The organism is uncultured Pseudacidovorax sp., from assembly GCF_913773995.1.
Taxonomy (GTDB): domain Bacteria; phylum Pseudomonadota; class Gammaproteobacteria; order Burkholderiales; family Burkholderiaceae_C; genus Xenophilus.
Genome location: NZ_CAJYES010000216.1, coordinates 1 through 41105, shown reverse-complemented (window position 1 = coordinate 41105; position 41105 = coordinate 1). Strand labels below are relative to the sequence as shown.

The following is a 41105-nucleotide window of genomic DNA, read 5'->3' as shown; positions in this document are numbered from 1 at the left end:
CCCAGGGGGGGAGGGGGAGGAACGTCGACGGGCTGCCCACCGCTGCGCAGCTTGGCGCGCAGGGCCAGCAGCTCGTCCACCAGCGCCTTCTCCTGGCCCCAGCGGCCTTCGAGGTTGCCCAGGCGGTCGCGCTCGGCGGCCAGCTCGGCATTGACGGCCTGCTCGCGCTCGGCCACGTCGATCCCGATGGCCTTCTCGCGGCCGATGATCTGCAGCTCGGTCTCCAGCGACTCGATGCGCTTGCGGCTGTCGTCCACCTCGGCCGGCGTGGCATGCAGGCTCACGGCCACGCGGGCGCAGGCGGTGTCCAGCAGGCTCACGCTCTTGTCGGGCAGCTGGCGCGCGGGGATGTAACGGTGGCTCAGCTTGACGGCGGCTTCCAGCGCCTCGTCCAGGATCTGCACCTGGTGGTGCTTCTCCATGGTGCTGGCCACGCCGCGCATCATCAGGATGGCCTTGCGCTCGTCGGGCTCGTCCACCTGCACGTTCTGGAAGCGGCGGGTCAGCGCCGGATCCTTCTCGATGTACTTTTTGTACTCGGCCCAGGTGGTGGCGCCCACGGTGCGCAGCGTGCCGCGCGCCAGCGCCGGCTTGAGCAGGTTGGCCGCATCGCCGGTGCCGGCCGCGCCGCCCGCGCCCACCAGCGTGTGGGTCTCGTCGACGAACAGGATGATCGGCTGCTCGCTGGCCTGAACCTCTTCGATCACCGAGCGCAGCCGCTGCTCGAACTCGCCCTTCATGCTGGCGCCGGCCTGCAGCAGGCCCACGTCCAGGGCCAGCAGCTTCACGTCCTTGAGGGCCGGCGGCACGTCGCCGCGGGCGATGCGCTGCGCAAAGCCCTCGACCACCGCCGTCTTGCCCACGCCGGCCTCGCCCACCAGGATGGGGTTGTTCTGGCGCCGGCGCATCAGGATGTCGACCACCTGCCGGATCTCGTCGTCGCGGCCGACGATGGGGTCCATCTTGCCGCTGCGGGCCTGCTCGGTGAGGTCGGTGGTGAACTTCTTGAGCGCATCGCCCTTGCCCATCGCGGCGGGCGCGATGGCGCCGCTCTCCTCGCCCGGCGTGCCGCTTCCCATGCCGGTGCCGTCCTGCGCCCGCATCTTGCCTTCGGCCGAGGCGTCGCAGATCTTCGCGAAGTTGGCGGCCAGGTCCTCGACCTTGATCTTCTCGAACTGCTTGGACAGCTGCAGCAGCGGGTTGCGCAGGCTCTGCGTCTTGAGCATGCCGACCACGATGTAGCCGGTGCGCACCTGGGCCTCGCCGAACTGCAGCGTGGCATAGGTCCACGCGCGCTCGATGGCGTTCTCGATGTGCGGCGAAAAGTCGCTGATGGCGGTGGCGCCGCGCGGCAGGCGGTCCAGCGCGGCCGTCACGTCCTTGGCCAGCAGCGAGATGTCCAGCCCGTAGTGCTGCACGATGCGGTGCAGGTCGCTCTCCTGGTTCTGCAGCAGCTGGGCGAACCAGTGCTCCAGCTCCACATAAGGATTGCCGCGCATCTTGCAGAAGACCGTCGCGCCTTCGATGGCCTTGTAGGCCAGGGGATTCAGCTTGCCGAAGAGGGCGGTGCGGCTGATTTCACTCATGGGTTTCTCCAGTAGAGACAGAACGAACGGCGGCCGCTGTTTTCACAAGGCCATGTGGGCAGGGGCCGCCGCGGGCGCGGCGACGATGGAGGACAGGTGCGAAGGGCCGGCGATGCGCACGTCCACCGCGTGGTGCGCGCGCGGGCGGTTGCCGATCCAGCTGGTCCAGCCCAGGCGCGCGCCCATGCCCAGCCTGGTGGGCGGCACCTCGGCACGCTGCAGCAGCAGGCGGGCATCCCAGTCCAGCTCGCCGCCCAGCAGTTGCTGCACCCAGCGCACCAGCGGGCCGCGGGCGCTGCCGTCGGGCAGGAAGCGCATGTATTGGTCGAGGGTGAGCGGGCCCAGGTGCAGGCAGACCTTGTTCTGCCGGTCCCACACGCGGCGACCGAGCACGGCACCGAGGCCCAGCGTGCGCGAGGCGGTGTTGGGATTGCTCGCGCCCACGCGCGTCAGCTCGTCCTCGGGCAGGGTCATCCAGTGACCCACCCAGCGCTCCAGCCGCACCGGCACCTCGAAGAAGCCCGACAGCACCCGCTCCACGCCCTCGGCGCTGTGCACGCGCCTAGCGAGCCAGCCCGAGAAGTGCAGGCGCGCATCGTCCGGCACGTCGTCGCGCTGCTGCCGCGCGGCACCGCCGATGCCCACCAGCGCGCCCACGCGGTGGCGAAAGGGGTCCTCGCCCGGGCGGTCCATGCCGGGCGCTGGCCGGGCCTGCGACCAGGCCCGGTAGAACTGCAGCGCGAAGCGGTGCAGGAAGGTGTCGAGGAAGGCCAGCCAGGTGCGGTCGCCATGGTTGAGCGCGCGCTCGCGGATGAAGTCCGACAGGTGCACCGGCAGCGGGCCATTGGGGCCAACGTAGGCAAAGAAATGCTGGCGGATCAGCGGCGGCCGGCCATCGCCCTGCGGCAGCTCGAAGCGGCTGAGCCCTGCGGGCGCGAAGGCGAGCGAGGGCTCCTGCCCCACGCGCACCGGCTCGGCGGAGGGCCGCAGCGCATGGCCCCAGCGTGGGGCCGACAGGTCGGTCGCCTCCAGCCGGCGCATCAGCGCGAAGTAGTCGTAGGCCCAGGCCTGCTCCGCACGCTCGGCAAGCACTTGCGCCGCCCCCGCACGCGCAGGGGCCGGCACGGGAATGGCCACGGCCGAGGCTGCCGCCGGTGTGCCGCCCGCGCTCACAGGATCGCCCGGGTCCCGCACTGCGGCCTCCAGCGCATCAGCTCGCCGCGACCGGCGGCGTGCAGAACGGTCTCGACGAAATGGTTGACCTCCACATGCCGCGCCAGCCAGCGCGACATGACCGCGCCGAACAGGAACACGCTGCCGCCGTGGAAGGCGGTGGGCTCCACCTCCAGCGCCACCTCCAGCCCGCGGCCGAAGGCCAGCGGCCCGGGCAGCGGCAGCCGGCGCACCAGCGCGCGCGTGCGCACCGACAGCAGCCCGCGCACCTGCGCCTGGCGCGACTCGTCCGCATGCGAGGCATACAGCTGCAGCATCTCGCGCAGCGCCGCCGCGCCCTGCTGCGGCGAGCTGTCGGCCAGCGACAGGTAGTTGAGCGCCAGGTGGTCGATCACCTTCCAGCCCAGGCCTTCCTGCACCACCGGCGAGACCGGCCGCGAGGGCGCGCGCAGCATGCGCACGCGCTGCACCGGGAAGGCGTCCATGCATTCGAAGTCGTTGTCGCGCCCTTGCGGCAGCAGCAGCGGCAGGTCGCGGTTGGTGACCAGGGCCGACACCGCCAGCTGCCGCAACTGCGTCGGAAAGGGCGCCTCCTGCGGATCGACGATCTGCAAGTACACCTCCGAGCCGATGTGGCTGCTGCGATGGCCCTCGCTGCGCTGGCGGGCGGACAGCAGGCGCGGCTCGCGCGTGGTCGTGTAGTAGGCCGGGTGCACATGGCGGCTGCCGTGGAAGGCCGCATAGAAGGGCAGGAAGCGCTGCTCCTGCACGCCGTCGCCCTGCACCGTGCCGCTGTGGCCGACCACCTCGGTCACCGAATGCACCTCGAAGTCCTGCGGCCGGGTGCGGTCGGGCAGCAGGTGGAACTGGCTCACGCCCTCGCCCACCTGCACGCGGTCGAGCCGCTTGGGGAAGAGGTTGACGACGGGCACGCAGTTCAGTCGCACGTTGTCGGGGCCCACCAGCTTCTCCAGCGCCGCATCGCCGCGCGAGAACAGGATCACCACTTCGACCTCGGCGACCGGCATGGTGGCCAGCAGCGGCGCCAGTCCGGTGAGCCGCGCGAAGCGGAAGCGCTCGGGGCAGGCGAAGTACTCCTGCACCAGCCGGAAGCCCGAGAAGCCCGTGTGGGTGACCGGCAGCAGCGCCTCGTCGTCGGCGAAGCCGCAGTCCTGCACCGTGCTGCCGGGCAGCTCGCGCAGGCCCGCGCCCGCCGCGGCGCCCGTGCCCAGCGGCCGCAGCCACACGGCCACCGGCCGGTTGAGCACGCATTCGTGCAGCTGCCAGGCCACGTCGTCCGCGCCGCCGAAGTGCAGCAGCAGCTCGTCCATGGGGATCTGGCCGAAGTTCAGTCCGGCCGTGGCCTGCAGCGTGAAGCGCAGGCCACCGCGGATCTCGCGCGAGCGTGGATGCCGCGCCAGCGGCAGGTCGGGCGCATAGCTGAAGTACTGGGCCTGCGTGAGCGCGACCGGCCACACCCGCAGATCCTGCCCGGTGCGGAATTCGCAGTGCGTGTTCTGGCCGCTGGCGGCCCGCGCCCGCAGCCCGCTGCCGCGCGGCAGCACGGGGCCGCGCGCCAGGTTGCCGTCCTCCAGCTCGACGTCGAAGGCGCACACCGTCATCGCGGGCGTGGGCGCCAGGAAGTGCGGATGGACGATGTCCAGCAGGTGGCCGGTGAAGCGCGGGTAGTCGGCGTCGAGCTTGAGGTTGACCCGCGCGGCCAGGAAGGCCGTGGCCTCGATCAGCCGCTCCACATAGGGATCGGCCACCTCCTGGCCTTCGAGGCCGAGGCGGTGCGCGATCTTGGGAAAGGTGCGTGCGAACTCCGACGTGCTCTCGCGGAAGTAGCGCAGCTCCTGCTCGTACAGGTTCAGCAGCCGGGGGTCCATGGCGTGCCCTCAGCGCGGAGGCGTGGCCTGCTCGATGTCGACGCGCCCTTCTTCCAGGTCGATGCGGCTTCGCATCAGGAACTCCAGCGGCACCGGCTGCGCCCACAGCATGCCGCGGATCTGCAGACCGACGCGGTTGTGGGAGTCCAGGGCGGAGCCTTCCATGACGAGTTCAACTTCCAGGGTGCGGGGCAGGATGCGGGGCTCGAACTGCAGGATCGCGTTCTTGAGCGCCTGTTCCATGCTGACACGCTGGATCGACGAGGTGAACTGGCCGGACAGCATAGGCAATCCGTAGTTCAGTACGGACCGCGCCGCATGAGGATGACGGCGCTCGTCCAGGCCCCGCAGTTCGCCGGTGGCGTTGAAGAGCCAGGCCAGGTCGCGCAGCACCGCGGCCCGCAACGCCTGGCGGGTGAGCGTGCGCTGCTCGTCGCCTTCGCGCTCGCGGCCCGGCTCCAGGTCCACCAGCCGGTCGAGCAGCGAGGGCTGCAGGCGCTCCTGCGCGCTGGCGATGTCGCGTGGCTCAGCCACCGGCGGCGCTGTCCTGCGTGGCGTCCTCGGCGTCGCCCTGGCCGGCCTCGGCCGCCGATGCGCCCGGCTCCACGTCGAACACGATCTCGCGCACGTCCATCAGCGCATGCTCGCCCGCGTCGCTGCTGAAGCTGCGCTGGCCGAGGCCCGTCCACACCTCGGGTGCACGCTCCTGCCATTCGGTCTTGCGCGCCAGCTGCAGCGCGCCGTCGCTGCTGGCCTGACTGCCGTCGTAGCGCGTGGGGATCAGCGCCAGCTGCTCGCCGCCGTTGGCGAAGGTCAGATGCGCGGGCATCCACACGGCGTCGCGCAGGTCCTCGGGCGCCTCGATCTTCACGGCGGCCAGGCGCGAGAAGGGCACCCAGTAGTAGCGGCCGTTGACGAAGGCCTCCAGCACCGGTCCGAGACGCATATCGGCATCGGCCAGCCATTCGAAGCGCTGGCCGTCGAGCGTTCCCGATGTGGCCGGCGCCGCATCGAAGGCGCGTTCGCGCAGCTGCTCGCCGGCGGCTGCATCTCCCGCGCCGATGCGCAGCAGCGACTCCACCAGCAGGGCCAGCCATTCGTCGGGCTGGCCGAAGATCATGGGCGTGCGCTTGCCGGCGAAGACCTCGGCGCGCAGGCCCTCGCAGCGGATGGCCTCGCCGTACATCTGCTTCATGGGGATGGCGGCGGCGTCCATCTCGGCGGCCACGCTCAACTGGTTCAGCGCGCGCTCCCACTGGCCCAGCACGCACAGCAGTTGGGCCAGGAAGACGCGCAGCTTCGTGTCTGCCGGTTTGGCACGCACCTGCACGGTGAGAGCGGCCAGGGCGCCGGCCGGGTCGTGGGCGGCCAGAAGTTGTTCGGGGGTGCTCATGGGGGCTCCTAGGTGGACGGAGGAAGGTCTGGGATGGGCGCGTGGGCGGTGTCAGCCCAGCTCGGCGCCGCGGACGGCGCCGCGCCGGCCGTCCTTCAGCTGGGGCGCCGAGGCGATGACCATCCGGCGGTAGGCGAAGGCCAGGATCTCGCAGGGCACGCCCACGCTGCCGCCGGTCACCAGCGCGTAGTTGGACAGGCGCGCCTCTTCGAGGGCGATCTCCAGCGTCGACTCCTGGACGGGCGACGAGTCGCCCGAGGCCTTGAAGCAGGACAGCAGCACGCTCACGTCGCTGACCTGCGACTTGATCAGGTTGGCGATGGAGGCCGTGGCCGCGTCGCAGCGGCGCACGATCAGCATGGCGTTGAGCGTGAGCTTGGACTTGGTGCCGCCCGGTGCCGCATCGGCCCGGACGGCGGCGAAGTAACCCAGCACCGCCATGCGCTTCTTGCCATCGGCGAACACCCGGGGAGATTCGCCTTCGATCTGGTTGCCCTTGCTTTCGATGCTCATCACCAGGTCGATGTTGTCGGCACGGTTGAGCGAAAGTTCGAGCATGCGCAGCGCCTCGTCGGCATCGATCTGCTGGTCCTGGTTGAATGACATGGTGTTCCTCGTCGTCTGGAAGGGGGAGATGGGCGGTCAGGGCGCCCTGGCCGCGCCCCAGCGCACGGCTACGGCCAGCACCTGGCGCTCGCGGTCGGGCCGGGCCTGGCCGCGCACGCGCAGGTCCGCCAGCGGCGCGGCGGCCGACAGGCCGAAGAGGCGCGGTGCGCTCTGCGGCAATGCCGGGCTGGCCACCACCAGCAGCCGGCCGGCCCCGCCCGCGGGCAGATCGAAGCGCTTCATGGAAGGCGATTGCGGCTGGCCGCGCTCGAAGCGGTTGGCCTCGCCGGCCTCGCCGGGGTAGACGGACCACAGGCCGCCCTGGGCATCCAGGGCCAGCACGGCCAGGTCCAGCGAATGGCCGCTGGCGTTGCGCACCAAGAGGCGCAGGCGCTGGCCCTCGGCCGGCGCGAGCACGCCGTCCACCGGCAGGGGCCGGCTGGCCACCAGGCGCTCGCCTTCCCAGGTCTCGATGGCCAGGTCCAGCCCATCCACGCGGCGGCCGTCGGCCAACTGCTGCAGCCGCTCGAACCACTTGAGCTGAGCCATGAGTTCCAGCCGCCGGCGCACGGCAGCGTCGCTGGTGAGCGGAGGGGGCGCAGGCACCGCGCCCGTCCAGCGCGCCGCATCGGCCGACAGCGGAGACAGCCGCTGGCCCGCGCGGCCGGCCGGCGCCCACAGCAGGTCGGCGTCGCCATCGACCGACTCGATGGCGGCCGGATAGTCCAGGTTGATGCCGGCGGGCAGGGCCCGGTCGGCGCGCACGCGCAGCACCAGCGAGGGTGGCGGCGCCACCGGCGCGACGCTCCACAGCGCGCCACCGGCGGCGTCCTGCAGGCTGTCGGGCACGGCCAGGCGCGCCTGGGAGAGCGTGGCCTCCTGCAGTAGCGCCGTGGCGCTGCGTGCGCTGCCGTCGGGCAGCACGGCGCTCACCGTTACCGCCTGCTGCGCCTCCAGACCGTCGAGCTGGCCCGCGTCCAGCGACAGGCTGGCACCGGCGCGCTGCGCGGGCCACGCCGGCTGCGTGCTGCGCGGGCGGGCGCTGTTGTCGAAGAGGGGCAGGTCCAGGCTGCCCTCGGCCACCGGCGAGGGCAGCTCGCGCTGCGGAAAGCGCTGCTCCAGCTCGTCGATGACCGGCGGATAGGCCGCCAGCGCGCCATTGAAGAGTTCGCGCCAGGTGGCGGGACGGCGCTGCAGGCCCTGGGCCAGGGCCCAGGTGAGCAGTCCGTGCGGACGGGCCTGCCGATCGCCGCGCGGCAGGCGCAGCTCGGGCGTGACCTGGTGGCTCTCCGAAGCGAAGAAGGCCACGTATCGGGCACGCGGCACGGCGGCGGTAGCCGGCGCGGCGGGCAGAGGGGGGACCGCGGCGCCATCGCCGCCGGTCAGCTGTTCGGGTCGCACGCCGCGCCAGCGCACCTCGTCGTCCGGCGGGCCGGGGTCGGGGGTGTCGACGGCACGGGTGCTGCGCGTCATGGAGGCGGCCGAACAGGTGTCGAACACCGCCCACACGAAGACGCCACGCGAGAGGAAGGCCTGGATCCAGCCGTCCACGTCGACGTCGCGCACGCCGCCGTTCAGAGCGCGGCCCCCGCCGATGGTTCCCCGCACGTCGCGCGCCAGGAAGTTCTCGGCCAGGCCGTCGGGCTCCTGGTAGCGCTTGGCCGTGTCACGCAGCCGCGTGCCATGGCCCGAGAAGTACAGCAGCACGAAGTCGCCCTGGCCCGAGCGGGCCAGCAGTTGCTGCAGCGCCTGGCCGATGGCGCGGCTGTCGGGCGGCTGTGCGCCGGGCACGCCGTCGGCCAGCGTGGCGATGTCGGCCGGCGCGAAGCCCTGCTGTTGCAGCACCTCGCGCATCAAGAGCACGTCGTTGCGCGGCGCCTGCAGCCACAGGTTCTGCGGCTGGAAGGGCAGCTCCGACACGCCCACCAGCAGCGCGCGCTGCACCGCTGCGGCCGGCAGGGCGGCCAGCGCGAGCAGCAGCAACAGGGCGAGTCGGCGCATGGGGACGGCTTTCAAGGCAGCTCGACCGCGTCCACCAGCGGCGAGGAGCGCAACACGGCCAGCCCGTCCTGCGGCTGCAGCAGCCGCAGCGACCAGCGGCCCTGCCCGTCCGGGCCGGCGACGGCCTGGGCACCGGCCGTCTGCAGCAGACGGGCGGCATCGGCCATGTCGGTGCCGGGCTTCCAGCGCACCCGCGCGTCGACCTGCGGCGCGGCGGGCGCGGTGGGCGGCGCATCGCGCAGGCGCATGGCGTCGTCGTCGCCGCCGTGCAGGGCGGGCAGCAGGCCGGCGTTCTGCACCACGAGCACCAGCGCCAGCACGCCCAGGGCCGGGCCCCAGGTGCCGCGGAAGCCGCCGGCGCCACCGCCCAGGCGACGGAAGAAGCGCCGGAGCGGGCCGCCGTCGTCCTCGCCGTGACGTTGCCCCGCGCCACCGCGACCGCTGCCGTGCATCGACTGCGCGGCGCCACGCAGCGGTGCGCCAGCGGTGCGCGCCATCGGCGTTGCCGATTGCGCCAGCCGCCGTGCGGCCTGCTGGTACAGCCCCTGGTAGTCGGCCCGCGGATCGCCTTCGGCGGCCAGGGGCGTGCCGGTCAGCACCGTGAAGCAGCCGGCCACGCTGCGCAGCGCGATCTGCCCGGGCGCGGCCGGCGTGGCCTGCACCGTGCCGGCCGGCGCACCCACGCGCTGCGCGGCCCATTCGTCGGCCACGGCGCGCACGGCCGCCAGCCGTGTGGCCGACAGCTCGCCCAGCACGCGCGCGCACAGCTGCGGCGAGGGCACCAGCGTGACCGGGTTCCAGGCCTGCACCACGCCGAACAGCGGCTCGAAAGGCTCGTCCTGTGGCTCCAGCAGCACGTCCCAGGCGCCGGCCCAGTCGGCCTCGCCCACGGCCAGCCAGCCCTGCCACCGGCCGTCGGGCAGCAGGCGGTCGAGCAGCACGCCCAGCATGCGGCCCTCGCACAGCACCGAGAGCAGGCGACCGGGCGCCCAGCGCGCGCCGAAGCCGCGGGCGGCCAGGGCTTCGCGGCGGCGGGCCAGCTCGGTCAGCGGCAGCAGCAGGTCGGTGGGGGCGCCTGCTTCGGCAGCGGCAGGTTCGCCCTCGCGCGCCGGGCCCGCGGCGGGGCGGCGCACCGGCGGGCCTTCGAGCATGCTGCGGATGTGGGCCAGCGGGGGCCAGAGGTCGAGGGGGCGCATGGCATCCGTCCTGATGGTCTATGTCGTCAGGAGGAGGACGCCTCAGCACCGAGGATTTCGAAAACCGCGCCGATCGCGTCCATGTTGCCGGGCTCGATGGCGATGCCCAGGGTCTGCGCGATCCAGCCGCCCAGCAGGGTGCGGCCATAGTCCGCCGGCAGCGATTCGCGCCGGTGCACCAGGCCCAGCCGGCCGGCGCGGTAGTGGTAGGAGGCGATGGCATGGCGCGCGGCCACGCCCGACAGCGGCGCCTCGCGGCCGAAGCCTTCGCACAGCAGCAGCCGCTCGGGCTCACCCAGACCGGCGATGAAGCGGCGCGCCGCCTCGGCCACGCCGGCCATGCTCAGGCCGTGCTCGGCCAGGCAGCCGGCGGCATCGCCCGCGCCGCCGCGATGGCCGCGCAGGTGGGCATCGAGCTGCTCGTCGCTCACCTCCTCGCCCAGCGAGAGCTTGCGGCGGAAGCTGGTGGCCCGCGTGCAGTCGATCAGGTAGCGGCGGAAGTAGGCGCACAGGGCGAAGGCGGTCGACGGCGCGCTGTGCGCGGCACGGTCGGTGGCACCCCCGGCGCCCTCCTCCTCGCCCTCTTCCGGGTCGGCGTCGAGCCGCAGCACCTTGAGGTAGATGAACTGCGCCACCAGCTCCTGCCGGCCTTCGCCCAGGGCCTTGAGCTCGGGCGGATGGCAGTCGCCCAGCGCTGTGCCGACGATGCCGTACATGCGCCCCATCTCGTGCGGCGCCAGCGTCTGCCGGCGGCGCCACAGGCGCACCAGCTCCGCGCTGTCTTCGGACGAGAGGGTGTTCTGCATCAGGCCCTCCGGGCTGTGGCGGCACGCGTCCGACGGCCGCGGAGCAGGCCATGCGGGGACATCCGCGGAACCGGCTTTGCCGGGCCGCAGGATGTGCCCCCTGCAGGGGGTAGGCGAAGCGCGCAGCGCGTAGCCTGGGGGGGAGCGTCAGTCATCGGAGCAGGTGTCGTCGTCGGGGACGACGCAGTTCGCCAGAGAGGCCCCGCGCGTGCGCACCGAGCCGCCGCCCGTGGTCGCCGCGGCCACCGTCAGACCGCGCGGAAGCAGCAGCCAGAGCTGGCCGCGCTCCTTCATGCGGCGCGCCTGGTTGGCCGCCTGACGGCCGTTGCCGAAGAAGTAGTCGGCCCGCACCGCGCCGCGGATGGCGCCGCCCGTGTCCTGCGCGATGGTCAGGCGCTGCATCGGCGTGCCCGTGCCCGGCTGGCGCGTGGAGACGAAGACCGGAAAGCCCAGCGGCGCGCTGCGTGGATCGACCGCGATGGAACGGCCCGGCTGCAGCGGCACGCCCAGCGCCCCCACTGGCCCGTCGGCGTTGGTGGGCACTTCCTTGAAGAAGACGTAGCTCGGATCCTGGATGCCAGTGCCCGTCGCCGCCGCGGCAGGCGTGCGCTGCCCCGGCACGGCCACCGGGCCGCTGCGTGCCGGCAGGGCGAGCGCGAAGCCGCGGGTGCGCACCGTGCTGGTGTCGGTCTCGTCGGCCTCGTCGTCGTCCACCTCCAGCTCGACGGCCGAGCCGCGGGTGCGCACGGCCGTCTTGGCCTTGCCGTTGGCCGCCTTGGCCAGCGTGGGCCGGAAGGGCTGGCCGTTCTGCTCGGCATAGCCCACGCGCACGGTCTGGCCGTCGGGCAGGCGGATGCGGCCAGAGCCCTGCACCTGCATCTCGTACAGCTCGGTGGCGCTGCGCACGAAGGCCAGCACCTTGGCATTGGGCACGCCCAGGCGCTCGATTTCGGCGCGCGTGTAGTAGGGCACCAGCTGCCGGCCCTCGACGCGGAGGCGGGCCTTGCGGTCCACCGTGTCGCGCACGATCTGCGACAGGTCCAGCGCATACAGGCCCGGCGCGCCCATGTCGCGGGTCGACAGGCCCTGCTGCACCACCACGTTGCGGCCGTTCAGCCGCGCGGCCACGGTGCCGTTGCCGGCGGGCAGGCGGCGCGTGTCGAGGAAGAGCATGTCCTCCGGCTGGGCATAGACCGGGTAGATGAAGGGCGGCGAGTAGCTGCGGTTGCCCTCGATCTCGGGCTCGAAGTAGCCGGTGACCACGCCGTCGGGCCGGCGGTCGTCGTCGCGGATCTGGTAGGCCGCGAATTCGCTTTCGTAGAAGCTGCGGATGGCCGGATTGCTGCGGCCGTCCACCTGGCGGGCGCGCTCGCACACCTGCGCCCATTGCTGGCCGCGGCGCACGAGCACCTTGCAGCTGTCGAGGAAGGCCGACCAGCTGTCGACGAAATCGTCGCGCTGCCAGCCGGGCACCACGTCGAAGGGGGTGGCGGTGTAGGTGGCCAGCTGGGTCGAGAAGGTGCGGGCCTGGCCGGCGACGCTGCCGCCCGGGCGTGGCGCGGGTGCGACCGGCGCGGGCGCCGGTGCGGCCACCGGCGGCCCGATGACGATGGGCGCCTGCGGCGCGGCGGCCACCGGGGCCGGCGGCGGCGCAGCGGGGGGCGGCGGCGTGGCGCAGCCGGCGACCAGCAGCGCCGCCACCGTCACCGCCGTGGCGCCGGCCAGGGAGACGGCACGGGCGCTGCCCGTCGGCGCGGCAGGGCGGCCACGAGGCGCGGGCGCCTTGGGGGACAGGGGATTCGGGACCAGGACCTGCATGGATCACTCCTTCGGTTCACGCGCGGGGAAGACCATGAAGACGATCACTTCTCGACGATCTTGAAGCTCCCTACGCCGTAGGCGTCGGCACAGCCGGCGCTTTGCGGGCAGACGGGCCGGCCCCGCAGCACGGTGGCGGCGGGGCCGGGATTGGCGGCTTCGAGCGAAGCCAGGCCGGCGGCCGGAAACAGCGGGAAGACGCCCTCGCTCTTCATGCCGGCATCGCTGAAGTCGCGCTCGCGCTCGCTCACCACCACGGCGAAATGGTTGGTGCCGGGCGGCCCGCCCGCCTCCATGGGCCAGGAGGCGCGCGGCAGGGCCATCGTGCTGCCGGCCGTGATGCGGTTGTGGCGGTCCAGCAGGTTGGGAAAGAGCTGGAACAGCTCGCCCCCGCTGGCCAGCAGGAAGACGTAGACGAAGCCGTCGCGGTTGCTGCGCACGTCGAAGGCCAGCTTGTCCTTGCCGATGCTCACCTCCGGCTTGCGGGCCGTGGCGGTGACGTCGAAGCCCGGCGTGGCGCCCACCGACAGGGCCTGCAGCGATTCGAGCGGCGTCTTCGGCGCGACGCGCGGTGGCGGGGCGGGTGGCGCGGGCGCCGGGCTGGGCGCGGCAGCGGGCGCATCGGCCACCGGAGCCTGAGCCACGGCGGAAGGCGGCGGTGGCGCGGCGCCATCGCCGCGCCCGCTCCACCACAGCGCCGCGCCCGCCGCGACGGCCAGCGCGGCCACGCCGCCGATCACGGGCACGAGCTTCGAGCGTCCCCCGCCGCCATCGACCGGCGCCGGGGCGGGCGCTGGCCGGGGCGGCTGCGTGCGCGCGGCGGCCGGCGTACGGGCCACGGCCGGGGCCGCGCCGCCAGCCGGTGCGCTGCGCGTGGCGGCCATGGTGGTGGTCTCTTCCAGCCCGAGCTGCTGGCGGAACTCGGCCATGGACTGCGGCCGGCCCTCGGGCCGCACCGCCAGGCCCGCGTCCACCGCGGCCAGGAGGGCCGGGCTGTAGCGCTGCTGCAGCTGTTCGTTGCCGGCCAGCGGCACGTAGCTGTCGCTCAGGATGCGCGCCACCGAGGGCGGCGGCGAGCGGCCGCAGATGGCCACGTGCATCACGGCCGCCAGGGCGTAGACGTCGGTCCACGGGCCCTGCTTCATGTCGGGCATCTCGGCGTACTGTTCGACGGGCGCGTAGCCGGGCTTGAGGATGACGGTGATGGCCTGCGTCTTGTCGCTGATCACGCGGCGCGCGGCGCCGAAGTCCAGCACCACCGGCCGGCCCGAGCCTTCGAGCAGCAGGATGTTGTCGGGCGCGATGTCGCGGTGGAAGCAGTTGGCCGCATGCATCACGGCCAGCGCCTGGCTCACGCCGTCCATCACGCGCAGCAGCCAGCCCTCGTCCACGCCGGCCGGGATGTCGGCCAGCGCCTGGCGCAGCGTGTCGCCGCGGTAGAAGGGCATCACCATGTAGGTGGTGCCGCGCTCCTGCCAGAAGCGGTAGACCTTCAGCAGCGAGGGATGGTCGAACTGCGCCAGCAGCCGGGCCTCGTTGATGAAGGAGCGCATGCCCAGGTCGAAGGTCTCGCGGTGGCGCTCCGACAGCGGCATGATGGTCCCGTCGCCGGTGCGCGTGGCCAGCGAGGTGGGCAGGTATTCCTTGATGGCGACCACGCGCTCGAGCGTGTGGTCCCAGGCCTCGTAGACCACGCCGAAGCCACCCTGGCCGATGAGCCGGGTGATCTCGAATTCGGCGATCACGCTGCCCGGCGGCAGCGTGCCGGCATCGCCGCCGCCACCGGCCGGCGCGGCGCCGGCGCCGGTGCGCGGCTGGCTCGGCGCAAAGGCGCTGCCGGTGACGACGCGCGTGGCATCGCCGGCCGGGGCGCCGCCGCCCGTGACGACACGGGTCGCATCGGCTGCATCAGCGGCGCCGGTGACCACGCGCATGGCCTCGTCGGGGCCGGGCGCGCCGCCGCCGATGATGCGGGTGGGTTCGTCGGGCGAGGCGTCGCTCATGGCGCGGCCTCCGGCAGGCTGCCCTCGCTGCGGTCGTCGAAGCCGAAGAGCAGGTCGAAGCGCGCGCCGCGCGGCAGGCCGGCGGCGGTGAGGGCGGGCGCACCCGCGGCGGCGCCCGCCTCGGGATGCGTGAGCCACAGCGACTGGCCATGCGTGGGCCAGGCCGGCGCGTCGCCCCCCTCCACCAACGACTCGTTGCGGCCGAACACCGTGGCCAGCAGGGCATCGAAGGCGGCGGCGTCCAGGTCCTGCTCCAGCGCCTGCAGCGCGGCCTGCGCGCCGCCCTGCCACCAGGCCAGCAGCGCAGGCCATTCGGCCGCGGCAGGCTTCGTGCCCTGCAGCGCCGCGGCCACGGTGAAGGGAAAGTAGCGGCCCACGCCGTCCACGGAGGGCATCATCACGCCCACCCAGGCCTGGCCGTCGGCCACGCCGGGCGCCAGCACGAAGAACCACAGCGGCCCTTCGAGGTAACGTTCGCGCCAGTCGCTTTCGTGGCGCAGGCGCAGCTGCATCAGGCCCTCCTGCAGCCAGCCGTCCCAGGCCTCGCGGAAGTCCGCCGGCAGGCGCCGGTGGGCGAAGTCGCCGATGCCCGGCAGCTTGCCGAACCAGCCCGGCAGCGTCTGCGGCTCGGCCAGGAAGTGCGCCGCCATCAGAGGCCCTCCGGGCAGGAGAACTCGCGCAGCTCCTTCATCCGGATCGGATGCTGCACGCTGTTGGTCGTGACCTCGAAGCGGGCGCGCCGCGCGTCGAGCTGGAAGGTGATGAAGAACTTCTCCGGCCCGTCGCCCGAGGCCAGCTGGCCGCGGTCGAGCATCTTGAACAGCGCCCACGGCCCTTCGGTGACCTGGCCCGAGGTGCCGCCCGAGGTGGGCGGCGCGATGGTCAGGCGCACCTGGTTGGTGTTGCGCGGCCCGGGCCACTGCACGGTCATCGGCACGATGGGGCCGTGCGCGTACTTGACCGTCTGACCATCGACGTCGAGCGAGAAGCTGGTGATGCCGGCGTCCATCTCGACCGGCTTGAAGTCCAGCCGCATGCCGGGCGTGCGGCCGCCGCCGCGGAAGAACACCTGCTTGATGACGTCCGCACGCTCGAACTGCTGCAGCGCGGCCGGCGAGATGGCGCCCTGCTCGGCGATGGGCTTGTAGCGCCACGGCCGGCGGCTGGTGTCCACCAGCTGCGCCAGCTTCTTCTGGAAGAAGTCGTCCATCAGCCCGCCGGGGCCGAACATCTGGCCGAAGTCCTCGGGCAGCACGTCGCGGTTGCTGCTCTCCACGAAGGGATAGCGGCCGGCGATGGCGCGCTGGCAGAACTCGGTCACCGGGCGCAGGTCCTGGCTGAGGTTGCCGCGCTCGGCCACGCGGGCCTGGGCGGCGCCGGTGCTGCTGAGGTTCTCGATCATCGAGCGCACCGGGTCGGGCAGGCGCCCCGCATCGGACTTGAGCTTGCCGGCCACGTCGCCCGGAGGCGGCGCGCTGCGGCTCTTGACGGCCGTGTCCACCGCCGTGAGGTAGACGTACACCTCGTTGAAGAGCTTGAGCGCGTCGTCGATGGGCGCGGGCTGGCCCGGCGCCGCAGGCGTGACCAGCCGGCGCAGGCTCTCGAAGCGGTCGTCCACGATGGACTCGATGCTCTTGCCCACCGGCACCGCGCGCTGCGCGTCGCTGCCACTGCCGCCGAACAGCTCCTCCAGGCCCTTGCGCGTGTTGCGCACGGTCTCGGCGGCCTTGCCGACGGCGGACTTGTCGTCCTTGGCCGGCGTGAGCGTGGTCTGCTTGACCACCGCGCGCAGGAAGTTGGCCAGCGGCGAATCCACGCCCGAGACGATGCGGGCGATGTCGATGTTCTTCTCCAGCCCGCCCGCGCGGATCAGGCGCACGTCGGCCAGCAGGGCCTGCCACAGGCGCGCGTATTCCTCCAGGTAGAGGCGCCGCACGCGGTCGGTGAGCTGGCCCAGGGCCGCGGCATCCCGGGCGCGGTCGGCGGCGCTCTTCTCCTGGCCGAGCACCCAGGGGTCTTCGGCCGCGAGCTGGCCGGTGACCAGCACCACCGCGTTCTGGAAGCGCTGGTGGTAGCCGTCGTAGGTGAACAGGCCCGGCACGCCTTCGGTCAGCGGCTTGCCGCTGGGCCGCTCGAACACCAGCGGCGCCGAGGGACCGGCGGCCTGGGCCACGGTGAAGTCGGGCATGTCCTTGCCCAGGCGCTGGCGCTTGAGGCGGCTGAAGATGCGCTGCTCGGGCGGGTAGCTGGCCAGCAGGCCGCGGGTGCTGCGCACCAGGTTCTCGTCCATGGGCAGCGGCGACCGCGGCGGCCCTTGCGCGATCAGCAGGTCGAGCTGGTCCTCCAGCATCCTGCGGCGCTCGGGCGGCACGCCGCGGTCCAGCGTGCGCTCCCAGTCCAGCGTGATCCAGGCCTTGAGCGCCTCGGGGTCGAAGTGCTCGGGCTGGTGGATCATGAGGTAGCTCTTGAGCGCCTCGTACAGGTATTCGAGGTTGTCGCGCGGCGCGCTGCGCAGCTGGTCCTCGATGCGGCGCGCCAGCTGCGGCAGGAAGGCCTCGTTGAGCGCGCGCTGGTGCGCGGCCTGGGCGGCGGCGTCCATCTTGTCGCCCTGGTACAGGCCCAGCGTCATCAGGAAGGGCGTGTCGCCCTCGCGGTTGACCGGCGTGCGCCACACGTCGCGCAGGTTGCCCAGCACCGGGGCCATGTCGATGGGGCTGCTGGCCTGCGTGGGCAGCGTGGCCAGCGACTGGCGGGTGGGCTCCAGCTTGGCCTCCACCGACTTCAGGTACTCGGCATTGCGCCAGGCCGACCAGCCCCAGCCCGCCAGCAGCGCCAGCGTGACCAGGCCCATGGCCGAGACGCCGGCCAGGCGCAGCAGGTGGCGCTTGCGCTCCAGCTTGACGTCGGCGCCGGCCAGGCGCTGCTCGGGAAACACCACGTCCTTGAGCAGCGTGGTGAGGAAGTAGCTGCGGCCGCTGGACTTCTGCGGCGCCAGGATGGCGCGCTCGATGCCGAAGCTGCGCGCCAGGCTGCCCATCACGCGGTCGATGGGGCTGCCCTCCTGCGTGCCGCTGGTGAAGTACACGCCGCGCACCCACGGCGGCTGGGCGAAGCGCGAGCCGGTGAACACCTGGTCCAGCAGGTCCGCGAGCAGCGGACCCACGGTGGCGAACTGCGCCGGAAAGCCGAAGATGGCGCCGCGGCGGGTGCCGTCGGTCTCCTGCTGCATGCGCTCGATGAGGCCGTTGTTGACGCGCTCGTGCAGCAGCGAAAACTCGCGCTGGAAGGGCTGCTGAAGACCGTGCTCGGCCAGGTGCGAGCCCTCATCGGGCGACAGGGTGAAGCCGAAGACCTGCGCCCGCTGCTCCTTGCCGAGGTCGGCGAAGTATTCGGTGAAGCCGTAGAGCAGGTCGCTCTTGGTCACCAGCACGTACACCGGCAGGCGGGTGGTCAGGCGCTCGTCCAGCTCCAGCAGACGCGCGCGCATGGAAGCGGCCAGTGCGCTGCGCGCCTCCAGGCCCTGGCCCAGCAGGTCGGCGACGCTGACGGTGAGGAAGACGCCGTTGAGCGGCCGGCGCGGGCGGGCCTTCTTCAGCAGGTTGAGGAAGCCGTCCCAGGCGCTCTTGTCCTCGGCGGCATGGCTGTCCTGCGTGGTGTAGCGGCCGGCGGTGTCGATCAGCACCGCCTCGTCGGTGAACCACCAGTCGCAGTTGCGGGTGCCGCCCACGCCGCGGATGGCGCCGGCGCCGAACTTCTCGGCCAGCGGGAACGACAGGCCCGAGTTGACCAGCGCCGTGGTCTTGCCCGAACCCGGTGCGCCGATGAAGACATACCAGGGCAGGTCGTAGAGGTAGCTGCCGCCGGACAGCGACAGCCAGTCGCGCCAGCCGGGCTTCTTGCCGGCCGCGGTGAGGCGCATCTTCTTGAGCGTGGCGATGGCCTCGCCGAAGCGGTCGGCCAGCACCTGCTGCTCGCCATTGCCGGGGGCTTCGGCCTTGGCGGTGGCGGGCGCCTTCATCAGGCCGTCGGTCAGCGCGCGGCTGGCCCGGCGCACGCGCCAGCGGCGGATGGCCAGGCGCAGCAGCACCAGCAGCACGATGACGCCGATCAGGATGGCGCGCGCGAGCTCGCTTTCGAGCGGCACCAGCGCGCCGATCTTGATCAGCGGGCCGATCCACCAGATCAGCAGGCCCAGGATGGCCAGGGCCACCACGGTGAGCAGCACCGGGTGGAAGATGAACTTGAAGACGGCCTTCATTTCGCCGCTCCTTCAGGGGGAGCCAATAGGACGATGTCCACGCGCCGGTTGCGCGCCCGGTTGGCGGGCGTGTCGTTGGCGGCGACGGGCTCGGCATCGGCCTTGCCTTCGGCCTTCATGCGGACCGGGTCGACCTGCGCCGCGAGCGCCTGACGCACGGCCTCGGCCCGCGCGGTGGACAGGTGCCAGTTGGAGGGATAGCGCAGCGAGCGGATCGGCTGGCTGTCGGAATGGCCGGTGATCAGCACCTCGCCCTTGACCTCGGCCAGGGCCTGGCCGATGCGCACCAGCACCGGCATGGCCTGCGCCATGGGCTCGGCGCTGCCGGAGCCGAAGAAGGCATCGCCGCGCAGCCGCACCGTGCTGCGGTCGGCCTCGTCGGTGACGGTCACCAGGCCCTGCTTGACCTCGGCCTCCAGGAAGCGCGCGAGCCGCGGCGACTTGGCCGGCACCGGAGCAGGCGGCGGCACGAGCTGCGTGTTGGGCAGGCGCAGGCCCGCCACGCGCGACCAGGTGGTGTCGGACAGGTTGCCCAGCCACAGCCGCAGGCCGAACCAGACCAGTGCCAGCAGCAGCAGGAAGCCGGCGCCGACCACCCACAGCGGCACCGATTCGCGCAGCCGCGCGCTGCCGCCGCCCGCGCCCTGCCAGTGGGGCGACAGCGCCGGCTCCAGCGGCGGGCGGTCCTTGCGGATCAGGTCGGCCAGGCGCTGGCGCACCGAGTCCAGCTGGGCGCGGCCGTTGTCGACCACGCGGTAGCGGCCCTCGAAGCCCAGGGCCAGCACGCTGTAGATGAGTTCGAGCAGCTGGCGGTGCGTGGGCACGTCCTGCGCCAGGCGGGCCAGCAGCTGGAAGACCTTCTCGCCGCCCCAGGTTTCGTTGTGGAACTGCACCAGCAGGCTCTGCTTGTTCCAGCCGCCCGACACGCCCCAGGGCGTGTTGGCCACGGCCTCGTCCAGCGCGGTGCACAGCACGTAGCGGGCGGCCAGCACGGTCTCGTTGCTGGCGCCGGCGCGGCGCGCATCGGCATCGAACTGCTGCACCGCCTGCGCGGCCGAGGCGCGCAGCGCACCCACGTCGGGCGGCTGCACCAGGTTGCGCAGCTTGCCCATCAGCACCAGCAGCCGCCCGGCGGCCGACACCAGCGGATTGAGCAGGCCCAGGTCGCCCAGCTCGGTGGGCAGCGGCTCGGCGCCCGGGGAGGAAGGCGGCGGCATCATCGGCGGCGGCGCATTGCCGCCCGCACCGGGCGTGCGCGGCTTGGGCTTGATGACGGTGCGTTCGGACTCGAAGGCCGCGAAGGGATCAGGCGTGCTCACGAGGGCCTCCAGAGAGCATTCGGCTACGCGAAGCGAGCAGGAAACGAGCGGGCGTCATCGGACCGCCCAGAAAGCGAGGTCCAACCCTGGGAAATCGCCCGCGATGTGCATCGCCATGCCGCCCGAGGCCTCCAGCTGGCGCCACAGGTCGCTGCCCTTGGTCTCCAGCTCGAAGTAGTTGGCGCCGGCATGGAAGGGGATCTGCCGCGGCGCGACCGGCAGCGGCGTGAGGGTCACGCCCGGCAGCTGCAGGTTGACCAGGTCGCGGATGCGCTCGACCGGGCCGATCTTGACCTGCGTGGGAAAGCGCGCCCGCAACGCATCGCCCGGCAGCTGCGACTGCACGGCCAGCACGAAGGTGGCGTTGCGCTGCAGTTCCACGTCGGGGATCAGCGCCACGCGCACGCCGTGCTTGCGGTCGTGCAGCTCGATGCGGATGGCCGACTGCTCCAGCACCATCGACAGGCTGCGGCGCAGGTCGTCCATCAGCGGGCGGAAGCTGGCCTCCAGGTCGTCGTGCACATAAGGCGGCAGGCGCAGCGCGCGGCGGCTGTCGCGGAAGGTGCCCAGGTCGCCGGCCAGCTCCAGTGCATGCTCGTAGAAGCGCAGCGGATGCAGCAGCGGCCCGCGGGCGAAGTGCGCGAACACCGGCTCGTGGCGGTTGACGGTCTGCAGCAGCATGAAGTCGGCGATCTCGGCCACCCCGCCGGTGCCGCCCTGGGTCATGCGGCCGGCCAGGGCATCGGCGCGCTGGCGCAGCAAGCCGAGGAGCTCGTCCACCCAGCCGCGGATGACGGCATGGGCCGCCACGTCCAGCAAGGGCGGCACCCAGCCGCGGTGCAGCGAGAGCTGGTTGTCGGTGCGGCGCTCGACCACGCGGGCGACCGAGAGCGTGGTCCAGGCATCGGTGGCTTCGCCGGCGCGGATCAGCCGGGTGTGCAGGGCGCCCAGTTGCAGCAGGGCGGTGCGCTCGCCGGCGGTGTTGGCGTCGGGCACCTCGGACTCGAGCACGCGGTGGCGCACCAGCTCGTCCTCGTCGCCGCTTTCGGCATTGGATTCGCGCGCGCCCGCTCGGCGCACGGGCAGAGCCAGCAGGATGGCTTCGTCGCGCAGCGAGGGCGGCACGTCGATGGGCTCGGGCAGCGGGTCGACCGCCGGCATGTCGAAGGGGGTGCCGTCGGCGAAGACCCCCACCGCGCGGGTGAGCGCGAGCTTGCCGAGCGACAGCGCGGCGGCGTCGATCTCCAAGGCTGAAAAGCCCCAGCCGCAGGGCGCCGTGCCGCGCAGCAGCAGGTGGCGCGCATGGTCTGCGTGGCGCTCGGCCTGTTGCAGGTGCTGCGGCTGCAGCAGCATGCCTTCGCTCCAGACCACTTTCGATCGCCAACTCATCGCGCGCACGCTCCTTCCAAACGACAGGGCTGCACCGCCCGGGCTTCTTTCTCAGCCCGGGCCGGGACGCGGACGGGGGCGCTCGGAACCTCGATGCGGCAAGCGAGGTGCAGTGTCCCGGGGGCGCCGGGCGCGGCAAATCCATCGGACGGAATAGGCGGGGGGCGGGACTCGTCCGAAGGGCCTAGTACCGGGGGGCGTGGGGTTCGGGCGACTGGAGCACCGCCCGGGCAGATGCGGCTGAGGAATCGAACCGGCGCGCCCTGCGGGGGCACACCCGACACGACTCGTCGGGGCACTGACCCGGCATGACCCCTCGGGGCACTAACCGGCACCACTCGTCGGGGCACTAACCGGCACCACTCGTCGGGGTACTAACCCGGCAGAGGGCGCCGGCATGCGCGCTCCCGGTGCACGCTCGCGCCGACCGGCTTGCCTCACCAGATGCGTGCTCGCTCTCCACCGACGCGCCTGGCGCACTGCACGGCGCCGCGAATGGCACCTCCGCACGCACACCGGCACCCTCCGCCTCGACGCTGCGCCAGAACGGCCGGTTCGGCCGCCCAGGTCCCCACTCCGTTCGCCCTGAGCCCGTCGAAGGGCGGAGCGGCGCTCGGCGCACGTGCCCGGCGTTGCCTGGCTCGCCTGCGTACCGCCGCTGAGGACCAGGCTTCGACAGGCTCAGCCCGAACGGACTGGGGTTGACTGGCCCGCACTACCTTCAGGATCCCGATGAGCCCAACGCCCGAAGCCTCAAAGACCGAAAACCCCAAAGCCCCGACGCCCAAGGACCAGAGGACCCGAGAGCCCAGAAGGCCAAAAGACCTCTGGCCCGAAAACGGGAGGGCTCGCGCGCAGCGTCGAGGCGGAGGGCGCCGGTGTGCGTGCGGAGGTGCCATTCGCGGCGCCGTGCAGTGCGGCAGGCGCGTCGATGGAAGGCGAGCACCCGTCTGGCGAGGCAAGCCGGTCAGCGCGAGCGTGCACCGGGAGCGCGCATGCCGGCGTCCTCTGCCGGGTTACCGCCCCGGCGGCTCGTGCCACCAGCCGCCCCCACCCGCCCAACCCTGGGCACGAAGCACCTGCGCCGAGTGCCGAGTGCCGAGTGCCAGGTGTTAAGCGCTAATCGCCAAGCCCGACTCGCCAACGCTCAGAAATCCGAACACCCGTTCTTGCGCTCCGTGTCCACGCAGCTCGTGAGCTGCGGCCGCGAACGCACCCGCGTCCACTCGCGGGCCAGCACGTCGTCGCCCTGCTGCGCCGTGCGGCTCGCACCCAGCGGGCCGGTGGCATAGCAGATGGGCGGGCCGCCGATGTTGCGGTCGAAGGTGTAGGTGTTGACGTCCTCGCGCACCACATCCGGCGGCGCCGTCCGCGGGGGCGTCAGGACCGCCACCACCGGTGCGGGCGCTGCGGCAGGCGCAGGCGGCGGAGGGGGCGGCGGCGGTGGCGGTGGTGGGGGCGGCGGAACCGGCGCAGGCGTCACCGTCAGCCGACCCGGCAGCACGCTCAACAGGTAACCCTCGGCCGAGGCGAAAGTGCCGTTGATCGCGTACACACCCGCCGGGCTGGTCGTGACCGCCGGGGTCGACAGCGTGCCGGTGATGCCCGCGCCGCCGTCGCCCAGGATCAGGCCCGACAGCGCATAGCTGAAGGTCGGGTTGGGCTGCGCCTCCTGCCGCGTCGCGTCGGCGATCGTGATGGTGGCCGTCGGCCGGGCGGTGTAGATGAAGCGGTTGCCCGAGGTCGGAAAGGCCGGCACGCAGGCGCCGGCGAAGGTGCAGCCGTACAGGTTGGGCAGCGTCGGCCCGCCCACCAGGCCGCCGCGCGTCTCGCCCACCCAGGTCGCGGCCCAGATGCGCCACGGGCCGGTGATGGTGCGGTTGCCCACGTTCTGGAAGGTGGCGCCCGCCACCAGGTCGGTGCCGGCCGTGCTGACCACGGGCGTGTCCAGCAGCAGATCGCCGGTCGTGGTGCGCACCAGCACCGAGGCGGCCGTCAACGCGCCGCTGGTCACGGCCGCAGGCGCATTGGCCGCGGCGTCGAAGCCGTTGGCGGTGACGGCGCCCACGCGCAGCGTGTTGGCGTCCACGTAGCGGAAATTGCCGGCGGCACTGCCGCCCAGCGTGCTGGCCGCCACGTCGTTGACCGCCTGGTCCAGCAGCACGCTGCCCGTGGTGGAGCGCGCCAGCAGCGTGGGCACCGTGATGCCGCCGGCCGCCGTCTGCGCGATGTCGCCGGTGGCCAGCAGGCCCAGCGTGCCGCTCACCGTGAGCGGCGCCTGCAGCGCGATGCTGCCGCCGCCGTCGGCCTGCAGCGTCAGGTTGCCGGTGGTCGTCAATGCACCGGCCACGGTGATGGCGCCGGACTGCACCGTGCTGCCCACCACCCGCGTCGGCGCCGCCAGGCGGGCCCACTCGTCGCCGGAGATGGCGAAGCCGGCGGCGCTGGTGCCGCCCAGCGCGATGGCATCGCCGCCGCGCTCGGCGCCCGTGGCGGTGTAGGTGTCGGGCGTGCCGGTCAGCGTGACGCTGCCGGGCCGCAGATTGAGCGTGGTGCCGGCGTTCACCTGGCTGCCGGTGCCCAGCACCAGCGCATCGGCCGTGCCCGTGGTACCCGCGCGCAGCACCACCTGGCCGGTGGACTGAATGCGCCCGGCGGGCGAGGGCACGCTGATGCCGCCGGCGTCGACGATGCGGATGCCGGCGCCGCCCGCGTTGCGCGACTCGCCCGTCACGGTGACCGCCCCGCCCCCGGTGCTCGTGACCAGCGACGCGTTCTCCAGCCGCACGCCGTCGCCCCCGGCGGCCGCGCCGCCGGTCAGGCGCAGGCCCGTGATGGCGATGCTGCCGCTGCCCGTCTCCACCATCGGCAGCGAGGCCGCACCGCCGAAGGTCGTGCCGATCACCACCCCATGGCCGGGCGCGTTGCCACTGTTGGCGACCGCGCTGCCCACGCCGGTGATGCGCACGGCGCCGCTGGTGGTGTGGATGCCCGCGGTGGCCGTGGTGGCCGCGATCTGCACGCCGGTGCCCAGGTTGCTGGTGCCCAAAATGTCCACGCTGCCGCTGGCCGTGGCGATGCGGGTGCTGTCGAGATTGACGGCCGCGGTGATGAAGCTGCCCGTCGACACCGCGTTGCTGCGGCCGGTGAGCTGCACATTGCCGCCCGCGCCCGCGTCGCTGCCGCCGCTGTAGGCGCCCGGCGAGACCAGGGCATTGCCCTGGCGCGTGTCGAGCACCGCGGTGTTTCCCAGGCTCACGCTGGTGCCGCCGTTGGAGTCGTTGGTCCACGCGCCATTCATGGCGATGTTGCCGCCGTTGGTGTAGATCTGGCCGTCGAAGCTCACCTGCCCGCCGCCCACCGCGGCGCTGCCCGCCGTGGCGGCCGCATTGAAGGCCACGTTGATCGACGAGCCCACGCCGTAGGCCCCGATGCTGGCCTGGCCGTTGGAGCGCACGCTGCGGTTGGCATTGAGCGTCAGGGTGCGCGCGCCCGTCCCGTTGAAGACGATCTGCGCGGCATTCATGAAGATGTCGCCCTGATCGGCCGCACCCCCTGTGCCCGTGCCGATGGTCACGTTGCCGCGCAGCAGGGCGTTGTTGATGTCGCCGTCCTGGATCGTCGAGGTGGCCACCGCGTCATAGGGATTGGTGGGCAGGGTGCCGGCGGCATTGCCGTTGACGATGGTGATGTCGAAGGGGTCGATGGTCCAGGTGCCGGCGGTGCCAGCGTTGGCGCCGGTGTTCACCCGGATGCCACGCAGGTCGAAGGTGCCGCCCGAGGTCTCGACGGCGCCGCCGTTGCCGCCGGAGGCACCACCCTGGGCCGACAGCGAACCGTAGGCGCGCAGCGTGCGGCCCGCGAGCAGCCGGATCTGCCCGCCGTTGCCGCTGGCCGAGGCCGCATCGGCACGCAGCTGCGCATTGGCCGCCATGGCCACGGCGTTGGTGCCCTGCACCGTGATGCTGCCGCCCTGGCCGGCGCCACTGGCGTCCAGCAGCGCGCCGGTGCCCAGCGGGTTCTGCAGCAGCACGTTGTTGGCCGCGATGGCGATGCTGCCGCCCGCGCGCGTGGTGCTGGAAACATCCACCAGCGCCGTCAGCGGCGTGCCGGCGGGCAACGCGACGGTGGTGGTGTCGCTGGAGAGCCGCACGTCACCCGTGCCGCCCTGCAGGCTCACCGTGCCGCCCTCGGCGCGCAGGCCGCCACCGACCGCGCCGCCGATGTCGATGGCGCGCGCCGTGGCGCCATCCTGGATCGTGACCGCGCCGGTCGTCGGGTTGCGCACGGCCGAGAAGGCGCCGCTGCCCGCCGTGCCGGTGACGTCCAGGCGCGCCCCCGCCCCTGCCACCACCTGGCTCGACACCGTCTGCACACCCTGCGAGGCCTGCGCCGTGCTCTGGAAGGCCGTGAAGTCGGTGCTGGCGCGCATGCTGTCGAAGTTGCCGCCGGTGCCCTGCAGCGCGACGTTGCCCTGCGCCTGCAGCCGTGCGCCGCTGAGCAGCACGCCGGCGGTGTTGCCGATGCCGCCGCCCGGCTGGCCGGTGGCGCTGCTGCTGGCCACACCGGTCAACGTGGCCGCGCCGGCCGAGCTCAGCGCCGAGGCGCCGTCCACCCGCACGCCGCTCGCGGCCACGCCGCCGGTGCCCTTGACCGCCAGGCCGCCGCTGCCCGCCTGCACGGTGCTGCCGGCCGTCACCAGCACGCCTTCGCTGGCCGTGTAGCTGCCGCTGCCGGCCCAGCTGCGGCCCTGGCCTGCCAGGCTGACCTGGCCGCTGCCGCTGGTCAGCACCTGGCTGTTGCCGATGTAGACGCCGGGGCGCCAGCGGTCCGCCGGCGTGGAGGCGCCGCTGGCGCCGCTGCCGTTGCTGCCGCCCACCGCCACGCCGGCCGCCGCATCGCCCTGACCGAAGAAGCGCACGTTGCCGCCATTGGCATCGATGCGCGCGCCGTCCAGGCGGATGGCCGCGGCCGTGTCGGCGTTGAAGGAGGGAAAGGCCGCGACGGTGCCGGCGGTGGCACGCGCCGCGCCGGTGGCATCGGCATTGAAGTCGACGTTGATCGTCCCGCCCGTGGCGGTGACCGCGCTGCCGGCGAGCATGTCGATGCTGCCGGCCGAGTCGATGCGCAACGTGGTGGTGGGCCCGCCGGTCTTGACGACCTGCGCACCGCCCGCCCCCCCGGTCAGGGCCCCGGCCTGGAAGGTGACGCCACTGCCGTCGCTGCGCTGGGCGGTGGAGAGGACCACGTCCGTGCCTCGGCTCAATGCCCGGCCGAGGCCGGCGGCACTGACCGTGTTGGCCTCCACGCCGGTGGCCCCCGCGACATAGCCTGGATCGGTTGCGGAGATGAGCAGCCGCGGATCGCCCACGGCCAGCGTCAGGCGGCCGTTGGCGCCACCGCCGGTGCCGCCGCCGGCATCGACGCTGGCGAGCCCGGCGCTCATGGCGCTGGCCGTGGCGCTGATGCTTCCGCCTGCGCCGCTGCCGGCACCACGGGCGTTGAGCGTGCCGGCCAGTTGCACGCTGCTGCGGCCGGCCGTGCCGGGCGCAGCGGTCTCGCCCGCCATCACCGTCGCCGCCCCGTTGTTGAAGCTGAGGCTGCCGCCGTTGCCCGTGCCGGTGGCGCTGGCATCGAGCGTGGCCGTGGGCGCCACGTTGATCACCGGGCCGGCCACCACCACGGTGCCGCCGCCGGCGACGCCACGCACATCCACGAGCGTGGCCGGTGCGGGCGCCACCGACGGCACGGCCGGGGCCGGCGCGTCGGCCAGCTCCACCTGGCCGCCGGACAGCGTCACGCTGCCGCCGCTGCGGCCGGCCGTCGTGCCGCTCGCATCCACGGTGCCGCCGGCCACCTGCAGCGTGTTGCTGCGGCCCGCGCCCAGCACGATCTGGCCGTTGCGCGCCTCCACGCTGCGGGCCTGCACGATGCCGGTGTTGTTGACCACCAGCTGGCCGGTGCGGCTGGAGGCGCCGAGCATCAGCGCCCGGCCGCCATCGGCCTGGATCAGGCCCGCGTTGGCGGCGGAGGCCGAGGTCGCCAGCGCGTCGGCATTGATCACCACGTTGGTGAGGCCATCGCCCGCGAAGTCCAGCGACACCTTGCGGCCCGAGACCAGGCCCGCCGTGCCGCCCGGCGCGTTGATCGTGCCGCCCGCGTCGTTGCTCACGCCCGCGCCGATCAGCAGCACGGTGCCACCCGCGGTCGCCACGATGCGGCCGCGGTTGACCACGGTCGTGGCGGTCGCATCGTTGCGCTCGAAGACGAGCACCTCGCCCGGGCCCAGCGGCGTGTTCTCGCGCCCGGCGGGCATGAAGCTGGCGTCGGGAATGTCCAGCGTGGTGGCCACCAGGCCGCCCACGTTGACCTGCGCCGTGCCCGAGAACAGCACGCCCGAGGGGTTGACCAGGAACACCCGGCCGTTGGCCGTGAGCTGGCCCGCGATCTCAGACGGATTGCCGCCGGTCACGCGGTTGAGCAGCACCGAGGCGGCCGTGGGCTGCACGATGTTGACGGCCGCGCCCGAGCCGATGGAAAAGCTCGTCCACTGCGCGATGGCGCGGGCCTGGCTCTGCGTCAGCGTCATGGTGCCGGCCGCCGGGTTCTGCGCGGTGATGGCGACGCCGCGCAGCGAACCCAGGCCCGGGGCGATCGCCGGCAGCGTCAGCGGCGCGAGCTGGGCGATGGCCGAGCCGGCGCCCATGCACAGCAACGACAGCGCCAGGGGACGCAGGCGCCAGTGGCGCGCCGCGGCGGCGGAAGAAGAGGGATGTCGGGAGCTCATGGCGAGGCCTCTTGGATAAAGCGCCGGGTGCCGCGGCCGGTCAGAAGGATTTCTGCAGCTGCACGTACAGCCGCGGATTGCGTCCACCGCCGTCGGTGACGGCCGCGGGCGTGCCGGCGCGCCAGGCCAGCGAGGCATTGATCGAGAAGTTGCCGGCGCGCACCCATTGCAGGCCGATGCCGGCACCGCGCAGGCTGCGGCTGGTGGGGGTGGTGTCGAACAGGCCCGGCGTCTTCTGCGGCCGGCCGCGGGCCGCGTCGTAGAAGACGAAGGGCGTCAGCTCCGAGGTGGCGGACCAGCGCCATTCGACGGTGCCGATCAGGCCCTGGTCCACCAGCACCTCGCCCGAGGGATAGGCGCGCACGGCGCGCGCGCCGCCCAGGCTCAGCTTCTCGGAGGCATCGAGGTTCTTGCTGGCCCACTGGCCGCCCAGGGCCAGGTAGAGCGAATGCTCCGGCAGCACCGACTGCAGGCGCGAAGCCTGGAAGGTGAGCTTGGAGAAGCTGCCCTCGGTGCGCGGGCCGCCCAGCGCCTGGTCGGCCGCCAGCAGGCCCGCCTCGCGGATCGACAGACTGCCGCGGTAGGCCGTGCCCGAGCTGGCCCAGTAGCCGCCGCCCAGCCAGTCGTCGCGCAGCTCCCAGGTCCAGCCCAGGCCGGTGCCGCTGACGCGCTTGCGGCCTTCGAAGGCCACGGTGGTGTATTCGTCCGTCAGCCGCTTGGTGTCCACCGACAGGCGCAGGAAGAGGTTCTGCCGCCGCTGGCGGATCACCGGGTAGAAGAGCGAAAGGTCGGCCACGTCGGCCTTGCCTTGCGCACCCAGCACGGCGAACTGGCCGTCCAGCTGGTAGTCGATGCGCGCCAGTCCCGCGCCCAGGCGCAGGCCGCTCGTGCCCAGCGGCACTTCGTAGGCGATGCGGCCCAGCTGCAGCGCGTCGTTGTTCGACACCATGGCCCGCAGGTCCAGGTTGTCGCCGATGCCCAGCGGGCTGTTCCAGCGCAGCGAGCCGCCCACGCGGTAGCGGCCCGACTCCTTGGTGCCATGGTTGTCGGCATCGGCGCTGAAGGAAAAGCGCGAGCCGGGGTTCACCTCCACCGCCAGGTCGGTGGTGCCGGGCTGGCTGCCTTCCTGCAGCCCGGAGCCGACGGCGATGCCGGGCTGGTCGGACAGCAGCAGCATGGCGCGCTCGTAGGCCGGCGCGCTCACGGCCGCGCCGGGCTGCAGCGCGGCCAGGAAGCCGCGCACGCGCGCCTCGCTGGTGGGGGCCTCGGGTGCCACCTGCACATCGACCTTGCCGATGCGGCCTTCGGCGATGCTGATCTCCACCACGCCGTTCTGCACCGTCTGCACCGGCACCACCGCCTGGGCCAGGAAGTAGCCGCGGGCGTGGTAGCGGTCGGTGATGGCCTGGGCCAGCTGCTCCAGGTCGGCCAGCGTGACATCGCGGCCGACGTAGGGCGCGGTGATCTCGCGCAGGTCCTCGGCCGACAGGGCCTCGGCGCCCGTGAGGCGCAGGTCGTTCAGGCGAAAGGAGACGGCGGGCGCGACTGGTGCCGCGGGCAGGGCCTGGGGCGTCTGCGCGGACGGTGCGGCGCAGCTGTTGCACGGCGGCTGCACGGGCACCAGCTGCTGCTGCGCCAGCGCGGGCGCCATGGCCGTCAACGCGGCGGCCAGTGCCGTTGCACGGATCGCGAAGGATGAGGTCATGGCGGGCTTCATTGGACGGTCAGGCGCCAGTTGCCGATCAGGTTGAACGGGGCCCAGAAGAAGGGATGGGCCATCTTGGGATCGCGCAGCACCGCCAGCTGGCCGGCCTGCATGGCCTGCTGCAGGTCGCGGCCCTTGGCGAGCTCGCCGTAGAGCGTGCTCATGAGCACCGCCGTGGCGTCGTCCGACACCGGCCACAGCGAGGCGATCAGGCTGCTGCTGCCGGCCGACAGGAAGGAGCGGGTGAAGCCCAGCACCTCGTCGCCCGAGGCGATGCGGCCCAGGCCCGATTCGCAGGCCGAGAGCGTGACCAGCGCCGTGCCCTGCATGGGCAGCTCCAGGATCTCGTGCGCCTCCAGGAAGTTCTGGCGCCCGTTCTCGTTGGCCAGCAGGATGCGCGAATAGAGCGGGTCGACCTGGTCGGCCTCGGCATGCGCGGCCACGTGCACCAGCGGCGAGCCGCCGGCCGCCTGGCGGAACTGCGTCTTGGTGGCCTGCGCGCCCATGTAGACGGTGTGGCGTGGAAAGAGCTGCTCCAGCCGCTGGACCTCGGCCACCGAGCCGGGCAGGTCGTACTTGTCCTCGATGCGCGGATTGCCGAAGGCCGTGAGCCGACCATCGACGCGCGGCGTGCGCCGGGCCAGTTGCACAGCGATGCTCATGGAGGGTGCGACCGACACCGGGTTGGTCTCGATCAGGTAGCGGCCATTGACCCGCAGTGCCTGGAAGGGCAGGTAATGCAGCGGCCCGTGCGGCACCACCACGACGCGCTGGCCCGGCTGCAGGCCCAGCGGGCCGATCAGCGCCGCGCCCATCTTGTCGGCATTGCCGATGGCCGTGCGACGGCCGCGCACCACCGAGTTGCGGAAGGTGTCGACCAGCTCCACCAGCTCATCGCGGCGGATCGGCAGGCTCTGGCTGCGCACCTCTGTGCTGCTGACCACCCACACCTGCAGCCGGTCGGGCAGCGCGTGGTACTGCACCAGACGCTCGTCGGGTGCCAAAGTGATCTGCAGGCTGGCCAGGTCGACCACGGCGGTGGCCTGGGTGGCCAGCTGGGCACGGCCGCGCACCGCATCGAGCAGGGCGCGCGAGCGGCTGTGTTCGCTGACCTCGAAGGCGCGGCGCGGCTCGCCCATGTCGGCGTACAGGCCCACGGCGCGCTCGAAGAGCTGCTGCAGGTCGGAGAAGACGCCCATCTTGAATTCGTCGCTGCGAAAGCGCGCCCGCACGCCGTCCACGCCGGCCAGGGCGCGGTCCAGCGCCTGCGCGGCCTCGGCCTTGCGGCCCAGCGCCAGTTCGCTGCGGGCCACGCCGTCCCAGGCCCAGAGCTGGAAGTAGCCGGCGTCGGTGCCGGCCCGGCGCGTGGTCAGCTGCTGGAAGAGGGCCCGGGCCTCGGCCGGCTTGCCTTCGGCCAGCAGCAGGTTGGCACGGGTGCGGTCCACCTGCGCCGTCAGCGAGGCGTCGCGCTGCGGCGGCAGGCTGTCGAGCAGTTGGCGGGCCCGGGCCAGGTCCTCGGGCTTGCCGCTGTCGATGAGCGCGTTGGCGAGCGAGGCCTGCACCAGTGGCGCATAGCGTGGCGAGCTGCCGGCCAGGGCCTGGTCGTAGTTGCGGATGGCGCCGGGCAGGTCGCCGCGGCGGGCGTCCACATCGCCCAGCACCTTGAGGGCCGGACCGCGGATGAGCTGTGGCTCGCGCGTGGGCAGCTGCAGCGCCTCGCGGGCGAACTGCTCGGCCTTCTCCAGCTGGCCGGCATAGCTGTAGACGATGGCCAGGTCGCGCTTGGCGGCGGCCAGCAGGGCCGGGTCCTGCGTGGCGCCGGCCAGGTGCAGCGCCTTGCTGGCGGCGCGCACGCTCTGGCGGAAGTCGCCCGCCTCGGCCAGCGACACGGCCTGGCTGCAGTACTGGTAGGCGCTGAGCTTGACCTTGTCCTGCGAATACAGGATGGCGCCCTCCTGCGTGAGCGCCAGCAGCGTGTCCGAATCGGCCAGCCGGGCCTGCTCCTGCTGGCGGGCAGCGGCTTCGGCATCGGGCGCGGCGGCCTGCGCCCAGGCGCCCGCGGCGGGCCAGGCCAGTGCCATCGCCATGGCCCAGGCGCCCCACCGGGCGCGGTGGCGGCCGGCGCCCCCGGCCGGCTTCTGCATCTTGCGTTCCATTCGACCCCCAGGCGTCCGGCCGTGGGGCACGCCCGGGCGGCGGGCCCCGCAGGCGCAGGATGCGGCCTGCCCGTCGGACGTCGTCGGGGCAGTCTAGGAACGGGCCCGTGCGGGGCCTATTTGCAGGAAGGTCTAGGGCGAACGGCGTAGGGGCACGCCGGTGGCCGGGCCGCTCAGGCAGTCACGCGGTGGCGCACCGGGCCGGCGCGCTGTTCCACCGCCTGGCGCAGCGGCTGGCACAGGCCGAGCATGAAGGCAGCCTCGGCCACCACGAACAGGGGGCCGATCAGCAGGCCCATCAGGTCATCGACGAAGGCCGGCTTGCGGCCCTCGTACCAGTGGCCGACGAACTGGAAGGCCCAGCCGACCACGAAGCCGCCGACGCCCACGGTCAGCCATTGGGCCGTGGGCAGTGCCGCGGCCCAGTCGCCGAACCACAGCGCCAGGGCCAGCAGTGCCGCCATGACGGCGCCGAAGCGCAGGTCCAGCCGCAGGTAGTAGGTCATCGCCAGCAGACCGGCGATGACCGCGGGCGTGAGCGACAGCCCGGCCAGCATGAAGCCCGGTCGCGACAGCAGCACGACGACCGCCAGGACGATCATGGGAATCCCGATGAAATGCGTGGCGATGTTGCGCGGGTCCCGGTGGTAGCCCGCGTAGGTGGCCAGTTGCTCGGTCAGTGTCTTCATCGTTGTCTCCTTGGCGCAATGCGGCGATGCTAGGGCGGGCCCCCGCGCGCCACTGTCGGCTGCCGGACACAAGGCGCCCGCCGCCCCTGCGACCCATGAACGACGACAACTGGCCCCGCATCGCCGCCAGCGGCAGCTGGTTCAAGGCCGCGCCCGCGCCCCTGCAGCAGGCGCTGCTGGGCCTGGCCGTGGCGCGCCGCCATGCGGACGGCGCCTGCCTGTTCCGGCGCGGCGACCCGCCCGACGGCCTCTATGGCGTCGCCGAGGGCGCGGTGCGCATCACCGGGCTGGCGGCCGATGGCCGGGAAGCCCTGCTGGCCATCGCGGAGCCGTCGCAGTGGATCGGCGAGATCGGCCTGCTCGACGGCCTGCCGCGCACGCACGACGCCCACGCGCAGGGTGCGGCCGTCACGCTGCATGTGCCGCAGGCGGCGCTGCTGGCCGTGCTGCAGACGCAACCCGCGCTGTGGCAGTGGATCGGCCTGCTGGCCACCAGCAAGCTGCGCGCGGCCTTCCAGGCGCTGGAGGACATGGCCCTGCTGCCGGCCGAGAACCGCATCGCCGCGCGCCTGCTGGCCATGTCGCAGGGCTACGGCGAATGGACGCACCAGACGCGCCGCGTGGTCCGGCTGTCGCAGGAGCAGCTGGCCTCGATGCTGGCCCTTTCGCGGCAGACAGTGAACCAGGTGCTGCAGGGCCTGGCGCACCAGGGCATCGTGCGGCCGGGGCGCGGCACGGTGGAGATCCTGGATGCGGCGCGGCTGCGCGCGCTGGCCGGCCGCGTCGGCTGATCCGCACGCCAGGGCTGCGCGTACAGCGGGCGCTGGCGGCGTCTTGCGGACCGACGGTGTTCCGGCTTTGTTATTTGACATGACGCATGTAACATAGAAAACGACACGTCACGCCCCCATGCCCACCGACCCGACCGCCACCGACGCATTGACCATCGAAGCCCTGGCTTCGGGCTCGGGCGTGACGGTGCGCAACATCCGCGCCTACACCACGGCCGGCCTGCTGCCGCCGCCGAAGCTGCGCGGGCGGCTGGGGCTCTATGGCGAGGAGCATGCGCAGCGGCTCGAACTGATCCGCGCGCTGCGCGAGCAGGGCTTCGGCATCGACGCCATCCGCCGCGTGTTCGAGCAGGCGCCGGCCAGTTCCTGGCGCAGCTTGGCGGCGGTGGCGCAATCCATCTCGGACAACCTCTTCGCGGCCGAGGCGCCGCTGGTGGTGCCCGCCGAACAGGTCAAGGCGAAGTGGCAGGGCCGCCTGACGCCCGCCCTGCTCGACCGCGCACTGCGCGCCGGGCTGGCGCGCCGGCTGCCCGACGGCAGCGTGCAGCACCTGAGCCCTGCCCTGGCCCGCATCGCTGAGCAACTGGCGGCCCTGGGCCTCACGCCCGAGCAGGCCATCGACATGCAGGAGGCGCTGGTGCGCACCCTGCGCAGCGTGGCGCGGCGCTGGCTGCGCACGCTGGTCGATGCGGTGCTGGCGCAGCCGGAGCGCGCGGCCGCGCTGCTGCAGCAGGCCGGCCCGCTGGCCACGGGGGCGGTGCAGGCGGCCTTTCCGCTCATCCTTCAGCAGGAGCTGGATGCCCTTCTCGCCCGTCAGAAATGAGCTTCACGCCATGACCTTCCTGCGATCCCCTTCCCTGCTCGCGGCCTTGGCGCTGGCGGCTTCCGCGGCGCATGCGCAGGCGCCGCAGCCCGACGGCCTGGCGCTGAGCTTCGAGGCTGCCCGCCAGCGCATGCTGGAGCGCTCGGACAAGCTGGCCGCCGCGCGCGCCGGCGTCGAATCCAAGTCCCTGCGCGCCGATGCGCTGCGCAACCTGGGCGGCCCGGTGGTCAGCGTGACGGGCGTGGGCTATGCCTACGATGCGCGGCTGAACCTGGACCTGTCTTCCTTCGACGCCGGCCTGACGCAGATCGGCCGCTTGCTGCCTGCAAGTCTGCAGAGCAGCCTGGCCCGGCTGCCGGTGCGCCTGCCCGACAGCTACACGCTGCAGCGCGACGGCCATGGCTTCACGTCCTCGGTGTCGGCCATCTGGCCGCTCTACACCGGCGGCGCCACCGACGCGGTGCGCGGCTTTGCCGGCGCGCAGACGCGCGAGGCCCGTGCCGATGCCGACCAGACCGGCGGCGAGGTGGACCAGACGCTGGTGGAGCGCTACTTCGGCGCCCAGCTCGCACAGCGCGCCGCCGACCTGCGCGCCCAGGCCGAGCGCACCATCGCCGGCCACGACGACGCAGCGCAGAAGATGCTGGCCGCCGGAGTCATCTCGCGCGTGGAGCGGTTGCAGGCCCGCAGCGCCTACGAAGAGGCGCGGCGCAATGCCGAGAAGGCGAAGGACGATGCCGAGCTGGCCGCCGTCGCACTGGCCCGCACCGTGCGGGCCGACCAGCCGGTGCTGCCGCGCACGCCGCTCTTCGTCCTCAGCCAGCCGGTCGAGCCGCTCGGCTACTTCCTCGATGCGGCGCAACTGCACCATCCTGGCCTGGCCAAGGTCGCGGCGAAGAAGCTGCAGGCCGAGGAACTGCATGCCGGCGAGGAGGCCCTGCGCCGTCCGCAGGTGCTGGCGTTCGGCACGCACGACCTCAAGCGCCGCGAAGAGGCGGGCTGGGTGGCCGGCGTGGGCGTGTACTGGACCCTCTACGACAGCATCGACCGCGATCAGCTGGCCGCCGCCAGCCTCAAGCAGGTGGAGCAGGCCGAGCGCACCGATGCGCAGGCGCGCAGCGACATCTCGCTGCTGGTGGAGCGCAACTGGCGGGCCTTGGAGAACGCGCGCCGGCAGTTCGCGTCGATGCAGGCCGGCATCGACCTGGCGCAGGAGGTGGTGCGCCTGCGCAGCGCCGGCCTGCGCGAAGGCACCAGCACCACACAGGACCTGATCGACGCAGAGACCAACCTGGCCAAGGCGCAGACCGAACGCGCCCAGGCCGCCAACGAGTACGTGCAAGCCCTGGCCCGCCTGCTGCAGAGCGCCGGCATCTCCGAGCGCTTTGCCGACTACATCGCCCGAGCAGACATCCGGATCGAATGACCATGACCCAACGTCGCAAGTCCCTGCCCCTGCTGGCCATCGTGGCCGGCCTCGTCGTCGTCGGCCTGATCGGCTGGGGCTTCTGGCGCGCCAGCCGGCCGGCGCCCGAGGTGTTCCAGGGCCAGATGGAGGCCAAGGAAACCGACATCGCCGCCAAGATCCCCGGCCGCATCGCCGAGGTGCTGGTGCGCGAGGGTGACCGCATCGAGGCCGGCGCGCCGATCCTGCGCATGGCCTCGCCCGAGGTCGACGCCAAGCTGGCCCAGGCCACGGCCGCCCAGCAGGCCGCGCAGGCGGTGGCGAAGAAGGCCGAGAACGGCGCCCGCCCGCAGGAGATCGAGATGGCCCGCATGCAGTGGCAGCGCGCCGAGACGGCCGCCGAGCTGGCCCGCAAGTCCTTCGACCGGGTGGACGGTCTGGCGCGCGACGGCCTGGTGCCGGCGCAGAAGCGCGACGAGGCCGAGGCCAACTGGAAGGCCTCGCGCGACGCCGCCATCGCCGCCCGCGCGCAGTACGACCTGGCCCGCCAGGGCGCCCGCGGCGAGGACAAGGCCGCCGCCGAGGCCCAGGCCCGGCAGGTGGCGGGCGTGGTGGCCGAGGCTCAGGCCGCCAAGGCCGAGACCGAGCTGCGCAGCCCGGTCGCGGGCGAAGTGGCCAAGGTGCTGGCCCGCGCCGGAGAGCTGGTGCCCCAGGGCGTGGCCGCCGTCACGGTGGTGGACCTCGCCGACCAGTGGGTGGTGCTGAACGTGCGCGAGGACCGGCTGTCGCGCTTCGCGGTGGGGCAGGAGTTCGACGCGCGCCTGCCGGCCCTGGGTCCGCAGGCGGCCACGGCCCGCTTCAAGGTCACGTACAGCGCGCCGCTGCCGGACTTCGCGACCTGGCGCGCCACGCGCGCGGGCGCCGGCTTCGACGTGCGCACCTTCGAGGTCCGCGCCAAACCGCTGCAGCCCATCGCCGGCGCGCGGCCGGGCATGAGCGTGCTGGTCGAGTGAGGCTGGGTGGACGAAGCGCCATGCCTCTTCGCCACACGCACTGCCCATGGTGCCCCCTCACGGCCTCTGCCCGATGACCGTGTTCGCCCGCAGCCTGCGCCGCGAAGCCCGGCGAATCGCCAGCCAGCCCTGGGAGCTGGCCATGGTGAGCTGGGTGCCGGCCCTGGCCGCCGCGCTGATGTGGTGGATCTTCTCGGCCGGCCTGCCGAACCGCCTGCCCATCGGCGTGCTCGATGAAGACCATTCGGCCATCTCGCGCCAGATCGAGCGCTTCCTGGAGGCCTCGCCGGGTCTGCAGGTGGCCGAGCGCTACGCCGATGCCGCGGAGATGGACCGTGCCCTGGTGGCCGGCCGCGTGCATGCGGCGGTGTGGCTGCCGCGCGAACTCTCGCGCGAGCTCAAGCAGGGCCGCGCCGGCCAGGTGGTGCTGCTGCACAACGCGCAACGCGGCACCCATTCGAGCCTCATCCAGCGCGACGTGCGCACGGCCGTGGGCACGGTGTCGGCCGGCATCGAGCTGACGGCACGCGCCAAGCGCGGCGAGTCGGCCCCGGCGGCGCGGGCGCACCTGGACCCGGTGCGCGCCAACACGGTGGCGCTGTTCAATACGTCGAGCAACTACGAGCAGTTTCTGGGTGCGGCGCTGATCCCGGCGCTGCTGCACATCTTCGCGATGACCGCGGGCGCCTGGACCCTGGGCCGCGAGCTGCGCGACCGCAGCCTGGGCGAGTGGCTCGCGCCGGATGCGGGGACGACTGTGAATGCGGCGACTCGCACGGGCTGGAACGACGCAGCCGCGGCGCTGGCCGGCAAGCTGCTGCTGCCGTGGGGCTCGCTGTCGGTCGTCGGGTTGCTGGCGCTGCTGGGCCTCACGCTCGGACGGGGCTGGCATCCGGCCGGCTCCCTGCTGTGGGTGGGCGTGGCGCTGGTGCTGTTCCTGGCGCTGTCGGTGGCCATGGGCGCCTTCCTGGCGGCGCTGACGCGCTCGCTGCGCACGGCGCTCTCGGGCACCGGCTTCATCACCGCGCCGGCCTTCGCGTTCGGCGGCGTGGGCTTTCCGCTGGTGGCCATGCCCGCGGCGGCCCGCGCCTGGGCCCTGGCGCTGCCCTACACGCACTACGCCCGCGTGCAGATCGAGCAGCTGCAGATGGGCGCGCCGCTGGCCTATTCGATGGCCACGCCGCTGTGGATGGCGGTGGCCGCGCTGGCCCTGCTGGCCGCCAGCGCCGGCCTGGTCGGCCGCGCGGCAAAGGCACCCGAAAGCTGGGGCAAGCGCTGATGACGAACACGCCCGACACCGACCGCGGCCGCCTGCGCTTCGCCGACGCCTGGCGTGCCACGGCCCTGGCCGTGCTGCGCGACCCGGGCGTGCTGCTGATCCTGCTGCTCGCGCCGGTGATCTACGGCTTCTTCTATCCCTGGCCCTATGGCACCGAGGCCGTCACGCGCGTGCCCGTCGCGGTGGTGGACCAGGACGGCAGCAACCTCTCGCGCCAGATCGTGCGCTTCGCGCAGGCCAGCCCGCGCATCGACGTGCGGCTGGTCACCGGCGACGAACAGGCCGCACGGCAGGCCCTGTGGCGCGGCGAGATCGAGGGCTACGCCCTGCTGCCGCGCGACCTCAAGCGCGACGTGGTGCGCGGCGCGGCGGCGGGCGTCACCATCGAGGGCAACGGCGCCTATGCGCTGCTCAACAAGTCGGTGCTCTACGGCTTCTCGGAAGCGGTGGGCACGGTGTCGGCCGGCATCGAGATCCGCCGCCTGCAGGCCGCCGGCCAGAGCGCGCCGCAGGCCCGCGCCAGCCGCAGCCCGCTCAATACGCAGCTGGTGCCGCTGTTCAACCCGACCGAAGGCTACGGCAGCTATGTGGTGCCGGCCGTGGCGCTGTTGATCCTGCACCAGACGCTGCTGATGGGCTGCGCCATGCTGGCCGGCACCTGGGCCGAGGCCGACCGGCTGCGCGCCAGGCCTTCCGCTTGGCTCGGGCGGCTCGTGGCACTGTCGGGCTTCGGGCTCATGACGGGGCTGTTCTTCTTCGGCTGGATCTTCGTGCTGCAGGACTATCCACGCGGCGGCAATCCGCCGGCGGCCGCACTGCTGCTGGCCTTCTACGTGCCCACGGTCTGTGCGTTGGGCCTGCTGCTGGGCTGCTGGTTTCGCGACCGCGAACGCGCGCTGCAGGTGATCCTGTTCAGCTCGCTGCCGCTGGCCTTCCTCTCGGGCTTCTCGTGGCCCAGCGAGGCACTGCCGGTGCCGCTGCAGTGGCTGGGCGGCTGGCTGCCCAGCACGGCGGGCATCCAGGCCTCGCTGCGGCTCAACCAGATGGGCGCACCGCTGGCGGACGTGCTGCCCTGGCTGGGCCGGCTGGCTGCGGTGTTCGGTGTAGCGCTGGCGGGGCTGCTCTGGGCGGGACGGCTGCGCGCCGGGCCATACCCGCGCCGTTGAGAATTTTTCTCATCGCGGGGGATACTGGCGGACTTTTCCTTCATCCACTCGACACTCGCCGCCATGAGCACCCCCACCCGCATCGAGAAAGACACCTTCGGTCCCATCGAGGTCCCTGCCGACCACCTGTGGGGCGCGCAGACGCAGCGCTCGCTGCAGAACTTCGACATCTCGGGCGAGCGCCAGCCGCTGGAGATCATCCAGGCGCTGGCCCTGGTGAAGCGGGCCTCGGCCGTGGTCAACCAGCAGTTGGGCCTGCAGGACCCGAAGAAGACCGATGCCATCGTCGCCGCCGCCGACGAGGTGCTGGCCGGCAAGCATCCGCATGAGTTCCCGCTGGTCGTCTGGCAGACCGGCTCGGGCACCCAGACCAACATGAACGTCAACGAGGTGCTGGCCAACCGCGCGAGCGAGCTGCTGGGCGGTGCGCGTGGCGAGGGCCGGCTGGTGCATCCCAACGACGACGTCAACCGCAGCCAGTCGAGCAACGACGTGTTCCCCACCGCCATGCACGTCGCGGCCGTGCAGGCGCTCACGCACAAGCTGCTGCCGGCCATCGGCAAGCTGCGCGCCACGCTGGCGAAGAAGTCCGAGGACTTCATGGACATCGTGAAGATCGGCCGCACCCACCTGCAGGACGCCACGCCGCTGACGCTGGGCCAGGAGGTCTCGGGCTGGGTCGCCCAGCTGGACCAGAACGAACGCCATGTGCGCGCCGCCCTGCCCCACCTGTGCGAGCTGGCCCTGGGCGGCACCGCGGTGGGCACGGGCCTGAACGCGCCCAAGGGCTATGCCGAAGGCGTGGCGGCCGAGCTGGCCCGCCTGACCGGCCTGCCCTTCGTCACGGCGCCGAGCAAGTTCGAGGTGATGGCCGCCTGCGATGCCTTCGTGCATGCGCACGGCGCGCTCAAGACGCTGGCCGCCAGCATGAACAAGATCGCCAATGACGTTCGCTGGCTGGCCAGCGGCCCGCGCAGCGGCATCGGCGAACTCAGCATTCCCGAGAACGAGCCGGGCTCGTCGATCATGCCCGGCAAGGTCAACCCGACGCAGAGCGAGGCCGTGACCATGCTGGCCGCACAGGTGATGGGCAACGACGTGGCCATCAACATCGGCGGCATGTCGGGCAACTTCGAGCTGAACGTGTTCCGCCCCATGGTGGCCCACAACTTCCTGCAGAGCGTGCGCCTGCTGGCCGACGGCATCGTGAGCTTCAACGACCACTGCGCCGTGGGCATCGAGCCCAACCGCGACCGCATCGCCGAACTGGTGAGCCGCTCGCTGATGCTGGTGACCGCGCTGAACACGCACATCGGCTACGACAAGGCGGCCTACATCGCCAAGAAGGCGCACAAGGAGGGCACCAGCCTGCGCGAGGCGGCCATCGCCTCGGGGCACCTCACGGCGGAGCAGTTCGACCAATGGGTCATCCCTGAGAACATGACCGGACGAGCGTGAAGCCCTCACCACGACGTACCCAGGCGTGGCCGCTGCTGGCCCTGGCCGCCATCGCCACGGGCTTCGTCGTGCTGGGCCACGATGGGCGGCGGGTCGCGCAGATGCTGGTGCTGCTGCTGCCCGCGCTGGCCTGGATGGCCTGGCCGGTGCGCAGCCTGGCGGTGCACCGCGCGCGGCGCGTGGCGGTGCTGGCGGCGGTGATGGCCTTTGCGGCCGACGGCGTGGTGCGCGCCTACCTGCTCGACACCTACCAGTCCGCACCCGACGGCGCGGTGGTGCTGGGCGCGCTGGCCAACACCAATGCGCGGGAAAGCGGCGAGTACCTGCAGATGCACTGGCGCACGGCGGCCCTGTGGTGCGCGGTGCTGGGGGCCGCGGGCTATGCCGTGTGGCGCC

The 41105-nt window shown here is 72.8% G+C and carries 26 protein-coding genes and 1 pseudogene; 8 read left to right on the top strand and 19 right to left on the bottom strand.

Annotated features, from left to right (window positions below):
• The 19 genes from QZ772_RS20115 to QZ772_RS20025 form a co-directional block, all read right to left on the bottom strand.
• Nucleotides 1-1586 (bottom strand): AAA family ATPase (locus QZ772_RS20115; RefSeq protein WP_295529987.1); only part of this gene is annotated, 1586 nt, incomplete at its 3' end.
• 42 nt (nucleotides 1587-1628) lie between these two features.
• Nucleotides 1629-2723, bottom strand: a complete 1095-nt coding sequence (tssG, locus tag QZ772_RS20110; protein ID WP_295529984.1) for a type VI secretion system baseplate subunit TssG — start codon at nucleotides 2721-2723, stop codon at nucleotides 1629-1631.
• 32 nt (nucleotides 2724-2755) lie between these two features.
• Nucleotides 2756-4648 (bottom strand): type VI secretion system baseplate subunit TssF, encoded by a 1893-nt coding sequence (tssF, locus tag QZ772_RS20105; RefSeq protein ID WP_295529981.1) that lies wholly within the window; start codon nucleotides 4646-4648, stop codon nucleotides 2756-2758.
• 9 nt (nucleotides 4649-4657) lie between these two features.
• Nucleotides 4658-5182, bottom strand: coding sequence for a type VI secretion system baseplate subunit TssE (gene tssE / locus QZ772_RS20100; protein WP_295529978.1), 525 nt, complete (start codon nucleotides 5180-5182; stop codon nucleotides 4658-4660).
• Nucleotides 5175-6041, bottom strand: coding sequence for a type VI secretion system accessory protein TagJ (locus QZ772_RS20095; protein ID WP_295529976.1), 867 nt, complete (start codon nucleotides 6039-6041; stop codon nucleotides 5175-5177). The genes tssE and QZ772_RS20095 overlap by 8 nt, the downstream gene beginning before the upstream one ends.
• Before the next feature lie 51 nt (nucleotides 6042-6092).
• Nucleotides 6093-6647, bottom strand: a complete 555-nt coding sequence (locus QZ772_RS20090) for a type VI secretion system tube protein Hcp (protein ID WP_295529973.1) — start codon at nucleotides 6645-6647, stop codon at nucleotides 6093-6095.
• Nucleotides 6648-6683: 36 nt separating this feature from the next.
• Nucleotides 6684-8648, bottom strand: coding sequence for a caspase family protein (locus tag QZ772_RS20085; protein WP_295529970.1), 1965 nt, complete (start codon nucleotides 8646-8648; stop codon nucleotides 6684-6686).
• Nucleotides 8649-8659: 11 nt separating this feature from the next.
• Nucleotides 8660-9844 (bottom strand): hypothetical protein, encoded by a 1185-nt coding sequence (locus QZ772_RS20080; RefSeq protein ID WP_295529966.1) that lies wholly within the window; start codon nucleotides 9842-9844, stop codon nucleotides 8660-8662.
• 26 nt (nucleotides 9845-9870) lie between these two features.
• On the bottom strand, nucleotides 9871-10650 hold the full coding sequence (locus tag QZ772_RS20075) for a hypothetical protein (RefSeq protein WP_295529963.1): 780 nt from the start codon (nucleotides 10648-10650) through the stop codon (nucleotides 9871-9873).
• Nucleotides 10651-10797: 147 nt separating this feature from the next.
• Nucleotides 10798-12468: an MltA domain-containing protein gene (locus tag QZ772_RS20070; RefSeq protein WP_295529960.1), complete on the bottom strand. Its 1671-nt coding sequence runs from the start codon at nucleotides 12466-12468 to the stop codon at nucleotides 10798-10800.
• A 44-nt stretch (nucleotides 12469-12512) separates the two neighbouring features.
• Nucleotides 12513-14471 (bottom strand): serine/threonine-protein kinase, encoded by a 1959-nt coding sequence (locus QZ772_RS20065; protein ID WP_295529957.1) that lies wholly within the window; start codon nucleotides 14469-14471, stop codon nucleotides 12513-12515.
• Complete coding sequence (gene tagF / locus QZ772_RS20060; protein ID WP_295529954.1) at nucleotides 14468-15121, bottom strand: type VI secretion system-associated protein TagF; 654 nt, start codon at nucleotides 15119-15121, stop codon at nucleotides 14468-14470. Before tagF ends, QZ772_RS20065 begins: the two co-directional genes overlap by 4 nt.
• Nucleotides 15121-18729, bottom strand: coding sequence for a type VI secretion system membrane subunit TssM (gene tssM, locus QZ772_RS20055; RefSeq protein WP_295529951.1), 3609 nt, complete (start codon nucleotides 18727-18729; stop codon nucleotides 15121-15123). The genes tagF and tssM overlap by 1 nt, the downstream gene beginning before the upstream one ends.
• Nucleotides 18726-20048: a DotU family type VI secretion system protein gene (locus QZ772_RS20050; protein WP_295529948.1), complete on the bottom strand. Its 1323-nt coding sequence runs from the start codon at nucleotides 20046-20048 to the stop codon at nucleotides 18726-18728. The genes tssM and QZ772_RS20050 overlap by 4 nt, the downstream gene beginning before the upstream one ends.
• A gap of 54 nt (nucleotides 20049-20102) precedes the next feature.
• Complete coding sequence (gene tssK / locus QZ772_RS20045) at nucleotides 20103-21437, bottom strand: type VI secretion system baseplate subunit TssK (protein ID WP_295529945.1); 1335 nt, start codon at nucleotides 21435-21437, stop codon at nucleotides 20103-20105.
• Between the two features lie 1147 nt (nucleotides 21438-22584).
• Entirely contained in the window at nucleotides 22585-28224 is a 5640-nt protein-coding gene (locus QZ772_RS20040; protein ID WP_295529942.1) for a filamentous hemagglutinin N-terminal domain-containing protein, read from the bottom strand.
• A gap of 40 nt (nucleotides 28225-28264) precedes the next feature.
• Nucleotides 28265-29929, bottom strand: a complete 1665-nt coding sequence (locus tag QZ772_RS20035) for a ShlB/FhaC/HecB family hemolysin secretion/activation protein (RefSeq protein WP_295529939.1) — start codon at nucleotides 29927-29929, stop codon at nucleotides 28265-28267.
• Nucleotides 29930-29937: 8 nt separating this feature from the next.
• Nucleotides 29938-32073 (bottom strand): CHAT domain-containing protein, encoded by a 2136-nt coding sequence (locus tag QZ772_RS20030; RefSeq protein ID WP_295529936.1) that lies wholly within the window; start codon nucleotides 32071-32073, stop codon nucleotides 29938-29940.
• Between the two features lie 185 nt (nucleotides 32074-32258).
• Entirely contained in the window at nucleotides 32259-32774 is a 516-nt protein-coding gene (locus QZ772_RS20025) for an Mpo1-like protein (RefSeq protein ID WP_295529933.1), read from the bottom strand.
• Between the two features lie 95 nt (nucleotides 32775-32869).
• Between QZ772_RS20025 and QZ772_RS20020 the strand changes: the two genes are divergently transcribed.
• The 8 genes and pseudogenes from QZ772_RS20020 to QZ772_RS19985 all read left to right on the top strand — a co-directional run.
• Nucleotides 32870-33565: a Crp/Fnr family transcriptional regulator gene (locus QZ772_RS20020; RefSeq protein ID WP_295529930.1), complete on the top strand. Its 696-nt coding sequence runs from the start codon at nucleotides 32870-32872 to the stop codon at nucleotides 33563-33565.
• A gap of 118 nt (nucleotides 33566-33683) precedes the next feature.
• Nucleotides 33684-34388, top strand: coding sequence for a MerR family transcriptional regulator (locus tag QZ772_RS20015; RefSeq protein ID WP_295529927.1), 705 nt, complete (start codon nucleotides 33684-33686; stop codon nucleotides 34386-34388).
• Nucleotides 34389-34398: 10 nt separating this feature from the next.
• Nucleotides 34399-35814, top strand: coding sequence for a TolC family protein (locus tag QZ772_RS20010; RefSeq protein ID WP_295529924.1), 1416 nt, complete (start codon nucleotides 34399-34401; stop codon nucleotides 35812-35814).
• Between the two features lie 2 nt (nucleotides 35815-35816).
• The gene (locus tag QZ772_RS20005; protein WP_295529921.1) at nucleotides 35817-36806 is read left to right on the top strand and encodes an efflux RND transporter periplasmic adaptor subunit; all 990 of its coding nucleotides are present in this window, start codon (nucleotides 35817-35819) and stop codon (nucleotides 36804-36806) included.
• A gap of 73 nt (nucleotides 36807-36879) precedes the next feature.
• Entirely contained in the window at nucleotides 36880-38085 is a 1206-nt protein-coding gene (locus QZ772_RS20000; RefSeq protein WP_295529918.1) for an ABC transporter permease, read from the top strand.
• On the top strand, nucleotides 38085-39251 hold the full coding sequence (locus QZ772_RS19995) for an ABC transporter permease (protein WP_295529914.1): 1167 nt from the start codon (nucleotides 38085-38087) through the stop codon (nucleotides 39249-39251). The genes QZ772_RS20000 and QZ772_RS19995 overlap by 1 nt, the downstream gene beginning before the upstream one ends.
• Before the next feature lie 63 nt (nucleotides 39252-39314).
• A complete protein-coding gene (fumC, locus tag QZ772_RS19990; RefSeq protein ID WP_295529911.1) occupies nucleotides 39315-40709 on the top strand; it encodes a class II fumarate hydratase in 1395 nt (464 codons plus the stop codon).
• Nucleotides 40706-41105 (top strand): annotated as a pseudogene (locus tag QZ772_RS19985) (sulfatase); the annotation flags it as partial. The gene fumC and the pseudogene QZ772_RS19985, both read left to right, overlap by 4 nt.

Excerpts from the sequence above, each read along its gene's own strand:
- QZ772_RS20065 (WP_295529957.1), bottom strand. The coding sequence starts at position 14,471 with ATGAGCGACGCCTCGCCCGACGAACCCACCCGCATCATCGGCGGCGGC.
- QZ772_RS20005 (WP_295529921.1), top strand. The coding sequence starts at position 35,817 with ATGACCCAACGTCGCAAGTCCCTGCCCCTGCTGGCCATCGTGGCCGGC.
- QZ772_RS20075 (WP_295529963.1), bottom strand. The coding sequence starts at position 10,650 with ATGCAGAACACCCTCTCGTCCGAAGACAGCGCGGAGCTGGTGCGCCTG.
- QZ772_RS20030 (WP_295529936.1), bottom strand. The coding sequence starts at position 32,073 with ATGCAGAAGCCGGCCGGGGGCGCCGGCCGCCACCGCGCCCGGTGGGGC.
- QZ772_RS20090 (WP_295529973.1), bottom strand. The coding sequence starts at position 6,647 with ATGTCATTCAACCAGGACCAGCAGATCGATGCCGACGAGGCGCTGCGC.
- QZ772_RS20015 (WP_295529927.1), top strand. The coding sequence starts at position 33,684 with ATGCCCACCGACCCGACCGCCACCGACGCATTGACCATCGAAGCCCTG.
- tssM (WP_295529951.1), bottom strand. The coding sequence starts at position 18,729 with ATGAAGGCCGTCTTCAAGTTCATCTTCCACCCGGTGCTGCTCACCGTG.
- QZ772_RS20040 (WP_295529942.1), bottom strand. The coding sequence starts at position 28,224 with ATGAGCTCCCGACATCCCTCTTCTTCCGCCGCCGCGGCGCGCCACTGG.
- QZ772_RS20035 (WP_295529939.1), bottom strand. The coding sequence starts at position 29,929 with ATGACCTCATCCTTCGCGATCCGTGCAACGGCACTGGCCGCCGCGTTG.
- QZ772_RS19995 (WP_295529914.1), top strand. The coding sequence starts at position 38,085 with ATGACGAACACGCCCGACACCGACCGCGGCCGCCTGCGCTTCGCCGAC.
- tssF (WP_295529981.1), bottom strand. The coding sequence starts at position 4,648 with ATGGACCCCCGGCTGCTGAACCTGTACGAGCAGGAGCTGCGCTACTTC.
- tagF (WP_295529954.1), bottom strand. The coding sequence starts at position 15,121 with ATGGCGGCGCACTTCCTGGCCGAGCCGCAGACGCTGCCGGGCTGGTTC.
- QZ772_RS20000 (WP_295529918.1), top strand. The coding sequence starts at position 36,880 with ATGACCGTGTTCGCCCGCAGCCTGCGCCGCGAAGCCCGGCGAATCGCC.
- fumC (WP_295529911.1), top strand. The coding sequence starts at position 39,315 with ATGAGCACCCCCACCCGCATCGAGAAAGACACCTTCGGTCCCATCGAG.
- QZ772_RS20085 (WP_295529970.1), bottom strand. The coding sequence starts at position 8,648 with ATGCGCCGACTCGCCCTGTTGCTGCTGCTCGCGCTGGCCGCCCTGCCG.
- QZ772_RS20020 (WP_295529930.1), top strand. The coding sequence starts at position 32,870 with ATGAACGACGACAACTGGCCCCGCATCGCCGCCAGCGGCAGCTGGTTC.
- QZ772_RS20025 (WP_295529933.1), bottom strand. The coding sequence starts at position 32,774 with ATGAAGACACTGACCGAGCAACTGGCCACCTACGCGGGCTACCACCGG.
- QZ772_RS20080 (WP_295529966.1), bottom strand. The coding sequence starts at position 9,844 with ATGCGCCCCCTCGACCTCTGGCCCCCGCTGGCCCACATCCGCAGCATG.
- QZ772_RS20010 (WP_295529924.1), top strand. The coding sequence starts at position 34,399 with ATGACCTTCCTGCGATCCCCTTCCCTGCTCGCGGCCTTGGCGCTGGCG.
- QZ772_RS20095 (WP_295529976.1), bottom strand. The coding sequence starts at position 6,041 with ATGAGCACCCCCGAACAACTTCTGGCCGCCCACGACCCGGCCGGCGCC.
- QZ772_RS20070 (WP_295529960.1), bottom strand. The coding sequence starts at position 12,468 with ATGCAGGTCCTGGTCCCGAATCCCCTGTCCCCCAAGGCGCCCGCGCCT.
- tssK (WP_295529945.1), bottom strand. The coding sequence starts at position 21,437 with ATGAGTTGGCGATCGAAAGTGGTCTGGAGCGAAGGCATGCTGCTGCAG.